Genomic DNA, 55,785 nt, shown 5'->3' on the forward strand with positions numbered 1-55,785 from the left:
CCCTTGGGACCCAGGGTCACCTTGACCGCGTCGGCCAGCTGGTTCATGCCGCGCTCGAGACCGCGCCGGGCGTCCTCGTCAAACGCGATCATCTTCGAAGCCATTCCTGCTCCTGCTCTTGATAGGGGCTGTCCGGGACGGCGCCCGCGACGGACGGCCCGCCGGCAGCGGACCTCGCCGTCCCGGCGCACCCGGCCGGTTGGCACTCTCCAGGGGTGAGTGCCAGGCGTCCCGTCGCACTCTACCCACAACTTGCGCGCCACGCACCTAGTGCGTGGCGCGCATCGTCAGATAGGGTCACTTCCATGAACGACGACGCCCCCGACCTCCGGGCGCGCAACAAGCAGGCCACCCGAGAGGCGATCAGCCATGCCGCGCTGCGCCTGGCCATCGAGCAGGGCCCCCACGGGCTGGCCTTGGTGCGCGTCCATGACATCGCCACGGCCGCGGGAGTCTCATCCCGTACCTACAACAACTATTTCTCCAGCAGGGCGGAGGCGATCTGCGCCTTCCAGGCCGACCAGGCCGGCCGCGTGGGGCAGGCGCTACGCGCCCGGCCCGCCGACGAGCCGCTCGACCAGGCAGTCATCGCGGCCGTGGTCGAGCTCTACACCGACCCAGAACCCGACAAGGCCGGGCTGCGCATGATCATGTCGACGCCCGAGCTGGAGGGCGAGGCGTTGAGGGCGTTCACCATGGCGGAGGGCCCGCTCGCCGAGGCGATCGCGGCCCGCACCGGCACCGACCCAGAACGCGACCTGTTCCCCGCCGTCACGGCCGCCGCGGTCGCCGCTGCCATCCGGGTGGCGGGGCGACGATGGCTCGAGCCCGGCAACCCCGAATCCTTCGCCGCCATCCTGCGCGGCGCCCTGTCCTGCGTCGTTCCCGCCGCGCCGCCTGAAGGGGGTCGGCCCTCATAAGCCCACAGGGCCGGTAGGGGATTCCCGCAGAGGCGGTCGAGAATGTGGCCAAGCACGTCAAGGTGGCCGCCCCCCGAAGCCGTGCGACAGCGACCCGCTCGATAACGAGGTGCGGCGAACCCACGGTTCGGGTGAAGATGTCCGCGCCTGGCTGTAGGAGCCGGTCCCCCCTGGACGAGGAGCGTGCCATGAGCGCCATCGGATCCGCGGACCCGGAGGTCCGGGTGAGCACGGGACGGCTGCGCGGGCGGATGGAGGACGGCGTGGCCGTCTTCCGCGGTGTGCCGTTCGCGCGCCCGCCGGTGGGCGCGCTACGGCTGGCCGCGCCGGCCCCGGCCGAGGCGTGGGAGGGGGTGCGCGAGGCCGGGACGTTCGGTCCGCGGCCACCGCAGTCCAGGTTGCTGGGCTCGTCCGGCGCGGACGGCGCGGACGGCGACTGGTTGACCGTCAATGTCTGGTCCCCCGACCTGGGCGCCGCCCGCCTGCCGGTGATGGTGTGGATTCATGGCGGGGGCTACATGTACGGGTGGTCCGGCGACCCCCTCTTCGACGGCCGCGTGCTCGCCCGGGACGGCGTCGTCGTGGTCACCTTCAACTACCGGGTCTCCGCCGAGGGCTTCGGACATTTCCCGGGGTCACCGGCCAACCGCGGGTTCCTGGACCAGGTGGCCGCCCTGCGCTGGGTGCGGGACAACATCGCGTCCTTCGGCGGCGATCCGGACCGGGTCACCGCCTTCGGAGAGTCCGCCGGAGCCGGGAGCATCGCGGCGCTGATGACGATGCCCAGCGCCGCCGGCCTGTTCCGCCGGGCGATCGCGCAGAGCGTGCCGGGCCTGTTCTTCTCCACCGAACTGGCCACCGACATCGCCGCCGCGGTAGCCGGTGAGCTGGGCCGGCCCCCGCTCGCGGACGAACTCGCCCGCCTGTCGCCGGAGCGGCTGATCGAGGCCGGGGACGCGGTGGCGGAGAAGATGGGCGGCTATCCGCGGTGGGGCCACGCCGCGCACGTCCGGACGCCGTTCGCGCCGGTCGTGGACGGCGAGGTGCTGCCCGCGGTGCCGTGGCGGTCACTGGCGGACGGGGCCGCGCGCGAGGTGGAGCTGATCGTGGGTCACAACCGCGACGAGTATCGGCTGTTCATGGCCATCAGCGGCGACACCGGCCAGATCACCGCCGAGCGGGCGGACGCCGCGCTGCGGGTGCTCGCCCCGGACCCGGAGGCCTACCGGGCCGCCTACCTGGGGGCTGACGAAGAGCTGTTATACGAGCTGGTGCACTCCGACTGGTTGTTCAGGATGCCTTCCGTCCGGCTGGCCGAAGCCCACCAGAGGCACGGTCGCGCCCACCTGTACGAGCTGACCTGGCCGGCCCCCGGCATGGGCGGAGACCTCCTCGGCGCCTGTCACGGGCTCGGCCTACCGCTGACGTTCGGCAACCTGAGCGCCGGCGCGGCAGGACTCCTGATCGGCCAGGAGCCGCCTCCAGCCGCGGCCGAGCTGTCGGCCCGGGTCAGAGCGGCATGGATCGCCTTCGCCGCGACCGGAGACCCGGGCTGGCCGACGTACGAGCCGCAGAACAGGCACACCTGGATCATCGACACCGAGCCGGACATCGCGGCGTATCCGGAGGAGACCTCCCGTGAGCTGTGGGCCGGACACGCCTTCGACCCCCTTGCGTTGCGGGCGCGGCCATAGCCGTTCCAACCCGAGACCCCGGCACCGTGGCCGACGGCATCACGTACCGCGAACACCCTCGCGGCGGGCGCGGCGACAGTCAGGGTGGCGCTCACGTTCTCCTGGTCCACGGCGTGCACGGCTCCTCGTCATTTCGTCTCGGGCCTCCCGCGGGCGCGTCTGCCGCGTCCACGGGAAGGCGCGACCGGCCGTCGCCGGTCTCCCACCTTGGCCACGAACGGGCTCGACGCTATTCGACACCACCACCGAAAAAGTCAGCAGACGCCTGGACCGGCCCAGACGTGGTCGTCAGATGTAGCGTTTTGACACCTCCCATGGATAACCGCTATCTATTGGCTAACCGTTAGGGGGGTGGAGTGCAGGACGCAGTGCTGGCGATGCTCGCCAAGGAGCCATCACACGGGTACCACTTGCACGCTCGGCTGCAGCGGACTCTTGGCCCGCTGGGCGAGTCGATGAACCGCGGCCAGATCTATGTGACGTTGGCCCGGCTGGAAAAAGCGGGGCTCGTCGTCTGTGAGCGGACGGATGGCCTGCCCGAGCGGCCCGAGCGCAAGGTCTATGAGCTGACGCCGGCCGGGCAGCAGCGGGTGGCCGCCTGGCTGGCCGAGGTGGGCTGGCCGAAACCGGATCTGGCGGAGTTCCATCTCAAGCTCGCCGCGGCCGCCGCGGCCCGGCTCGCCGACCCGGTCGAGCTGGTGGCGGCACAGCGCCGTGAGTTGCTGCGCCGCTTGCGTGAAGTACAGCAGGCGGCGCTGGCCGAGCCGCCGAGATCGGGCGCCGGTTTGCTGCTGGAAGGGGTCGTCCTGCGGTTGCAGGCGGACCTGCGCTGGCTGGATGCCTGTGAGCGGGCCTGGTCCAGGGTCGATGACGAAGCCGAGGGTGAATGAAGGTGTCAAGTGCCGTGGTCCGGGCCTGCGGCCTGGTGAAGACGCATGGTCAGGGGCAGAGCCGGGTCCGCGCGGTGGACGAGGTCGACCTGGAGGTGCCGCAGGGGCAGACGCTGGCGGTGATGGGGCCCAGCGGCTGCGGGAAATCCACGCTGCTGCACCTGCTGGGTGGTCTGGAGCGGCCTGCCGATGGAGAGGTGTGGGTGGCCGGGCGGCGCATCGACACGTTGAGCGAACGAGCTCTGGCGCGCATGCGGCGCCGGTCGGTGGGGTTCATCTTTCAGGCCTTCCATCTGGTGGAGGAGCTGTCTGCGGCCGAGAACGTGGAGCTGCCTGCGCTGCTGGCCGGACGCTCGCGCCGCCAGGCCAGGCGGCGCGCGAGCCTGCTGCTGGAACGGGTCGGGCTCGCCGACCGTGCCCGGCATCTGCCGTCACAACTGTCGGGCGGACAGCGTCAGCGGGTCGCCGTCGCTCGCGCGCTGGTCAACGAACCGCTGGTCGTCCTGGCCGACGAGCCGACCGGCAACCTCGACACCGCGGCGACCCTCGATGTGCTGAGGATCTTCGAGGAGCTGCGTTCCACGGGGCAGACGTTCGTGATCGTCACGCATGACGAGCGGGTGGCGGCCACGGCGGATCGGCTGGTCTCGATGCGCGACGGGATGTTCGTCGACGACACCTGGCTGGCCGGCTCCCACAAGCGCGGGCTCGGCGGGCTGATCGGGCTGGAGGGCTGAACGTCATGGGCTCCATCGTGCTCGTCGTCCGCCTGGTGCTGGCCGACATCCGCCGGCACCAGGTCCAGGCCGTGATGCTCCTGCTCGCGGTGGCGGTGGCCACCGCCACGATGGCGCTGGGCCTGTCCCTGGGCGGCGTGAGCGACGCGCTGTACGAGCAGACCCGCGCGGCCACCGCCGGGCCGGACGTGGTGGCACTCTCCGGCGACCCGGGCCTCGCCGAGACCTCGGCTCTGGCCTCGCTGGCGGACGCTCCCGAAGTAGTCGCTCACCATGGCCCCTATCGCATCGTCTACGCCAACCTCACCACCCGCGACTCCACGACGTCCCCAGTGGTGGTGCACGGCTTCGCCGAGACGCCCGGCACGGTCGACCGGCCGCTGGTGACCTCGGGTCATTGGGTCCGCTCCAGCGGCACGGTCCTCGAACGCGGCTTCGCCACCGCGCTGGGCGTCGGCCTCGGCGACCGCGTCACCATCGCCGGCCGGTCGTACCCCGTCGTCGGGATCGCCGTCACCGCCGCCACCTCCATCTATCCCTGGGCGGCGCAGATCGGCCCTGGCGGCGGCCCCAGCGACGCCGGCGGCCTGGCCTGGATGACCCGATCAGATGCCCGAGCCCTGGCTTCGTCCCAAGATCTCCCGGTGACCATGGCTGTGGACCTCAAGCTGCGCGACCCCGCCGCGACCGAGGCCTTCCTCGACGACCACAGCGACACCACCGCCAGGATCAACTTCCACACCTGGCAGTTCAAAGCCGCACAGGACCAGGTCATCCTCAGAAACAGCCAGCCGATCCTGATCGTCGGCAGCTGGCTGCTCAGCTTCCTGGCCATCACCGGAGTGGCGGCGCTGGCCGCGGGACGCGCCGTCGAGCAGACACGCCGGGCCGGGCTGCTCAAGGCCGTCGGCGCCACCCCGGGTCTGATCGCCACCGTCCTGCTCACCGAGTACCTGGCGCTGGCACTCGTCGGCGACGCGCTGGGGCTGGTGATCGCCCGCCTGACCACGCCCGCCATCGCCAGCCCCACCGCCAGCCGGATCGGAGACGCGGGCGGACCCGGCGGCGCCACCATTGCCACGGCGACCGTCCTCGCCGTGGCGGTGGCGGTGCTGTCCACGCTGCGTCCCACGCTGCGGGCCATGCGTACGGCGACCGTCACGGCGCTGTCCGCCGGCGCGCATCAGCCCCGTCACCGGCCCTGGCTCACCGCGCTGTCCGCGCTGCTGCCCACACCGCTGCTGCTCGGGCTGCGGCTGACCGCCCGCCGGCCGGGCCGCGCCGTGCTACAGGCGTGCTCCACCGCCACCACGGTGATCGCGATCGTCGCCCTGCTGACCATCTACGCCCAGCCGGAGAGGGGCTACGGCCTGGACGGCTCCTCCGTCCTGCCCAACCTGCGGGGCGAGCACGACCGCCGGCTGATGCTCGCCGTCACCATCCTGCTGGTCACACTCGCCGTGGTGAACACCCTCACATTCACCTGGACCACGGCCATAGAGGCTCGGGCGAACATGGCCATCGCACGTACGCTCGGCGCCACCCCCGGACAGATCACCGCGGGACTGTCCACCGCCCAGCTCCTGCCCAGCCTGCCCGGCGCCATCATCGGCATCCCTCTGGGCATCGGCCTGCTCTCGCTCTTCGCCGCCAGAAATGCGGCGGACCCCCCTTCCTCCTGGCTGCTCGGCGCCGGGCTCGCGACTCTCCTGGTGACGGCGGCACTCACGGCCCTGCCCGCGCGCCTGGCGGCCCGCCGGCCCGTGGCGCAGGCCCTCAGCGCCGAAACAGCCTGATGACTCGATTTGATCGACGGAAAGGAAGCACGAAGTGACATCTGGCGCCGCCGGCATCCGGCGATTAGTGGTGGGCACGGGGGAGCCCCGCGGATGGGTGTCCCCTAGAACAGACCTGGTGACGGCGCTGCTCGGCATCTGGTTCGGCGTCGGACTGATGATCGACGCCTGGGCGCACGGCAACCTGGCGGAGCTGGAGACGTTCTTCACTCCATGGCACGCGGTGTTCTATTCCGGCTTCGCCGTGGTCTCCGGCTGGATCATCTGGCAGGTGTGGCGCAACGTGCGCGCCGGACGGCAGGGGCCGGCGGCCGTCCCCACCGGATATCTCGCCGGGCTGGTGGCGATTCCCGCGTTCGCCGTCTTCGGATTGGCCGACATGATGTGGCACACCATCCTCGGCATCGAGACGACCATCAACATCCTTTTCAGCCCGTCCCACCTCGGCCTCGTCGTGACGATGATGCTCATCATCACGACCCCGCTGCGCTCGGCGTGGAACGCCCCCGACGTCGGCGCCCGGCCCTCGCTCGGCCGGCTGCTGCCCGCGCTGATCGGGCTCGCGTTCGCCACCACGCTGGTGTCGTTGTTCCTGTCGTACGGCGACGCCCTGCGGTACCGCCCCGAGGGCATCGTCCGGGCGTTGTCCATGCTGCGGGACGCGGGCGGCGGCCCGCGGGGCGCCGGACCCGTGGCGGTGGGCCCGGGCGCCGAGCAGGTGGCCGTCGCGATGGTCGTCACCAACGTCGTCATGCTCGGCCCGGTGCTGTTCGTGGTGCGGCGCTGGCTGTTGCCGTTCGGCTCGGTGAGCGTCATGTACGCGGTCATGGCGCTCATGCCGGGTGCCCAGACGGGGTTCCGCAACGTGCCGATCCTGTTGTCGTTCGTGGCCGCCGGGGTCGTGAGCGATCTGCTGATCCGCCGGCTGCGGCCGTCGGGTGAGCGGCGCGCCGCCTACTGGGCTTTCGCCGGGCTGTCGGCCTTCGCCACCTGGTCGCTGTACATCGGGGTCGCCTCGGCCGCCGGGGGCGGCCTGCCCACCGTACCCGAGCTGTGGACCGGAGCCCCGGTCGTGGCCGGGCTGATCGGACTGGCACTCGGGGCGCTGCTCCTGCCCAACGCGGTCACTGCCGGTTCGCCGATCACCAGAGATCATCGGATCTAGCCGTGATGTAGTCCTGGGGAAAGTTCCAACGGATCTGCCTGACCTGCGCCGGGGATGACGCCACTGAGGCTCCCGATGCGACGCGAGCGTCACGATAGCACTAGGTAATCATGGCGCTACGGACAGTCATCAGTCGGGTATGGGTCTCGTGGATCACGCACTCTCCCCGAAGGCCTTTCATATGACTGTCACCAAGCTCAACGCCGCCGCACATCGCCGCTGGCTGGGCAAGACCATGGCGCTGAGCTGCGGCCTGTGGGAAGGGACGAACGACCTCGACACCGCCCAGCTCGCGAAATACCGGCTGCTGAGTGACTGGGCGGAGGTGACCGCCCAGTCACGCGTCCTCGACGTGGGATCGGGCAACGGCGGCCTCCTGAGCTATCTGAGCCGAGAACGCGGTGTGGCAGCCGCGTTCGCGACATGGGCCGCCCAGCTGCGCGGGTGCTGCGATCGGCTGGGGAGCGTCGAGCGTGATGGGACGACACTCGCCGACTGGCTGGAGTTCACCACGACGGGCACGGCGCTGTTCCAGCAGGGCGCCCTCTCGGTCGCGCACCTCGGACTACGCCGAATAGACAACCACAGCGCCCGCCGACCGCACCGGTCCCTGCCCGGCTTCACCGTCGCCTGCGTCTACCGCGACGAACACCCCGGCAATGCGCCGGTCGTCGCGGGCCTGGGCAGCGACCAGCGCCTGGGCCACGCGATGTACAAGGCCCTCCTCGAAGCCGTCGCGGTGTTCCGCTACGCCAACTGGATGGCCGCCAAGGCTGCCATCGAGGACTGTGACGTCACCGACAAGGACCGCTTCTTCGATCTCGACGACAACGTCGCCTACTACACGGAGCCGGCCAACGCCGCGCTCATCGACAAGCGCTTCGCCGTCCATGTGGAGGTCTCGGCGCGTGACCTGCCCCCCGACGCGGCCCCAGACCTCCGCACCCGCGTGAAAGCGCTGGTGGCAGCCTTCGCCAGGACCGGAAAACAGCTCGGCTACCTCGACATCACCACCCCGGACATCCGCCACCTAGGGCTCACGGTCTGCCGCGTCTGGTCCCCGGACACCCTCAGCCTGTGCCCGCCCAGCGCGCCGCCCCTGCTGCACAAGCGATTCGCCGACTACGGCGGCGCGACCAACCCCGAGCCCCATCCCTACCCTTGATCGACCAGCGCTGCGGATGTGCCGGGTCACCATCGACGGCACGCCCGCGCTGTCAGAGCTTGCCGAGGCCCTGGGCCAGGATGGTGGCGGTCTTCGCGATGGTCTCGTTGTCGGTGGGCAGGCCCGGGGTGCGGTTGGTGTAGATCGCCATCACGATGGGAGCGGCGCCCTGCTCGGAGCGGATGACGGCGATGTCGTTCCCGCCGCCGAATCCGTCGGAGTTGGTGCCGGTCTTGTCGGCGATCGTCCAGGTCTTGGGCAGGCCGGCCCGGATGCGCTCGGCGCCGGTCTTGTTGGCGAGCAGCCAGGCGTTGAACTGCTCCCGGTCCTTGGCATGCAGCGCGTCGCCGATCGCGAGCACGCGGAGATCGCGCGCGATGGCCACGGGCGTGGTGGTGTCGCGCTTCTCCTTGGGCGTCCAGTCGTTGAGCTCGGGGTGCCAGCGGTCCATACGGGAGGTCGGGTCCTTCAGCGTACGGAAGTACTTCGTCAGCCCGGCGGGCCCGCCGATCAGCTTGAGCAGCAGGTTGGCCGCGGTGCCGTCGCTCTTGGTGATGGCCGCCTCGCACAGCTGGGCGACCGTCAGACCGTCCTGGACGTGCTTCTCGGTGACCGGCGAATTGGGCGTCATGTCGGCGGCCGTCCACTTGATGAGCTTGTTCATCAGGCCGGGCTCGGAGGTCCGCGCCTTGTTCAGCACGGCCGCGCAGAGCGGCGCCTTGAAGGTGGACAGAAAGGGAAAGCGCTCTGCCGCCCGGTACGTCACCGTCTTGCCCGTGGCGGTGTCGATGGCGTACGCGCCGATGCGGCCCTTGAAGGACACCTCCAGCGCCCGCAGCTCCTTCTTGACCTGAGCCTCACCCGAAACGGCCGGGGACGCCGCGACGGTCGCGGCCGCGGCCGGGCCCGCGCCGAGGGCGCCACCGGACAGGAGGGAGAGCGCCAACGAGGTCGCGGGGAGCGCCGCGGTGACGCGGCGGACGCGGAGGTGTCGCATGCCGAAATCCTTGCTTCTCGTCTGTCAGAAGCTTGGAGCAAAGCAGATATGATCATCCGCTGTCTAATAGCGATATCGGGGACCTAGCGATATCGAACCCTATATCGCTGCAGGTCAGGACCATGGTGCTAAGCCCAGTTCCCGCACGACGAACGCCAGCCAGAAGCTCCGCTGCTGAACGATCGTGCTCCAGCCCTGATCACCACGGGCGAAGGCCGACACGAGATCGACTTCACTTCCCACCCCTGCCGGCCTGGCACCCTGCTGTGGGTACGGCCGGGACAGGCCCACCGCTTCCACCACCCCGGCAGCCTCGACGGCAAGGTGGTGCTGTTCACCGCCGACTTCCCACCCGATCTCCTGCTGGCCGTCCTGCTCCTGCGGATCGATCGGCTGCCAATCGAGGACGACCGCCGCGTCGACTCCGCCACCGCCGAACTCTTCGGTCGGTTCCAGGCCGAGCTCGAACGCTCCTACGCCATCACCCGCTCCGCCGAGCACTACGCCGCCCGCCTGGGCTACACCGTCAAACACCTCACGCGCGCGTGCGTCGCCGCCGCCGCCGGCCACCCTGCCAAACACCTCATCGACGCCCGCGTCGTCCTAGAGGCCAAACGCCTGCTCGCCTTTCGGCCAGCGGCAGCACACCGTCACGAGCCAGCATCGTCACCGCTGACCCCAGGGCGGCGAAGGCGGTGACCATCTCCGACGCCACCACGCCACCACGCCACCACGCCACCACGCCACCACAGATGACCGCGAACCGGCCGGGGACCACGCTCGCGGCGGCCGCCTCCCGGCTGGTCCACGGCGCGGCCTCGCGCAAAGCGGGAAGGTCCGGCAGCAGCGCGCCGCTTCCGGTCGCGATGCGGCGCTCAGCCCACCCTGCACCGCCCGGTCGGCGACGTTCTCCCCGACCGACCCCGCCCCGATGACGACGACGTCGTAGGTGTTGCCGTCCATGTCAGTTGTCCTTCGCGGCGCGGCCGAGACGGAAGGCCGAGATGAGGAAGAAGATGCCGCCGGGGATGGCGTAGCCGGCCGCGTTGATCAGTGTCGGGTTGGCGGCGGAGGCGCCGACGATGAACGACGCACCGGCGAGTACGGAGACGCCGCCGCTGATGATCATCGGCCACTGGCCGCCCATCTTGCGTCGGGTGACACCCACGATCAACTGGACCAGCCCGGCAACGACCGCCCAAGCGCCCCACACGCGCAGCACCGCCGGGATACCGGACGCGCAGGCGATGGCCACACCGATGGCGGTGATCAGGCTGACCGCGATGTTCACGTACAGCAGGGCAGGTGATCCGGTGGCGCGCGAGGCGCGGGCGTCGATGACGGCGGCGGCCACGTCGAACAGCGGGTAGAGCACGAGCAGAGTGACCGCGACCGGACCCAGGGTCGAGGCGGTCGTGAACATCGCGAGGGCCCAGACGATCGCGAACGAGAACCGGACGAAATACAGCCGCCGCAGCGCGGACGCGATCCCGGACATACCGGGCGACGCAGCGATAGTGCTCATGATGATCCTTTCGGTGGATGAGTGACGGGGGAGAGCGCTTCAGCCTCGTCGTTCCGGGAAGGCACCACCTCCCCCTAGACCGAACGTTCTGTCTCAGCAGAGCATGGCGCTCTGCGACTCAGGCTGTCAAGACCGAACGTTCTATCCGCTAGGCTGGTGGCATGCCCACCCCATCCGAGGGCCGGCCCTCCGAAGCGCGGGCCCGGCTGCTCAACACCGCCACCCGGCTCTTCTACGCGCAGGGCATCCACGCCGTCGGCATCGATCGCATCGTCGCGGAAGCGCAGGTGACGCGGGCCACCCTCTACCGGCACTTCCCCGGCAAGGAAGACCTTGTCCTCGCCTACCTGAACGAGGCCGACCGGGCCATGCGAGGCCAGGCGGACGAGGCCGTCACCGCCGGACTACCGGCCGCCGGCACCATCCGGGCCCTCAGTGAGTCCATCGCCCACAGCATCCAGTCCCCCGGATTCCGGGGATGCGCCTTCCTCAACGCCGCCGCCGAGTATCCCGACCCGGAGTCCCCGGTGCACAAGGCCGTGCTCACCCACCGCCAATGGTTCCTGGAAACCGTCACCGAACTGCTGGCCAAGATCCAGGAGACCGGCGCCGAACCCGCCGCCCGCCACTTCGTGATGATGCGCGACGGCGCCATGGCCGCCGGCTGCCTGTTCGACCCGGCGCTGATCTGCGAGACGTTCCTGCGCGGAGTCGAGAGACTCCTGAAGGTCTATGCCGCCACCGACTACAGCGAACCGGCGGAATCCATCGCCGAGACCGGCGGGCGAGTGGCCGACGTAGCGGACCTTTCCGGCGCGGACGAGGTCGGTGAGGGCGCCGAGCGTCCTTGAACCGCCGAGATGGCTCAGGCCAGGGTCGCGATGTCGATCACGAACCGGTACCGCACGTCGGACGCCAGGACGCGCTCGTACGACTCGTTGATCTTGTCGGCCGGGATGACCTCGATCTCGGCCCCGAGGTGGTGCTGGGCGCAGAAGTCGAGCATTTCCTGGGTTTCGCGGATGCCGCCGATCGCCGAACCGGCGAACGACCGGCGGCTCATGATGAGGGGGAACACGTTGAGCGCCAGCGGTTCGGCCGGAGCGCCGACGTTGACCATGGTGGCGTCCACGGCCAGCAGCGACAGGTAGGCGTCGAGGTCGATCTTCGCGCTGATGGTGTTCACGATGAGGTCGAAGGAGCCGGCGAGCTGCTCGAACGTCTGCGGGTCGCTCGTGGCGTAATAGTGGTCCGCGCCCAGGCGCAGGCCGTCGTCCTGCTTCTTCAGCGACTGCGACAGGACGGTCACCTCGGCGCCCAGCGCGTGCGCGAGCTTGACGGCCATGTGGCCGAGCCCGCCGAGCCCGACGACCGCCACCTTCTTGCCGGGGCCCGCGCCCCAGCGGCGCAGCGGGGAGTACGTCGTGATGCCGGCGCACAGCAGCGGCGCGGCGGAGTCGAGCTCGATACCTTCGGGGATCCTCACGACGAAGTCCTCGGTCACCACGATGTGGGTGGAGTAGCCGCCCTGGGTGATCCGTCCATCCTTGTCGGTGGAACCGTAGGTGAGCGTGTTGCCCTTGAGGCAGTACTGCTCCTCGCCCTTGCGGCAGCTGGAGCACTCGCGGCAGGAGTCGACCATGCAGCCGACGCCGACCCGGTCTCCGACGGCGTACCGGGTGACCTCCGGGCCGACCGCGGCGACGATTCCGGCGATCTCGTGGCCGGGGGCGACGGGATAGGGGGCGGTGCCCCATTCGCCGCGTACGAAGTGGATGTCGGAGTGGCAGATGCCGCAGTACTTGATCTCGATGAGGACGTCGCGCGGGCCGACGTCGCGACGGTCGATCCTCGCCGGGGCGAGCGGCTCGGTCGCGGACGTGGCGGAGTAGGAGTTGACGGTGAGCATGTTCTTCTCCGTGCTGAAGCTTCTATGACTGACCGGCGGCGCGTGGCGACGCCGCCGAAGCGAGCGTGTTATGAGCTGTTCTGAAGCTGCTCTGAAGCTGCTCTGAGCAGGGAAAACGTCTCTTTCCCTTATCCACTGTGCCACTGCCGCATGCCGCGCGGCAGGGCGGGCTGTGCGGGGGAGCGGTGTTCAGGGGTGTGACAGGGCCCCCAAGTGCCGGGTCGGTGGCGCAGGTTTGGGTATCGGTTTTGCGGCAATCGCCGACATGACGAAGGAGAGACGAAGGAGACAAGCCGATGACGACGTGGACGAGCGACGAGCTCAGCAGGATCGAAGCAGCCGACGAGCTGCGGATCGAGCCCCGGCGGGGCGACGGCACGCTGGGCAAGCCGGTGCCGATCTGGGTCGTCCGCCATGACGACCACCTCTATGTCCGCTCCTACAAGGCGGGCGCGGGTGCCTGGTTCCGTACGGTCCAGGAGACCCACGAAGGCCACATCCGGGCCGGTGGCGTCGACAAGGACGTCAGCATCGAGGCGGAAACCGATCCTGACATCGACGACCAGATCGACGCCGCCTACCGCGCCAAGTACGGCCGTTACGGCTCGGCGTACATCGACACCATGGTGGCGCCCGAGGTGCGAGCCACGACCCGCAAGCTCGAGCCCCGCTGAACCCGCTCGCTGAACGCCTTGCATGGCCTTCGCCCGGCATGCCGAGGACAGCGGCTCCGTACCACCATCCGCCTCGCCCGCTCGACCGCGTTCGCCCAGCGCTTCGCGCTCCCCGACGCCAGCGCGTGAGCGGCCGTCCTCTCCGTGCCTCGTCTGAACGGCGGGTGCCCGACCTGGCCTCGGAATTCCCGCTGGACCTCTGATCCCGGCGCCTCGTAACGTCGCCGCATGACGACAGTGCTCTGCGTACCGCATCCGCCGGCTGGGCGCCGCGCTGATGCGCTGACGGTCGAGCAGGCGGTATCTGTCGTGAGGCATACGCGCGGGTCCGTCGAACGGCAGACGCGGCTTGCACCCCGCCATATGGCCTCGATAACCCTCGACATAGGCTTTTTCAGGAAAGACCTGCGCCAACCGCATCAGATGCAGACGGGGGGCGGTTGTCCGATGGCGAAGCTACTTTTCGTGATGACCGGAACGGCGTTCTGGACGCTCAAGGACGGCACCAGGCACGCGACGGGTTACTGGGCCGAGGAGTTCGCGGCCCCGTACAAGGCGCTCACCGAGGCCGGCCACGAGATCGTGGTCGCCACCCCCAACGGGGTGATCCCGACCGTGGACATGATGAGCCTGCGCCCCGAGATGGCGGGCAGCGCGCAGATCGCTCTCGATCTGGAGGCGATCATCCGCTCCGCGGAGGTGATACGGCGGCCGATCCACTTGGCGGACGCCCGCCTGGAGGATTACGACGCCGTCTACTTCCCGGGCGGCCACGGCCCCATGGAAGACCTGTGCGTCGACGCGGATGCCGGCCGGTTGCTGACCACGGCGCTCGCCTCTGGCAAGCCGCTCGCGATCGTCTGCCACGCCCCGGCCGCGATGCTGGCCACCAGGATCCACGGTGTATCGCCCTTCGCGGGCTACCGGATCACCGCGTTCACCAACGAGGAAGAGCACGCGGTCGGGCTCGGCTCGAAGGCCCGCTGGTTGTTGGAGGACGAGCTCATCGACCTGGGGGTCGACTTCACCAAGGGCGAGATGTGGAAGCCCTATACGGTGGTCGACCGCACCCTGTTCACCGGGCAGAACCCCGCGTCGGCAGCCGTCCTGGCCGAACGACTGCTCAAGGTCCTTTAGCAGGCCACCTGCGGAGCGTTGCCGATCATGTCGAGGGACACCTGCCAGAGGCGGGCGGCGGCCTCGGGGTTGACGGCGTACGCCGCGAAGCCGCGCCGGAGTCCGGGTGTGTGCGGGACGGACAGGGAGACGATGCTGGAGGTCCTGCACCTGGTCGACCGGACGTTCCACCGGCTCGGCATTCACCCACCGCTGTGGAACACCGGGACGAGCTATGACATCCCGCTGCAGGGCTCGCTGGATGAGCAACGGCCGTCGCCGCGCCGACGCGTGCCGCGCTGGCCGTCGAGCAGTTGCAGCGCTGGCTCGCCCTCGCCCGGCTCCGCTCCTGCGGGCAAGGGCTGCCCGTGGGGCTACCGTCCAGATCACCGAACGGCCCGTCCTCATCACGTACTGACCTGTGCTCATCACCTACCGGCCGGGGTCGTGGACCGCAGATGAGCCTGACGCCTTCTCAGCCTTGATCGATGATTGCGGTGACCTCGGCTTCAATGAGAATGCCGGGCTCAAAGAGGATCTCGACCCCGATCAGCGCGGCCGGCGGCGTAGCGATATCGAACTCGAGGGCCGCCTGGTCGATTCCCGCTTTGAAGGCGTCGTACATCTCTCTTTTCCAGCCGGCGGCGTACCACGTGAAGCGGACGACGTCGTGGAACGTCGCTCCTGCCGCGTCGAGCGCCTTGGCGATGTTGCGGTAGACCTGGGCAACCTGCCCGGCGAGGTCGCCCGGTGCCACGAGCTCGCCGTTCTCGTCCCAGGCGACTTGCCCCGCGATGTGGACCTGCCTGCTACCCGTCGCCACCGCGACGTGGTGGTAGAGCGGGACTTGGACATGATTATCGGGGTTGATGAGCGAAACAGTCATGATATTTCCTATCGACCTTCTGGGATCCCATGGGTCCGCGCCCGTGGTCTCTTGCAGTTACTCAGAAACCATAGGAGAGTGTGCGCTGACGTGGAAGAACGAACTTTTTAGTGACTGGGGAACCAGATGGTGACCAAGCAGCTCAGAGACTCATCCGATGAAGCGGATCTGCGGCGCGCGGACTCCCTCGCTCGGGAGATCTTCTCGGATGTCGCCAACAAGTGGGCGTTGCTGATCATCGAGGCTCTCGGTGAGCGCACCCTGCGCTTCAGCGAGCTGCGGGACGAGGTGGAGGGCATCAGCCACAAGATGCTCACCCAGAACCTGCGCATGCTGGAGCGCAACGGCCTGGCCGAGCGAAAGGTGCACCCCACCGTGCCGCCACGGGTCGAGTACACCCTCACCGAGCCGGGCCAGGCCTTGCGAGCGACGGTCGACTTGATCTGCGACTGGACCCACCAGCATTTCGGTCACATCGAAGCCGCCCGCCGCGGCTTCGGCACCTGACAGCACACTGCCGTCTCGGATAGGCCCTTCACGATCGACGTGGGCGCCGGCGGCCGAGGACGAGGGGGTGGGCGATCTCATGGCGCCGGGCGAATAATGCCGTGCGCCGCCGACCGCGACTGAAGTAGCGTCGGCGGCCATGACTCCTTCCCGCATCCGCCCTCCCTACGTAGCCGACGAGCGGACCCAGCTCATGGGCTGGTACGAGATGCAGCGCGCGATCGTCCACTACAAGTGCGAAGGTTTGTCCGATGCGGACGCCCACCGATCCGTCCTGCCGGCCTCGCCCCTCATGACCATGGCCGGCGTGGTCTCCCACCTTCGCTGGACGGAGAAGATGTGGTTCGAGGTCATCTTCCTCGGCAGGCCCGCCACGGGGCCTCAGCTCGAGAACGAGCCGGACGACGCCGACATGATGGTCGACGGCATCCCGCTCGCCCAGCTTCTGGAGGAGTACGAGCAGCAGTGCGCGGTGTCGAACGAGATCATCGCGGCCCACTCGCTCGAGGACGTGGGCAAGCATCCGGACTTCCGGGCCGCCGGCGCGAACCTGCGGTGGGTCCTGATCCACATGGTCGAGGAGACCGCCCGGCACGCGGGCCACTTGGACGCCATCAGGGAGCTCCTGGACGGCGAGAAGGGCTACTACTGACACGCCTCCGGGGGCTCGGCCGTTGACGGGAGGGCCGCGGCGATGCAGTCGAGGACGCGTTCCAGCCCGTACCGGAAGTGGTCGTCACGGCTCACGTGCGGTTGCGCGCCTTCATCGCGATCTTGGTGTAGATCGGATACTGGTGTAGATCGGATACTAGGGCCCCGTCCGATGGCCACCCCCACCAACCATCTGATGACCGCTTTCACCCCGACAATGGGCCGCCACCCGCGCTGGACGTTCGCCGACGGGCTGACCCTGGTCGGCCGCGAGCTGGGCCGGCTGCGGCAGGACCCCGAAGAACTCGTCGCCGCGCTGGTCTTCCCTGCCATCATGGTGGTGCTGTTCGGGTACGTCTTCGGCAGCGCGATCCAGGTGCCGGGCGGGCCGAGAATCCGGATCTCTGGGACCATGGGGACAGGACGGTTGAAGATCCGCCACGCGCGGCGCTAGGCTAGGAACCGGCTTCTCACCGTTGGGCTTTCCGCCTCGCCAACCAGCTTCACCCGGGTCCCGATGACGCGGGGAAGGTGGAAGTCGCTCATCACATCCTGGAAAAGGGTGTTCTGTGATGGTGGCGACGCGTGTCGACCCTTCTGGTCTCTTCCGAGCCCTCGGGGATCTACCGGGGACCGTGCTCTGGCGTTAGTGCCGTTCTGGCATCAGTGGCCCGTGTCACCACCCAGCAGACGGTTGCCCTCAGGGAGGTCTCCGGAATGCCGGAAATCAAATCCATCGAACAACCGGTCACGCGGCGTCCGTGGCTGGTTCTCGCGATCATGTGCATCGGCTTCTTCATGTCGTTGCTCGACGGATCCATCGTCAACGTCGCCATCCCCACACTGATCCATGGCCTCACCGCCTCCTACGACCAGGTGCTGTGGGTCATCGACGGTTACCTCCTCGTCTTCTCGGTACTGCTGATCACCACCGGGCGGCTGGGGGACATCTTCGGATACCGCCGGGTGTACGTGATCGGCATCATCACCTTCACCATCGCCTCGGCGCTGTGCGGGCTGGCCGACTCATCGTCCCAGTTGCCGGCCGCCCGGCTGCTGCAGGGACTGGGCGGAGCGCTGCTGTTCCCGCAGGTCATCTCGTCGATCCTGACGATCTTCCCGCCGCACCTGCGCGGCCGCGCGTTCGGCCTGTTCGGGTCGATCGTCGGCTTCGCCCCGATCGTCGGGCCGGTCGTCGGCGGCTTCCTGCTCGCCCACCTCAGCTGGCGCTGGATCTTCTTCATCAACGTCCCGATCGGGATCATCACCGCCGTACTGGCGCTGACCTTCACGCCGCCCATGCGCGCGGGCCGTCGGCACCGGCTCGACCTGGTCGGTGTCGCGCTGGCCACCGCCGGGCTGAGCGGCATCGTGTTCGGCCTGATCGAGGGAGAACGCTACGACTGGGGCACCATCACCGGGCCGATCAGCATCACTTCGGTCATCGTCGCGGGCGTCGCGCTGCTGGTGGTGTTCGTCCTGTGGCAGCACCGGCAACCCGACGAGCCCCTGATGCCGCTGGCCCTGTTCCGCGCGCGCAACTTCGCGGTCGGCAACTGGGTCGGGTTCGTCTTCCAGCTCGGCATGATCGGCATCATGTTCGTACTGGTGCTGTACCTGCAGACGGCGCGCGGGTATTCGGCGCTGGAGACCGGCCTTGTGGTGCTGCCGAGCGCCGTGCTCACCGCGGTCGGCTCGGCGTACGCCGGGCGGCTGTCGGACAGGTTCGGTGGCAAGTACATTCTGACGTCCGGCCTGATGTTGTTGGCCGTCGGCCTGCTGGTGCTGGTCGCCATGGCCGGCCCCACCAGCAGCGCGTGGAGCCTGCTGCCCGGTTTGACCATCATCGGGATCGCCAGCGGCGCCACATTCGTACCACTGCTGCAGGTCACCATGGATGGTGTCGAGCCCCGATTGGCCGGAGCCGCCTCCGGCGTATCGAGCACCATCCGGCAGATCGGTGGCGTCCTCGGCACCGCCGTGCTGGGCGTCCTGCTGTCTGGCCGCCTCTCCTCGGCCCTGCGCAGCGAGGCCGAACAGCGCGCCGGTCAGCTGCCGGAGAGTCTGCGCGCCCGGTTCATCGACGACAGCACCGCCGCCGCGCACAACTACAGTCCGCCCACACCGCCCGGCGGCCTGAGCCCCGCCACGACCAACCTGTACGAACGCGTCACCGCCGACACGTTCGCCACCGGTTTCGTCCACGCCATGCAGACCACCCTCGTGACGTGCGCCGTGGTCCTGGTGGTCGCCGTCCTGTTCTGTTTCCTGTTCAGCCCGCACAAGAAGCCGACGACCGAGCCCGCTCGACAGTTGACCTAGCGCTCGTTCGGGCATATATATCGAGAGGTAAACATATGTAGTGGACCCGATATCAGGCGGGAGCACCCCCAGTGGCGCGTACTCAGGATCAGCGGCGAGCCGAGACCCGGGCCCGGCTGATCGACGCGGCCGCTGACCTGTTCGCCCGCAAGGGGTTCCACGCGGTGTCCGCCGAGGCGGTGGCCGATGCGGCCGATCGCACGACCGGCGCGCTGTACAACCACTTCGGCGGCAAGGAAGGGCTGCTGCTCGCGCTGCTTGAGGTGTGGAAGGACCAGGCCGCGGCCGAGTTGCTCGCCGGGTTCGAGGAGATCACCGAGCTCGACGACCGGCTGGCCGCCCTGTTCGAAGCGCTGACCCGTAAGGACGAGGATCGCGGTGCGTCATGGCTCCTGCTTGAGCTGGAGCTGTGGCTGCACGGCGCGCGCGATCCCGTCATCGCCGAGCCACTGGCCAGGCGTTACGCCGACATCCGTGCCCGGCTCGCCGGCGGGCTGTCCGACTGGGCCGAGACGGCGGGCGTGCCGCTTCGCCGATCGCCGGAGCGGACGGCCACGGCCGTGCTCGGAGTGCTGATCGGCTGCGCGGTCCAGCATCGGCTCGATCCCGCCGCGGTCGAGGAGCGGGCCGTCGTGGAGAGCCTGCGCGACCTGCTCGGACTGCCCGACCCCTGAGTCCTTCGACGTCCCGGGCTCCGGGCCGTCCCGACCGCTCGACCTGCTCGACCTGCTCGACTCCTAGATTCTCGCGCCGAAAGGGAGCCCATGCGGATCAACCTGCTCGAAGAAACGTGGGAACGCGAAGTTCCGCACGACCAGTTCGCCTACCTGCGCCGGAACGCGCCCGTTCACTGGCACGACGTCCCCGACGACACCGGCTTCTGGGCCGTCACGAAATATACGGACATCAAGGCGATCAGCCGGGACGTACAGACCTGGTCGACCGAGATCGGGACCGCGTTCATCCGTACCCAGACGCCGGAGTTCATCGAGATCGCCAGCATGATGCTGCTGAACATGGACCCGCCCAAGCAGACCCGCTATCGCCGGCTGGTGAGCGCGGGCTTCACGCCCAGGACGATCGCCCGGCTCCGGGGCACCATCCAACGGCGCGCCGAGAAGATCGCGGAAGGCGTGCGGGAGCGGGACGGCGAGGTCGAGTTCGTGACCGACGTGGCCGAATACCTGCCGCTGCAGATGATCTGCGACCTCATCGGCGTCCCCGAGGAGGACCACCACCTGATCTTCGAGTGGTCGAACCGCATGGTCGGCTTCCAGGATCCCGACTTCCGCACGACGCCGGAGGACGGCGAGATCGCCGGGGCCGAGATCTTCTCCTACTGCGACGGCCTGGTCGACGACCGCCGCCGCAACCCGCGTGACGACATTCTCACCGCGCTGGTGGAGGGGGAGGTCGACGGCGACAGGCTGACCAGGGAAGAGATCGACTCCTTCTTCGTGATCCTCTGCGTCGCCGGGAACGAGACGACCCGCAACCTCATCGCCCACGCCATGAACGCCCTCATCCAGCACCCGGACAGCTACCGCGACCTGGCGGCCGGCCTCGATGACGAGGGCCTGTGGCGCAGCGCCACCGAGGAGTTCCTGCGCTGGGGTTCCTCGATCCACAACTTCCGGCGCACGGCCACGCGCGACACCGAGCTCCGCGGCCAGAAGATCGCCGAGGGGGAGAAGGTGGTGACGTTCTACATGTCCGGCAACCATGACGAGGACGTCTTCGCCGACCCGTACACCTTCGACATCCGCCGCAGCCCCAACGACCACATGACGTTCGGCGGCGGCGGCCCGCACTTCTGCCTGGGCGCCAACCTGGCCCGGCTACAGATCAACTGCATGATCAGGGAACTGCTGCGCCGCTTCCCCGAGGCGGAGCACGCGGGGCCGGTCAAGCGGATGCGATCCGATTTCATCAACGGCATTAAACGGATGCCGGTGCGCTTCTCCATGTCCGACTGAAAAGGCCCCACTCGGATCCGCGCAATCAGCCGCAAAGTAACGCTGTGTGACTGCTGCTGTCCGATTTGACCATGGACTTCGCCACTAGCTCGCTGCAAAGTTGCATGGAGTGATGCATCGATTCCGTCCATCACAACAACCCCACCCCGAGGTGCGGCTACGACGGGTAGCCCCCGATCATTGACACGACTGGCGGTCGGCATCGAGTGACCTGGCCGCGGACTTCGGGAAGATCACAAAGCGCTTGGAGGTGCAGCGATGGACACGCGCGCGTATTTGAAGGCCGTTGTCGAGCAGACAAGCACGTTCGCCGATTGGGTGGACGGCAGGGATGCGGCGGCCCCGGTGCCGACATGTCCGAAGTGGACGCTGGCCGATCTTGTCGACCATGTCGGCGGGACACAGCGCATGGTGGCCATGCTCGTGGGCGAGCAGATGACCGAGCCGAGCAGGGCGTACGCCGGCTACGTTCCGGGTCCGACCGATTCGGGCCAGTGGCGCGCCTGGCTGAGCGACGGCGCGGCCGAGGCGAGACAGGCGTTCGCATCGGTCGCCGATGACACCCCAGTGTGGGATCCGGCGGGCGGCGCCGCAGGCGTGCCGTTCTGGTCACGTCGGCTGTTCGGCGAGGCTTGCTTGCATCGCGCGGACGCGGCTGCGGCGCTCGGCATGCGGTACGAGTTGGCGCCGGAGCTTGCCGTTGCGGCCCTTGAGGACTGGCTGGACACATTGACTTCCCGCGGCTATTGGGAGAACAAGCCGGGCTTCGCCGATGCGATGCGCGGGGGCGGTCAGACTCTGCATTTCCACGCAACCGACGCGCCTGGGGAGTGGGTGGCACGCCGGGAACCGGACATGGTCGTGCTGGAGCGCACGCACACCAAGGCGGACGTCGTGGTACGCGGCCCAGCCGTCGAGCTCCTGCTCGTGATCAGCAGGCGTCGCCCACTGGATGCGGCTCCGACGCTGGAATTGCAGGGAGATCGGGCGCTGCTCGACCACTGGATCGAACACATGGACTGGGTCACCAACGGCTGACCAAGGGTGCGGAGCCTGTGGTCAGTGGCCGCCGAGGGCGTGCCAGATGAGGGCCGCGGTCCGCTCCGGCCAGTGGGGCGGTGGGGTGGGGTCGGCCAGCGCCCGGCCGTACCAGCTGCCCGTGCACATGGTGACGGCGATCTCCAGGTCGGCATCGGCGTCGATGAGATCGCTCCGCTGTGCCGACTGGAGGATGGCGAGGATGCGGCGGCGCCGCGGCGCGACCACACGGGCGCGGTAATGGGCGAGCACCTCCGGTTCGGTGGTGTCCTGCAGCATGGTGCCGACGAGCGAGAGCCGGCCCGGCCGGGACACGCCGCGCTGGAAGTCGGCCAGCTCGGCGACCAGCGCGGCATAGGGATCCAGCGGCGGGTTCGCCTGCTTCTCTTCGGTCATGCTCGCCACCGCGGCGGCGGCGAGCTCGGCCTTGCCCGGCCATCTGCGATACAGGGCCGGGCGGCTGGTGCCCGCCTCCTGGGCGACGGCGGCCAGCGACATGCGCTCATAGCCGTACACGGCCAGATGGCGCCGGGCGACGGCCAGGATCCGGTCGTCGATGGTGGCGTCCCGCGTTCGCCCGGTCTTTCCCGTCATGATCCCGCCACCTATTCCATTACAATGCTGTAATGTAACGAAAGTATCTCTCGCCTCACTCTATAAAGGGGCCTCCATCGTGGTCATCGAGTACATCCGATATACGGTTCCAGTCGGCCGAGCCGACGAGTTCGAGCAGGCGTACAAGACGGCGTCGAGCGTGCTTGACGCCGACCCGCACTGCCTGGCTTACGAGATCGCCCGAGGCGTCGAGGAGCCCGAGCACTACACGGTGCGGATCCAATGGGACTCCGTCGAAGGACATGAGCAGGGTTTCCGCCGCAGCCCCGGGTTCGGTGAGTTCTTCGCCGCCGTGAAGCCCTTCTTCTCCGACATCGACGAGATGAAGCACTATGACGTCCGCTTCGGGTCGCGATGAACACGGCTGAGTTACTGGCACGGGCCCGCCTGCTCAACCGAGATCTTGCGCCGGGTGAACCGCTGGCCGAAACGGTGATCCGGCCGCTGACCGCTGCGCTCGCCGAAGCCGAAGCCGAAACCGAAACCGAAGCCGAAACCAAAGCCGCAACCGACGCCGGCGCTGGTGCCAACGCCAGTGCCAGTGCCAGTGCCGAACCCGAGGTCACGGAGGACGGCGCCCCTGCGGAGCGCCTGTGGGAGCTGGCCAAAGACGCCACACGGCTGCGTGCCAGGTCTGGCGCGCAGCAAGGCTTGATCGAGGCCACGGCCGCGTTGCAGCACCTGGCCTGCTTGTTCGCCGAGGACACTGCCTCCTTGACCAAGCGGATCGCCGAACTGGCCGACATCCAAGGCGACCTGGAATCACGCGTCGACGTCGCGGACGACGGCCCCTATCTGGCCACCAACGTCTCGAGGGTCACGAACTGGCTGGGCGAGCCCATCCAGACGTTCCCGCAGATGGCGCTGTGCCGATGCGGCCGGTCCGCCACCAAACCGCTGTGCGACGGCAGCCACGCCCGCATCGGGTTCAGCGGCGCCAAGGACCCGGCCAGGGTGCCCGACCAGCTCGACACCTACGAAGGCGTGCAGGTCGCCGTCCAGGACAACCGCGGTGTATGCGCCCACTCCGGACTGTGCACCGATCGACTGCCCACGGTGTTCCGGGTGGGCGAGGAACCGTTCGTGGCACCCAGCGGCGGCCGGGCCGACGAGATCGTCCGGGCCGTACGCGCCTGCCCATCCGGTGCGCTCCGCGCCACGATCGACGGTCACCAGGTTCCTGGCCCGCGGCGCGAACCCGCTATCGAGGTGTCCAAGGACGGCCCCTACCGAATCACCGGCGGCATCCCGCTCGGCGGCGACGCCTCCCGGGAGCACTACAGCCTGTGCCGATGCGGCCACTCACGGAACAAGCCGCTCTGCAGTGGCACGCACTACTACGTCGGCTTCGCCGATCCGCCGCTGTCGGAGGACCCCACGCTCTTCGAGTGGGCCGGCGGCCTGCCCGTGTTGAAGCGGATGACGCACATCTTCAACGAGAAGTACGTCCCGCAGGACGACCTCCTCGGCCCGTTGTTCGCCCGGATGTCGCCGGACCATCCGGAACGCGTCGCCGCGTGGCTCGCCGAGACGTTCGGCGGCCCCAAGCTCTACACCGAGCAGTACGGCGGCTACGACCACATGGTCGCCGAGCACGCCGGCAAGGCGCTGACCGAACAATGGCGAGCCCGATGGGCGCAGCTCATCAGCCAGGCCGCCGACGACGCCGGGCTGCCCACCGACCCGGAGTTCCGGGCGGCGTTCGCCGGCTACATCGAATGGGGCTCCAGGATCGCGCTGGAGAACTCTCAGCCCGGCGCGACACCACCACCGCACATGCCGGTGCCCCAATGGTGGTGGGTGTGCGAGGCCAAGCCCGGCTCCCGCGTCTCCGCCCTGGCACCACCCGCGCGACGAGCGCAGGTGCGGCTTCCGGCGGCTGGTGAGCCGGTCGGTTTCGCCGACCACATCAAGCCGCTGTTCCGGGAAGTGGACCGCAAATCGATGAGCTTCGCCTTCGACCTGTGGTCGCAGGAGGACGTCGCCCAGCACGCCGACGCGATCCTGCACCGGCTCCGCCAGGGCACCATGCCGTGCGATGGCGCCTGGTCCGCCGAGCAGCTCGACCTCTTCGCCCGATGGATCACCGAAGGAACCGCACCGTAAGCCACAAGCCGTACAGCGAACCCGGCCTGATCGACCGGATCCTCCTCGACGGAACGGAGCAATCCCGCCATGATCGTCATCACCGGGGCCACGGGCACCGTCGGCACACCGCTGGTGCGGGGCCTGCTGGAACGGGGCGTGCCCACGCGTGCCATATCGCGCACCACGGCGCGTCCACCGGCCTCCCCTGAACCGGGCATCCAGTGGGTCACCGCCGACCTGGACGACATCTCGACGCTGGTCGCCGCGTACGCGGACGCCGACGTGGTGTTCCTGGTCACGCCGGTGCATCCGCGGATGGCGCGGTTCGCCCGCAATGTGATCGAGGCCGTGCTCAGAGGCGGGAACCGAACGCGGATCGTGCTCCTGGTCGCGGCCGGGCTCGACCAGAACGTGCAAGGGGTCCGCTTCCTGAACGCGCACGCCGAAGGGCTGGCCGCGCTGAAAGCCAGCGAACTGCCCTATACGGTGCTGGCACCCAACGGCTTCTTCCAGAACCTGCTCACCATGGCGGGCGCGATCCGCGCCGGGACACTCGCGGCTCCCGTCGGCGAGGCCGCGATCTCGTTCGTGGACGCCCGTGACGTCGCCGACGTGGCCACGCACGTACTGACCACCGACGGGCACGACCACGCGACCTACACGCTCACCGGGCCACGATCTCTCACGCACGCCGAGATCGCCGAGCAGCTCGGCGCGGTGGTGGGCTCGGACGTCCGCTACTCGGCGCTGTCACCGGAACAGGCCCGCGACCAGCTGACCGCCGCCGGACTGGATCCCTGGCGGGTGGACGGCCTGATCGAGCTCTACGGCTTCTACGCGACCGGTCACGCCGCCGCCGTCAGCGACGACATCGAGCGTCTCCTCGGCCGCGCGCCGCGCTCACTCGCCGAGTTCGCCAGCGACCACCGCCAGGCGTTCTCGGCAAGCACACACTCCGGGTGAAAGAAATCGGCCCGTCGTCAAGGAGGCTGTCTCCACGTACACGCGAGCGTGTTGAGCCTGGTCAGTGAGATCTTCGTCGGCTGCCGGACCTTTTGCGGAATCGGAGACGTGCCCGGTTGTGATCCGGTTCGCGCGGCGACCCCGGCGGCCGCCCCAAGGCGATCGACCAGGACATGGTGCCCTTCGCCCCGGCGGTCGCCTCGCTGTATCGCGCCGACGCCGACGCACCTGCCGATCAATAGCCCCCTAAGGGCGTGAACCGTGCCAGGAGCTCCACAACGCCTCATAGACCCCACTGGCCGCAACCAGCTCATCATGCGCGCCTACCTCCACCACGCGCCCGCCCTCCATCACCACCACCCGATCCGCATCCCGCGCCGTATGCAGCCGATGCGCGATCGCGATCACCGTACGTCCATCCAGCGCCGCCGCCAGCGACCGTTCGGCGCGCCGGGCCGTACGCGGATCGAGCATGGCGGTGGCCTCGTCGAGGATGACCGTGTGCGGGTCGGCCAGGATGACCCGGGCCAGGGCGAGCTGCTGCATACGGTCGGGGCCGAGTTCGGTCCCGGCCGAGTGCGAACCGAGCTCGTCGTCCAGCGAGGCGACCCAGTCGGCGCCGACCGCCACCAGGGCCTTCTCCAAGTGGTTGTCGTCGGCCGTGGGGTCGGCCAGGCGGAGGTTGTCGCGGACGGTGCCGAGGAACAGATGCTGCTCCTGGGTGACCAGCACGACGTGCTCGCGGAGCTGGGCGGGGGGCAGGTCGGCGACGGGGACCGAGCCGACGGTGACCATGCCGAGGCGAGGGCGGTCGATGCCGGCCAGCAGCTTGCCAAGCGTGGACTTGCCGGCTCCCGAAGGGCCGACGATGGCCAGGCGCTCGCCGGGCCGTACGGTCAGGTCCACTTCGGTGACGACGTCGTCGGTGGATTCGTAGGCGAAGTGCACGCCGGTTGCCACGATGTGGTCGTCCCGGGGTTGCGGGGCGGCCACAGCGGTCTGCGTCGCCGGGGTCTGGAGGCCTTCGATCCGGGCGAAGGAGGCGCCGCTGCTTTGCAGCTGTTCCATCCAGATGAGAATGGTTTCGATGGGCTGCTGAAGCTGGCGAAGGTAGAGCACGCACGAGACCACGGCGCCGAGGGTGACCTGGCCGCTGTCCAGCAGTACTCCGCCCAGCAGCAGGACCAGGACCGGAGGAAGGAGTGCGGAGACTTCGACCGACGGCCAGAGGACACCGCGCAGGAAGAGGGTTCTGAGCTGGGCGACCCGGCTGCGCTCGATCACCCGCTCGGCGGCGCGGGTACGCCGGTCCTGGAGGCCGAGGGCTTCGATGGCGCGGGCGCCGGCGGCGTTGGCGGCCAGGTGTTCGGCCAGTTCTGAGCGGGCGGCGCCCTCCTCCAGGTAGGCGGCGCGGGCGCGGCGCAGGTACCAGTGGGAGGCGGCGGCGATGCCGGCGAGCGCGAGCAGGCCGCAGGCTCCCAGCAGCGGGTCGACCAGGAAGACGGCCGCGACGAGGAAGAACGCCTGCAGGGTGGAGATCAGTACGGCGGGGGCGGCGTCGCGCAGGGTGCGCCCGACCTCGCCAACGTCTGTGGTGCCGCGGGCGGTCAGGTCTCCGGTGCGGATGTGCTCGACCGTGGCGGCGGGCAGGGCGAGCAAGCGGTCGAGGAGCTCCTGGCGGATGTGTTCCTGGGTGCGCTCGCTGAAGCGGGTGCCGATCTTCTCGGCGTATCGGGACAGGATGAGCTGCAGCAGCGCCCCGCCCACGGCGATCGCGGCAAGGAGGTCGATCGTGCCGCCGGCGGAGATGGTGTCGATGATGCGGCCCAGCAGCCACGGGCTGACCAGGGCCGCGGCCGCCGCCAGGCCGTTGAGGAGGAGGGTGGCGGTGAAACCGGGGACGTCGCGGCGGATCAGGCGCAGGGCCGCCTGCCGTACGTGCTTGCGGTCGGCGACGGGGAGGTCGCGGATCATGAGACCACCGTCCGGTACGCGTCGCTGGATTCCAGCAGATCGCGGTGGGTGCCCGTCGCGGCCACCTGGCCGTCCTCGATCAGGACGACCTGGTCCGCCTGGGCGAGCAGCAGCGGCGACGTGGTGACGACGACCGTCGTACGGCCGGCGCGCGCCGTACGAAGACGCTGCGCGAGCAGGGATTCGGTGTGCGCGTCCAGCGCCGACGTGGGCTCCACCGCCAGCAGCACCTCGGGATCGGCCACCAGCGCCCTGGCCAGGCGTACCCGCTGGCGCTGGCCGCCCGACAGGTTGCGGCCACCGGGCTCGATCATGGAGTCCAGCCCGTGGCGCAGCCCGGCGACCACGTCCTGGGCGGCGGCGACGGTGATGGCGCGACGGATGGTCTCGTCGTCGGCCGCGCCGCGGCCTTGCAGGACCTCGCGCAGCGTGCCGGCGAACAGCGCGGCGTCGTGGTCGGCGATCAACGAGGTGCCGTCGAACCCACCGAGGCTCTCCAGCAGCGCCACGCTCTCCTCGGGGCGGGCGCTGACCAGCCCCACAAGGCTTCCCGGCGTGACCTCCAGCCCGGGGGAGCGGGGCCGGTCGCCGGGCCGCAGCGCGAGGAAGCGGGTGACCTGCCGGGCGGAGACCAGGCCGTGGCTGATCTGGAAGCTGCCCTCGATGAAGAAGGACACCGGAACCACTAGCATGGCGATATAGCCGTAGACGCCGACCAGCTCGCCCATCGTGATCGTGCCTGCTGCGGCCAGCCTGGCACCCAGCCAGGTCACTGCGGCCAGGAACAGCGCGGGCAGCCCGGTGCCCAGCGCGCCGATCCAGCTCGTAAGCGACGCCACCCGGTAACCCTGCTCGCGCAGGTGCGCCGAGTCGGCGAGGTAACGCTCGGCGTAGGCGTCCTTGCCGCCGAACGCGTTGAGCACCCGCAGCCCCTCGATCAGGTCCACCAGCCGGGTGGTCAGCCTGCCTTGGCTCTCGCGGTAGCCGTTCTGCACCTTCATCAGCCGCCCGAGCAGCGGCCCGAGCACGATCGCCAGCACCGGCACGCCGAGCAGCACCATCACGGCCAGCACCACGGAGACCTGCAGCAGCAGTGCCGCCACCACCCCGTAGCTGATCACCGCGCCCACCCCGGGACCTGTCACCGTCAGCGACGCGGCGATCGTGATGACGTCGCCGATGCCGATCGTCACGACCTCACCCGCCGAGGTGCGCTTGTTCAGGTCCGCGCCGAGAGTGTTGATCTGCTCCACCAGGGCGCGCACCGTACGTACATTGGCGTCCATCCGGATCTTGGTCATCGTGCGGTGCCGCATCATCCCCAGCCAGGCGTTGGCGAGGCCGGCGCCGAGCAGCGCCAGCACCCAGCCGGGCGCCAGGTTGTCGTCGATCGCCCTGGACAGCAGGTACGGCGGGAGCGTGAGGCCCACCATCCACAGGGTGCCCAGCGTCGCGCCCAGCGTGACCCGACCCTTCTGCGCCCAGGCCAGCCAGCACAGATACCGGGCCGCCGCTTTCATGGCGATCACGCTAGACCATGGCTTTACCTTCCCTGCCGAAGGGGCTACTCGTAGCGGCCGACCCAGGTGACCGGCCCCGACTCTTTAGGCCGGATCCAGGCGGGACCGGGAAGTATCGGACAACAAGGCCGATTCGGCGAGTCGGCCCAGCAGTTCACGGAGGAGTGCGTACTCTCCGGCCGTCAGCTCTGTGGAGTCCTGGTCCACCAGCGCGCGCAGCGTCAGTGCCGCACCGGCCCGCGTCACCGCATCATCTGGTCGGACCGCGCCCGGGTGGAGGACTGCGGCTAATGCCGCTTCGCGGACACGGTCGGACAGTCCCATGTCGCGGTCGTCGTCGGGTCGAGTGATCAGGCTCAGGGTGATCCCGATGTTCGCGGCCAGGATCTGGTCGGCTGCGTCGTCGGCCGGGACTCTCAGCAGTCCCCGGCGGGCGGCCACGGTCAGCAGGTCGCGCAGCATGGCGTGTGCGGGGGCCGTGATGGCGCAGGGCTTGCCGGGCTGGATCTGGCCGTACAGCAGCGCGTAGAAGGTGGGGTGGTCCAGCCCGAACTGTACGTGTCGGTCCCAGCCCTGACGAATGTCGTCCACCGGATCGCTGGAAGCCTGCGGCGGCTGGACGTATTGGGTGAACCCGTGGTCGAGCACGGCGTCGATCAAGCCCTGCTTGCTCCCGAAGTGATGGTAGAGCGTGGGCGCCTGAACCCCCGCGCGCTCGCAGACGGCACGGGTGGACAGCGTGCGATCGCCGGAGCTGTCCAGCAGTTCGGCGGCGGCCAGCAGGAGTCGATCGCGAGCGCTGCCACCCTGTCCCCACTTACTCATGCCGCTATAGTACCTTATGTAGCGCTATATAGATTGCTGTAGCGAATGTAGCGCTGATGTCACCTCAAGGAGAGCTCATGAACCTCGCCGTTCCCGGCGTTGTCGCCCGATACTTCGAGGCCGATCGCCGCCGCGACCCGGACGCCGTCATCGCCCTTTTCACCGATGACGCCGTGGTCACCGACGAAGGCCGGACCCGGCGCGGGGCCGCGGAGATCCGGTCCTGGCTTCGAGGCCCCGCCTCGCAGTATCAGTACACGACCGAGGTGCTCGGCGCCGAGGCCATCGGCGCGGACACCGTGCTGGTCACCGGCCGCCTGGAGGGCAACTTCCCGGGCGGTACCGCGGACCTGAAGTGGCGCTTCACCCTCGCCGACGACCGGATCCGCCAGCTGGAGATCGCGCCATGAGAGGAAATCCGATGAAGACCTGGTACATCACTGGCGGCACCCCTGGTGGTTTCGGCATGGCGTACGCGAACGCCGCGCTGGAGAGTGGCGACCGCGTCGTGCTGACCACGCGCCGGCCGGCGGAACTGCGCGACTGGGCCGCCTGCCATCCGGAACGGGCGCTCGTTCTGCCGGTCGACGTCACCGACACCCGGCAGGTCCGGCAGAGCGTGGCCGAGGCCGAGAGCCGCTTCGGCGGCATCGACGTCCTGGTCAACAACGCTGGCCGCGGATGGTACGGCTCGGTCGCCGGCCTGGTCGGAGTGCCCGGCTCGGCTTCTATGCCGCCGCCAAGTTCGCGATCGAGGGGCTGACGGAGGTCCTGCGTCAGGAGGTAGCACCGTTCGGGATCAAGGTACTGGCGGTGGAGCCCGGCGCATTCCGTACCCGGGCCTACGGCGGGTTCGCCGACGAGCTGGTCGACGAGCCCATCACGGACTACCAGCCGATGCTCGCGGCGGTGCGCGCCGCCATGATCGCCGAACTTCGTGGCCAGCAGGCCGTCGCACGCGGCGCGGACTCCCCCCGGAGCACCGAAGCGGACCGCGTCCCGCTGGTCGGCGGATCCCGCACAAGCCATGTTTCATCCGCAATTCATCGGAATCAGTGGAGAGGCGTCGATTGCTAAGTGGGGAGTTCCCCATTTAGTCTGGCCGGCATGACACTGAACGCCGACGATCGCGCGGCCATCACAGAGTTGATCTCCCTGCACGGGCACCTGTTCGACGACGGCGAGCTCGATCGGCTGGACGAGCTGTTCACCCCCGACGTCGTCTACGACGCCACCGACTACGGCGGCGGATCGCTGGAGGGAGTGGCGGCGATCCGGGACGCCGCGCTCACCCTGGGCGCGCGAAACCCCGTGGGCCATCACGTGACCAACGTCGTGCTCACCGAACTCGCCGACGGCAGGGTCCGCGCCCGGTCCAAGGGGATCGCCATCATGGCGGGCGGCACCTGCGGAAGCGCGACCTACGACGACGTCATCTCGTACGGCGATCGGGGCTGGCGGATCAGCCACCGCAAGATCATCGCGCGGCGAGCGCCCCTCGGGGGTCTCGGTAGCAGTGACGGCCCACGTGAAGCTTGTCCGGGCTGACCGCCTCGGCCGCCGTACTGTGACAAGGTGACCGTGCCTGCCGATCAGATCTCCACCGCTCTGGCGCCGTTCGTGGCGACCCTGGCTACGTACGATCTTGGGCCTGGCTCGGGCGGCGTTCATCGCGGGCTTCCCTCATCCACGGTGTCGATCACGATCCCCGAGGAGAACCCGCTGGAGATCGCCTGGATCGGGCGGCCCGGCTCGCGCAGACGGCTCCGGGCCGTGGTGGCCGGGCTCCATCTGAGCGCGGCCGAGCTGCGGCAAGAGGGGTGCACGCGCGGTGTGTGGTTGACGCTCAGCCCACTGGGTGCCCGCGCGCTGCTGGGGCTTCCCTCGTCGGCACTGGCTGGGGACATCGCTGATCTCGCTGACGTCGTCCCGGCGATGGCGGACCTGCCAGAGCGCTTGGCGGCCTGCCGGTCCTGGCCGCAACGCCGCGCCCTCGTCGAACGCTCGCTGCTCACCGGCCTGGCCCGGCACGGCGAACACGCCAACAGCCGCGAGTTGCGGGCCACGCTCGCGGTGCTGTCCGGAACCACCCGGGTGCAGGAGGCCGCCCAGCTGCTCGGGCGCTCCCGGCGGCACCTGAGCAGTACGATGCGCGCCGAGTTCGGGGTGACGCCGAAGGAGTACCAACGGCTCGTCCGCTTCGAGGCCGCCCGTGGCCGGCTCGTGGCCGCCGCCCGTGGGGGAGGGGCCGCTCTGGCGGCGGTGGCCGCCGCGTCGGGATTCGCCGATCAGGCGCACCTCACCCGGGAGTGGCGGGCCATGGCCGGATGTACGCCCACCGAGTGGCTACGCGCCGAAGGCCTGGCCGTACGGGGTTCGCCGGCCCGCGACCGGCCATCGGGCGAGGAGCGTGCGTTCAGGTGACGACCCATTTCGTGCCCATATCTTCAAGACCCCCACCACCGCCCGACCTCACCATGGGTAAATGACGCCAGATATCCGCATTTCCCCTCGCCTCATCGTGCCCGACCCGGACCGTGCGTCGGCGTTCTACCAGGACGCCCTCGGCGCCGAGCAAGTGTTCCGCGCTCCACTGAGCGACGATGGACGACCCGCCGTCGTCGACCACCGCATCGGTGATTCGTCCTTCCGAGTCTCGCCGGCCGTCTCATCATGGGGCTGGCACTCACCACGTGATCTCGGCGGCTCCGCGGTACTCCTCGAGATCGAGGTCGGCGACCCGGACGCGGTCGGCGAACGCATGATCGCCCACGGCGCCGAGGTGATCGTGCCGATCGAGAACCGACCCTATGGCAAGCGCTCGGGCCGCATCCGTGACCCATTCGGCCACCTGTGGATCATCACCGGCGAGCTTCGCTGAGCCGACCGGGGATCGGTGGGCGCCGGAGGTCAGGGCATTCGTGCCCAGAAGTAACCTGAAAACCGCTCTCAAGGCCCGCGACCGCATCGCGATCACCGCGCTCCGCTCCGCCCTGGCGGCGATCGAGAACGCCGAAGCCGTCCCAGTCGACCCCCCGTCGCCCGGCGCCCCGAAGCACGAAGTCACCCAGAACGAACACTTCGCCGGATCGGCCGCCGGCCTGGGCGCCGCCGACGTGGAACGTCGCCTCCTCACCGAGGCCGATCTGCTGTCGATCGTCGAGAAGGAAGTACGGGAGCGCTCGGACGCCGCGCGGGAGTACGAGCGGCTGGGCCGCGACGACCTCGCCGAGCGGCTCCGCGCGGAGGCCGAGGTACTGAGCCGGCACCTGAAGCCATGACACCTACGCATTCCTCGGCCATGATGGCCACCAGCACTGCCTGATATACGAAGAGTCCCTCTCTCATCACGTTGGGTGACGGTAGATTTCCCGTGTGGCGAACGCAGCGGATTCTCGTGAGGCCGAGTTCGGAGCCGAGCCGCGGCGGCGGGTCGAGACGGGCCGTTCGCGGTCCCGGCCCGCGGCCGGCTGCCCCTATCCGGGGCTGACGTCCTTCCGCACCGGGGACGCGCGCTTGTTCTTCGGCCGCGAGCGGGCCGTGGCCGATCTGGTGGCCCTGCTCGCCGACCCCGACACGGCAGGCCATCCGGCGATCGTGATCGGCCCGTCGGGAGTGGGCAAGTCCTCGCTGCTGCGCGCCGGTCTGGCCCCGGCCGTGCTGCGGGGCGCGCTCCCCGGCCGCCGGCCCGGCCGGCCGAGCGTGGCCTACCTGACGCCGACCGCCCAGCCGATGCGCGAGCTGGGCGGCGTCGACTCGCGCACGCTGGTGATCGTCGACCAGTTCGAGGAGCTGTTCACGCTCTGCGGGGACGAGGCCGCCCGGCAGGCGTTCATCGCCGAGCTGTGCCATCGGGCGGCGGCCGGCCTCGCGGTGGTCCTGGGCGTACGCGCCGATTTCTACGGCCAGTGCGTGGCCCACCCGCCGCTGCTGGCGGCGCTGCGGGCGCGTTGCCTGCCGCTCGGGCCGATGGCGGCCGGGCAGTTGCGGCAGGCGATCAGCGAGCCGGCCGCCGTGGCGCAGCTGGACATCGAAGCCGGCCTGGTCGAGCTGCTGCTGCGCGACGTGGGCGCCCGGACCAGCGGCGCCTGCGACGCCGGGGCGCTGCCCCTGCTGTCCCATGCCCTGCGGGCGACCTGGCAGAAGCGGACCGGCAGCCTGCTCACCGTCGCGGGATACGAGCGTACCGGCGGCATCCGGGGGGCGATCGAGGTCACGGCGGAGCAGGCGTACGCGGAGCTCGACCCGGCGCAGCAGCAGGTGGCCCGGCACATGCTGCTGCGCCTGATCCAGGTCGGCGACGGGACGGCCGACACCCGCCGCCGGATCGCCCGCCAGGCACTGACCGACGACGGGGACGAGACCGTCCTGGAGGCGTTCATCCGGGCCCGGTTGCTGACGGCCAACACCGCATGGGTGGAGATCAGCCACGAGGTCCTGTTCGATGCCTGGCCCCGGCTGAAAGGCTGGATCGACGCCGACCGGGCGGGGCTGCGGATCAGGCGGCAGCTCGCCGACGCCGCCGAGGCGTGGGAACGTGCGGGCCGCGACGACGGCCTGCTGATGCGCGGTCCCCAGCTGACCATGCTGCGCGAATGGGCCGACGCGGCACTCGCCGTCGCCCTCACCCCCGCCGAGTGCGACTTCCTGGCCGCCAGCCGGCAATGCCGCGAGGCCGAGCAGGTGGAGACGCTGAGGCGTAACCGCCGGCTACGTCGCCTGGTCCGCTGCCTCGGCATCACGCTGGCGCTGACCGCGGTCGGCACGGTGGTGGCGGTCAGGCAGGCGGCGGAGGCGCACCGGCAGGAACGCAGCTCCCTGGCCGGGCGGCTGTCCGTCGAGGCGGCCCGGCTGGCCGGCCACCGGCCGGAGGTGTCGGCGCTGCTCGCCGCGGCGGCCGTCGAACAGGACCGTACTCCGCAGTCGCTCGGCGCGCTGATGAGCACGCAGGCAGAAGGGTTCGCCGGCCGCCTGGCCGGGCACGGGGCGGCGCTGTGGGGAGCGTCCTTCAGCGCCGACGGCTCGACGCTCGCCACCGTCGACCATGGTGGCCGCGCCCTGCTGTGGGACGCCCGCCGCCGGACCGTGACCCATACGCTGGAAGACCTCTCCGCCCGCCTCACCGCCATCGCCGTCAGCCCGGACGGGCGCCTGGTCGCCGGGGCGGGAGACGACAAGCGGCTGCGGATGTGGGACGCCGGGACCGGCAAGAGGCTGGCGACGCGCGAGCTGCCGGGCGGCACGGCGATGGGCGGCCTCTCCTTCGATCAGAAGGGCTCGATCCTGGCCGTGGCCGGGACCGGTGTCGTGCTGTGGCGGGCGAGCGACCTGCGGGCGCTGCCGGCTCCACCGTGGGGGTCCGATGCGATCGAAGGTGCCGCGTTCAGCCCCGATGGCACGCTGCTGGCCGCCGCCGGCCACGACGGGAAGCTGCGGCTCTGGCGCACCGACGGCGGGAGCGGGCCGCCTGCCCTCCAAACGGGCGCGCACGCGTTGCACGACGTCGCCTTCAGCCCGGACGGCACGCGGCTGGCCGCCGCCGGTGACGACGGTTCCGTACGACTCTGGCGTACCTCCGACTGGCACCCGTCGGGCGTGCTCACCGGGCATCGCGGCGCTGTGTGGGATCTCGACTTCCGCGGCGACGGCCAGCTGCTCGCCACGGCGGGTGAGGACCAGCGGATCCTGCTGTGGGACGTGGCGGCCGGCCGCCGGCTGGCCGAGCTGAGCGGCCACAGCGGCGCCGTGCACGCGGTCGCCTTCCCCCGCAGCGGAACGCTGCTGGTCAGCGCCGCCGCCGACACGACCGGGGCCATCTGGGACACCGCGGGCTGGGAGATCCGCGGCTGTCCCGAGCCGGAGACGGTCGCGGCGGCATGGGGACCCTGGGGGCTGGTGACGGGTGGCGTCGACGGCGTCGTACGCTCCGGCGGACCCGCCGCCGCGACCGGGCAGTGCGAGCAGCTGTCCCTGCCGTACTCACGCGTCCGCGCTCTGGCCAGGGGCGGGAAGGACGGAGACCTGCTGGTGGCCGGCGGTGACAGGGGACGGATTAGGGTCTGGAGTCTCCGGCGCCGTACCGAGCTCTACCGGCTCGACTCCGGAGCCGGAGACCAGCACGGTGTCGCCGTCGACCCCGAAGGCGACCTCGTGGCCGGCGGCTATGGCAACGAGATCCTGGTGTGGCACATCACCGCGGGTCAAGCCAGCAGAGTGGACAAGTGGACGGCGAGCGGGACGGTGGGCACACTCGCGTTCGACCCGGGCGTGGAGACGCTGACGACCGGCGAGGACCGGGCCGTCTATGTGCGGCGGCTCGGCGATCCCGCCTCGCGGCGGCTCCTCATGGTCGCCACCGCGCCGATCACGGCGCTCGCCTACAGCGCGGACGGCACCATGCTGGCGATCGGCTCCGAGGACGGCACGGTGCGGCTCTGGCAGGTCCAGGGGCATCGCGAGCTGTTCGCCCTGTCCACCCGCCAGGGCTCCATCCGGGCGCTGGGCTTCGCCGCCGGCCATGGCCGCCTGGCCGTCACCGGAGCGCTCGGCACGGTGCGCTGGTGGGATCTGGACGAAGGGGCGTCGCTGCGTCATGCCTGCGACATCGCCTCCGTGCCCCAGCCGCAGGAGTGGGCGCGGCTCGTACCGAACATGAACCCCCTGCCGCCCTGCGCCTTCAGCTCCTCACGTGCTCCGGTATCAGCGCCACGCGCGTCGCCAGGGCGCCTCATCGGCGCGGCCGGGCACCCCGTCGTGGCCGGTCCGGGGCCGACCAGTGGGCCGGGCGCGTGAGTGCGGACGGCAGCGTGGTGGCGCTGTCGCCTCTGGCCGCGTTGAGCTGCGGCTGGGTGAGGAAGATGCTGCCCGTGAGGTCGGCCCCGGCGAGCTCGGCGCCTCGGAGGTCGGCGCCGATCAGGTCGGCCAGCCGCAGGTCGGCGCCTCGGAGGTCGGCGCCGATGAGGTAGGCCCCGCGCAGGTCGGCGCCTCGGAGGTCGGCGCCCTTGAGCTTGGCGCCGATGAGGTCGGCGCCCCTGCGGTTCTTCCGGCGCGGGGTCTCGCCCCGGACCAGCTCGCTCGTACGCAGCAGCAGGGTGTTGACGCTCTGCCGGTGCGCGGGCACGTCAACGAGCAGGAGGGCGTCGGCGTCGGCACGGCTGAGCCGCCCGGTCTCGTCGAGCGCGGCGCGGAGATCGTCGTGGAGCTCGCGGGCCGGGTCGAAGGTCAGCGCCTCGGTGAGGTACCACAGCAACTCGTGGAGCTGGCGCACCACCGGGAACACCGCGAACATCCGCGTCGCCGTCTCCGGAGCCCGCCGCCAGTCCTGCCCGGCGAAGGTGACCTGGGAGACCTTCTGCCCCGCGCCGAAGCAGTCATAGACCGTGCAGCCCGGAAAGCCGCGCTCCCTGAGGTCGCGGTGGATGCCGCAGCGGAAGTCCGCCTCCAGATTGGGGCACGGCCGTCCGGCGTCCTTGTCGATCGCGAAGTCGGCCGAGGCGGCGAAGGGCAGCGCCACGCAGCACAGCCCGAAGCAGCTCTCGCAGTCGGCCTTCAGGGATTCGGACAAGAGCAGAGGTCTCCTTCTGGGGCACCGAGTCTCCGAACATTACCCCAGCTCCGCAGCCGAGAATCCGGGAGCGCGTCACACTCCGGGGCCCGGCACCGCTCTTAGCTCGGAAACCGCTCGACATCGATGGGACATCTCATGATCTTAGTAACCGGAGCCACCGGCCTCGTCGCACGCCCTCTGATCGAGCTGCTCGTCGCGGAGGGCGCCAGGGTCCGCGCCGTCAGCCGTTCGCCGCAGACCGCCGGGTTGCCCGACGGGGTGGAGGCCGTGGCGCGACCGGGCGTCTTCGACGGTGTCAGCGCGCTGTTCCTCCACCCGCGCGCCGTGGCCCGCGGCGCCGTCGAACTGCTGGATCTGGCCCGGCGGCACGGGGTGCGGCGGGTGGTCGCGCTGTCGGCGAGCAACGTCGACGACGACCTGGCGGAGCAGCCGTCCCACTCCAGAGGCGACAGGAACAAGGAGGCCGAGCAGGCCTCCGTCGACAGCGGTCTGGAGTGGGTGAGCGTCTTCGGTTCTCTGTGTTTACCTAAGTAAAACGGACATCGGCGTAGCCTCGTCGCATGCCGCCCGAGGCCGGGAAGCGATCCGGTGGAAGCCGAAGCCGCGTCCGCCCGGGAGCCGGGTGGACCGTGACTGAGAACCGCGTTGTCAGGGCCTGACTCCGCACTCCTGGAGGAAGTGCGCCTCTTGGGCCACCGCCCCGCCGGACACTGTCCCGTTGATGCGGACACCAACGAGGGCGGGGACCGAGCGCCAGTCAGGCACCCGGCCGTGACAGAAAATTACCTCACGATTACCATCCGTCGCAACTTCCCGCAGGCGTTCGTCGAGACGCTGATGGCCATGTACGCCAGGGGAGTCAGGCAGCCCGCACGGGTCACTGGGGAGGTGGAGCGCGTGCTCGGCCGTCCGGCGCGGACCTTCGCCGAGTGGGTTGCCGATCATGCCGCCGAGTTCGGGGGGTGAGCGCTCCTTAGGGCTGGCGAGTTCACGACAAGTCGGGATCTGGCCACACCTTTCGCATGGACAACGCCAGATCATGACCACTAGGAATTCGGTAGCTTCACTTACCGATTCGCTGGAGGTCGTCAATGCTGCGTGGGCTGCGTGGGCGAAGGGCGGTGGCCACCGTCGCGGCGGTGCTGGCCGTCTCCGCGCTGTCGGTGCCCGGTTCCCGGGCCGGCGCCGAGGTGGCGGACTCCGGGCTCGCGCTGGGTAGGGCCGGCGGGCTCGCGGTGGGTACGGCCGGCGGGGAGATCACGCTCATCACCGGCGACCAGGTGCACCTACGCGCCGTCGACGGCGGGCACCAGGCGGTGACCATCACCCCGGCCCCGCGCGCGGACGGCTCCGTACCGAACTTCCAGGTGCTGGAGGCGGACGGACAGCTGAGCGTCATCCCCGACGACGTCGCCGCCCTGGTCCCGCAGCGTCTCGACGCGGCGCTGTTCGACGTCTCGGAGCTGGCCGAGGACGGGTACGACGCCGCGATCCCGCTCATCCTCACCTATGACGGCAACACCACCAAGTCCGCCATCCCGGCCGTCAAGCAGCTCCGCACGCTGGAGAGCATCGGCGGCGCCGGGGTGTCGATCGCCACCCACGACGCGGCCCGTTTCGGCGCCGCGCTGGCCGGGCTCGCCGCCGGAACCGCAGCCCGCGCGGCGAGCCCCTTGGCCGGGGTGTCGAAGATCTGGCTCGACCGCAAGGTGGAGCCGGTGCTGGAGAACAGCGTGCCCCAGATCGGCGCGCCCGAGGCGTGGGCGGCCGGCTTCGACGGCACGGGCACGACCGTGGCCGTGCTCGACACCGGCATCGACGCCACCCATGCCGACCTGGCCGGGAAGGTGACCGACCAGCGCGACTTCACCGGCGAGAGCGTGACCGGCGACCCCAACGGCCACGGCACCCACGTGGCGAGCACCATCGCGGGCTCCGGCGCCGCCTCGGACGGCCGCCGCAAGGGCGTGGCGCCCGGGGTCGGGCTGCTGAACGGCCGGGTTCTGGGCGGCGACGGCAAGGGCCAGCTCTCCTGGATCATCGACGGCATGGAGTGGGCGGCGGGGGAGAAGCACGCACAGGTCGTCAACATGAGCCTGGGCAGCCGCGTCGCGGGCGGGCCGCTCTCCTCGGCCGTGTCGCGGCTGTCCCAGCAGTACGGCACGTTGTTCGTGGTGGCGGCGGGCAACGACGGCTGCGACGGCTGCGTCGGAGCCCCCGGCGACTCCGCCGACGCGCTGACCGTCGGCGCGGTCGACCGCGCCGACCAACTGGCCGCCTTCTCCAGCCGGGGCCCGATCGCCGTGGACGGCTCGGTCAAGCCCGACGTCACCGCGCCGGGCGTGGAGATCACCGCCGCCAAGGCGGGCGGCGGCTACGTCACGATGTCGGGCACCTCGATGGCCAGCCCGCACGTCGCGGGCGCCGCGGCGCTGCTACGGCAGGCCCGGCCCGGCATCACCGGGCCCGAGCTGAAGTCCTTGCTGATGGAGAGCGCCAAACCCATGCCGGGCACACCCGCCGACACGCGTGGCACCGGCCGGATCGACGTCGGCGCGGCGCTGAAGGGCGCCGTCGTCGCCTCGGCTGGTTCGGTGAACTTCGGCGGCCTCGTGGAAGGCGCCGACAAGAGCGTCACGATGACGTACCGCAACCTCGGCAAGGAGCCCGTCGAGCTGGAGCTGAAGGCCGGCGGCCCGTTCACCGCCGAACCCGGCGAGGTGACCGTGCCCGCCGCCGGGCAGGCCCAGGTGAAGGTGACCCTCAAGGGCGCGCCGTCCGGCCGGCTGCGGGAGGAGCTGTCGGCGAGCGTTCCCGGCGGCGCCACCGTACGGACCCTGCTGACCGCGAGCGTCGAGCAGCGGCGCGTCGAGCTGCGGGTGCGCGGGGTGGCCAGGGACGGCCGCAACGCGCGCGGCGGGTTCACGGTGCTGAACCTGGACGAGGGCACGCTGGTCGGGCGCGTCCTGCCCGGCGACCCGGCCCAGCCGTGCACCGAGCAGAAGTCCGGCACCGGCACCTGCCTGCTGGTCAAGCCCGGCACCTACTCCGTGCTCGGCCACATCTTCACCATGCCCGCCACCCAGGACAGCACGGCGACGGGCAAGCCGCTGAACGAGAGCCTCGTCGGCGACCCCGAGATGAAGATCACCGGGGACACCGAGGTCGTGCTCGACGCCCGCAAGGCCGTCGAGGTCGAGATCCGCACCCCCGACCACAAGACCAAGCGGAACATGGGCGCCGCGGCGCAGCTCGCCTGGTACCGCGCCGGCGAGAAGGGGACGGCGCTGCGCGGCGGCACCAACATCTCGCCCGGCGGGCAGGTCGAGGAACGGCTGTTCATCCAGCCGACCAGGAAGGTCACCAAGGGCACCTTCACCGTCGCCACCCGCTGGCGGCTGGAGGCACCTGCAATCACCCTGACGAGTCCGGGCCTCGACCTGAACCCCCAGTACTACGACCCGGTCTCCTTCAGCGACTACGCCACCGAATACCCGAAACTGGATGGCACCGCGCTGCTCCCGGCGGTCGACGCCGGACGTGGCACCGCCGAGGAGATCAAGGCCCGCGACCTGCGCGGCAAGCTGGCGGTCATCCGCCGTACCGACGGCGTGCCCGTCGCGGCCCAGTCCAACGCGGCCGCGGCCGCGGGAGCCAGAATGGTGGCGATCTACAGCGACCACCCGGGGGCCGACATCACCTCGGGCGGCACCGGCGTCAAGCTCACGGTCCCGACCGTCCGGCTGACGCGGGAGGAGGGCCTGAGGCTGGTCGAGCGGCTGCGGCGGCTGCCCGTGCCCGTCCTGGCCAAGGGGATCGTGGCCAGCCCTTATGCGTACGACCTGTACCTGCGCGAGAAGGGCCGGGTGCCGGACTCGCTGCGGTACGTGGTGCGCGACCGGTCGCTGGCCAGGATCGAGTCGGGCTATCACAGTCAGCTCGCGGACGACGTGACGGTGAACGAGGCACGGTTCGTGTTCGAGCCGTGGGACACCTCGTCGATCTCCACGAACCGGCCGCTGGCCAAGACGCCGCGTACCCAGGTCCAGTACTTCACTCCCGACCCCGACCTGCGCTGGAGCGCCTCGGCGGGCAGTCCCGAGCGGCACTACAACACGATGTGGCCGCACGTGGACACTCCGCGCGTCGCTCTGTCGTCGCCGGAGTTCCGCAGCTACGAGGCGGGGGAGCGGGTGGAGCACACCTGGTTCAAGCAGCCGCTGCTGCCGGGCGTCAACCCGCGCAACCCGCTGCGCAGGGAGGGCGACAAGCTGCGCATCTCCATGCAGGGCTTCGTCGACGCGAGCGGCAACTACGGCGACACCTACACCAGCACGTTCGAGCACGGCATGAAAACCGATTTCCGCCTCTACCAGGGCGACTCACTGCTCCAGCAGACCAACTACCTGCCTTCGGGCAGCGTGCTCCTGCCGGTGGAGAAGTCCACATATCGGATCGAGTACGACGTGCGCAACGAAGCCACCTGGGCGAAGCTGTCGACGCGGTCCCGGTCGGTGTGGACGTTCAGTTCGGAGCATGTGGACGCGGGGGTCGCCACAGTGATCCCGCTGATCCTGGCCGGGATCGACGCGCCCGTCGACCTGAAGAACCAGGCCCGTTCGGCCAAGCTCGGCGTGTCCCTCCATCGTCAGGAGGGGGCGGCGCGGAGCGCGCTGAAGGAGGTGTCCCTGGAGGTGTCCCTGGAGGTGTCCTACGACGACGGCGTCACGTGGCGGCCGACCCGCCTGCGCGCGAAGGGCGGCACGGACTCCTACGAGGCCACGCTGGACCGGCGCCCCGGGGGCTTCGTCTCGCTGCGGCTCAAGGCCGCCGACGTCGAAGGCAACACCTTCTCCCAGGAGGTCATCCGCGCTTACGCGGCACGGTGACACACTGACCCGCCGGGTGGATGGGCCATCCCCCTCCGGTCCCATCCGCCCGGCGACAACTTGACTGCCAGGTCCACGAGCAGCGCCCGCATAACGGCGCTCGAATCCCAGGTTTGACTTATATAAGTCCTGCTTGAAATAATCCGTCATGTGCATGCATTCGACGTCCTCGGAGACCCGGTCCGGCGCCGGATCCTGGAGCTGCTGGCCGACGGCGAGCTGAGCTCCGGTGAGGTCACCGCGGTCATCCAGAACGAGCACGGCATCTCCCAACCGGCCGTCTCGCAGCATCTGCGGGTGCTGCGGGACAACGGGTTCGCCAGCGTGCGAGCCGAGGGCACCCGGCGGCTCTACGCCGTCGAGCCCGGGCCGCTGCGGGAGGTCGACGTCTGGCTGGAACGCTTTCGCGGGTTCTGGGAGCAGCGGCTGGACGCGCTGGCCACCGAGCTGGCGCGGGGCAAGCGGGAACGCCGCGCTCCCGGCCCATCATCGAGAAACGAGCACACATGATCGACATCATCAAGCAGATCGAATACGTCCACCGGCAGCTGGAAGACGGCGACGAGCTCAAGACCGTCGTGCTGCGCCGCCACTACGACGCCGACATCGAGGACCTGTGGGATGCCTGCACGTCCGCGGAGCGCATCAGCCGCTGGTTCCTGCCCGTCAAGGGGGACCTTCAGCTCGGCGGCCACTATCAGCTCGAAGGCAACGCCGGTGGAGAGGTGCTCGAGTGCGAGCCGCCGCACCGCTTCAAGGTCTCCTGGATCTTCGGCGACGCCCCCGGGCTCTCCGAGGTCGAGGTACGGCTGTCCGCCGACGGCGCCGAGCGCACGCTGTTCGAGCTCCGGCACACCGCCGCCATGCCGCCCGAGATGTGGGACCGGTTCGGACCGGGCGCCGTGGGCGTCGGCTGGGACCAGGGGCTGCTCGGCTTGGCCCTCCACCTGACGGGCGAATCCATCGGCGATCCGATCGCCTGGCAGGGAAGCGAGGAGGGCCGTACCTACAGCACGACGTGCAGCCGGTTGTGGGGGGAAGCCCATGAGGCGGCGGGCACGCCCGCCGATCAGGCGAAGGCCGCCGCCGACAACACCAGCGCCTTCTACGCCCCGCCGGCCTGAACAGGCGCCGTTCGATCCTGCCTGAGTATCCGTTCCCGCGCGGTGGCCGTCATCGGACAAACGTGGCGGCGACCGCGACCTCCCGGTCACCGAACCCCTGTGGGGCAATCCCTTCACGGTGGCGGAAGCGCTCGCGGACGGCATCGCCGACGACGAGCATGCCGCCCACGAGCTGTGCGCCCAGCGGTTTCGGTCGTGGATCCTCGGCTCGATTCAGGGGGATCCGGACGTGCTCCAGATGGGAAACCGTCGGCGGTGACGTCCACGCGGACCGTGTGGTCGGCCAGCAGTCGCAGCGCCCTGCTGGCGCTGTCGGCCAAGCGTTGCGGGTGGGTCTGGCTGAGCAGGTTGCTGTTGTAGCCGACGCCCAACGCCGAGTCCCGGGCCCCGGCCGCCTCGTCCGGATGAGCTGCGTCGCTCCGAGGCGGTCCGGCCCCCTGCCGATGGTCTGCGGCAACCCCCGTTAGCTCACCAGCGCCGACGGGTCGCGTTCCGGCGGCCCGGCGGGCCACCATTGGCCGTCGCGGTCGGCGAAGGGGTACCAGCGGCCGTCACGGCCGTAACGCAGTTGCCGGGCGCCGATGGTCCAGCGGTTGCGCCATGCCTCGACCTCCGGCGGGCGCTCGCCCTCCCAGCCGGCCCGCAGGAGCGCCCCGGCTCTGGCCAGGTCCTTCTTGGGCGGGGTCCAGGCCGTTTCGAGCGCCTCCAACCCGTCGGCGCCGCCGTACCGCCAGGCCTGTACGGCCGCCTCCAGGCCGAGGTCGAGGTCGTGGGCGGCGGCCAGGCGTACCCGGTCCTGATATTCGCTCAGTACGGCCAGCCGCCCGGTGAGCAGCAGCTCGCGGGCCCGGTCGGCGGCTGAGGCGGCGAGCACCTCCAGCGCGGCCACGTCGACCCCGGGCGCGGGCTCCAGCCCGAGCGGCGCGTACGCGACGTCGAGCGGCGGCGGACCCGGCAACGGCGGCACGCCCAGGCTGAACGCCGCCGCGGCGGGCGTACCGGTCTCGGCCGGCGCGGGGACGTCGCGACCCTGGAGCGCCTCGATCAGCTCCTGCTCGCCCCGGCCGCGCATGAGCAGCAGGACGAACGGATCGGCGTCGAGCAGCCACGACGCCTGGTAACACAGGGCGGCCGCGTGCTTGCACGGGTGTCCCCAGTCGGGGCAGGAGCACTCCGGTTCGAGGTCGCCTACCGTCGGCAGCAGCGGGACTCCGGCGTCCTCGGCGGCCTCGACCAGGTCGTGCGGCATGTCGCGGTCGAGCAGCGCCGCGATGTGCCCCGCCTTGGCGGCCACCTGGTCGAGGAAGCGCTCCCAGTCGGGGGTGGTGAGCTGCTCGACGTGGACGACGGTGTCGTACTCGCTCTCGGTGACGGCGGCGATGCGACCCGGACTGACCGTGATGGGGCCGACCTGGCCGGTCTTGGCGTAGGTGCGGCCCTTGCGCAGGAGGTTGTGGTCAAGGGAGGTGTCCTCCATGGCCTGGATCCAGGCCCGGCCCCACCAGGAGGTGGCGAAGCGGGCACCGGCCCGTTGCGAGGGGAACGCGGGAAATCCTCGGACGGCGTTCATCTCAGCTCCACGAGTGCGGCGAGTTCCGCGTCGGTCAGTTCGGTGAAGGCGGCCTCGCCCCCGGCCAGTACGGCGTCGGCCAGCGAGCGCTTGGCCGCCAGCATCTCGGCGATGCGGTCCTCGATCGTGCCCTCCGCGATCAGCCGGTGCACCTGGACGGGTTTGTCCTGGCCGATGCGGTAGGCGCGGTCGGTGGCCTGGTCCTCGACGGCCGGGTTCCACCAGCGGTCGTAGTGGATGACGTGGTCGGCGCGGGTGAGGTTCAGGCCGGTGCCGGCCGCCTTGAGCGACAGCAGGAACACCGGAGCCGCCCCCTCCTGGAAGCGCTGTACCATCTCCTCCCGTTTCGGCACCGAGGTGCCGCCGTGCAGGAACTGGGTGGCGACGCCTCGGTCCGTGAGGTGCCGGTCGAGCAGCCGCGCCATGGCCACGTACTGGGTGAAGACCAGCACCGCCCCGTCCTCGGCGACGATGGTGTCGACGAGCTCGTCGAGCAGTTCGAGCTTGCCGGAACGGCCGGTCAGTCTGGGCGCGGCCTCGTGCAGGTAATGGGCGGGGTGGTTGCAGATCTGCTTGAGCCCGGTCAGCAGCTTGACGATCAGGCCGCGCCTGGCCATGCCCTGGGCGCTCTCGATCTGCTGCATGATCTCCCGGACCACCGCCTCGTACAGCCCGGCCTGCTCAGTGGTCAGCGCCACCGGGCGGTCGGTCTCGGTCTTGGGCGGCAGCTCGGGCGCGATGCCAGGATCGGACTTGCGGCGCCGCAGCAGGAACGGCCCCACCAGCCTGGCCAGCCGCTCGGCCGCCACGGCGTCGCCGGACTCGACCGGTTTGGCCCAGCGCGAGCGGAACCTGCCCAGCGAGCCGAGCAGCCCCGGCGTCGTCCAGTCGAGGATGGCCCACAGCTCCGCGAGATTGTTCTCGACCGGGGTGCCGGTCAGCGCGACGCGGGCGGCCGCCGGGATCTCGCGCAGCGCCTTGGCCGTACCGGAGGAGGGGTTCTTGACGTGCTGTGCCTCGTCGGCCACCAGCAGCCCCCACGGGTGCTCGGCGAGCCGCGCCGCATCCATCCGCATGGTGCCATATGTCGTCAGTACGAAGCCCTCATCAGCCAAGGTCCGGCTATTTCCGTGAAATCGGCGGACAGGGACGCCCGGTGCGAACCTGGAGATCTCCCGCTCCCAGTTCCCCAGCAGCGAGGCGGGGCAGACGACCAGCGTGGGACCGCCGCCCCGGTGCAGGTGCAGGGCGATCAGCGTGATCGTCTTGCCCAGGCCCATGTCGTCGGCCAGGCAGGCGCCGAGCCCGAGCGACGTCATCCTGGCCAGCCAGCGCAGGCCCTGCAGCTGGTAGTCGCGCAGCCGCGCGTCCAGACCGGCGGGCACGACGATCTCCTCGGGCTCCGACAGCCGGTCGCGCAGTTCCCGCAGCCAGGCGCTCGGCTCGATCGGCACCTGCTCGCCGTCGACCTCCACGGTGCCGGTCAGCGCGGCGCCTAGAGCGTCGAGGCCGGTCAGCGGCTTGAGATCGCGCTGGCGGGCCTTGCGGGCCAGGTCCGGATCGATGAGCACCCACTGGTCACGCAGCCGTACGACGGGCCGGTGCGCCTCGGCGAGCCGGTCCATCTCGGCCGCGGTCAACTGCTCGCCGCCCAGGGCGAGCTGCCAGTCGAAGCTGGTCAGGTGATGGCCGCCGAGGAAGGACGGCATATCGGACGGGGCACTGTCGCGCTCGCCGACGACGGCGCGGGCGCTCAGGCCGCGTACCAGCTCCCTTGGCCAGTGGACCTCGACACCGGCCGCGCCCAGGCGTTCCGCGGCCCCGGCCAGCAGATCCTCCACGTCCTCGCCGGACAGGGCCAGCTCGTCGGGGACGGCGCTGTCGAGCAGGCGTTCCAGCCCGACCCAGGCGCGGGCGGCCCGCCTGATGGCCAGCGTGGCGTCGATCCTGGCCCGGGGGCCGAACCCCGGGTCCGTGCCCGCCCACAGGTCGGCGGCGTCCACCACCAGGGATGGATCGGCCAGGCTGTGCAGCTGGACCACCGCCCGGAACTCCGCCTGCTCCAGACTGTCGGCCTCCAGACGCAGCGACAGGCGTACGCCGGAGTCCAGCCCCGCCGACACCTCGTCGGCCCAGGCGCGCAGCCGGGGCACTTTGACCGGTTTGACGGCCGCGAATGCCGAGGTGCCGGTGGCACGGACGGCGCCGGGGGAGCGCGGCATCGCATCGGCCACCGCGTCCAGGAACGCCCGCACCAGCGACTCCGCGTCCCTCAACCGCACCTCTCCGCTGTGGGCGGCCCGATCTTCGAAAGGTACGGACCGTGCGGCGGCGGGCATGGCGTCGGCCAGCTCCCGGATCCGCTGCACATCGGCCGCGTCGAACGGCCCCGCCCGCCACGAGTCGAAGTCGCCCGCCGAGACCCCCGGCAGGATCCGTCCCCTGGCGACCAGTTGCAGCGCGACCAGCGCCACAGCGCCCCAGAACCGCGCCGCCGGATGGGCGCCCGCGTCACTCCTGGCCCTGGCCAGTCCGGCCACGGCGTCGGCGACCGGGACGTGGGTGGCCCGGGCCGCAAGAACCCGCAGCTCACCGCCGTGCTCCTCGACCACGGGCACCGTGGCGTCCCCGTCCGGGTCGAGGAAGGCCATCCGCCCCTCTCTGGGCGGGTCGCCGGGCTCGAAGACGACCGCCTGCCGTACCAGATCCGTCATTGGGCTCACGGCCGTACAGTGTACGGTACGAATCACCTGTGGTTTACCACAGCACAGATCTGCCGCCCACCTCATTACCGCCATATTGGATCTTGATTAGCCTCTACAACATGACTGAATGGCTCATCATGCTGATGGAGACTCTGGGCGCCCCTGGGGCGGGCCTGGCGATCGCGCTGGAAAACCTGTTCCCGCCCCTGCCCAGCGAGGTGATCCTGCCACTGGCGGGCTTCACCGCCAGCAGGGGCGAGATGGACCTGCTCGAGGTGCTGGTGTGGACCACGGCGGGGTCGGTGTTCGGCGCGCTGGCGCTCTATTGGGTGGGCGCGCTGCTCGGCCGCCGCCGTACGCTGGCCATCGCCGCCAAGCTGCCACTGGTGAAGGTGTCCGACATCGAGAAGACCGAGGCGTGGTTCCTCAAGCACGGCAAGAAGACGGTGTTCTTCGGGCGGATGATTCCGATCTTCCGCAGCCTGATCTCCATCCCGGCGGGGGTGGAGCGGATGCCGCTGCTCACGTTCACCCTGCTGACGACCGTCGGCAGCCTCATCTGGAACACCGTGTTCGTGCTCGCCGGCTACTACCTGGGCGAAAACTGGTCGCTGGTGGAGGCATACGTGGGAGTCGGCACCAACGTCGTGATCGGCATCGTCGTGCTGGCGGTGCTCGTGTTCATCGGCGTACGAGTGGCGGAACGGCGCAAGGGGCGACATGCGCCCCGTCGCTGAGGGCCTGCGGCTGCTGGCGGCGGTGTCGCTGGGCGCCGCCACCGCCCTGGGCGACGTGCTGTTCCTGGTTGTGGCGTTGCCTTTCCTGGGCACTCCCAACACGCGGGCGGCGGCCAGGCGGCTGGTCCTGCTGGAGACCCGGCGCCTGCGCCTGGACCCGGCGGAGTTCGACGTGAGCGGGCAAGCCACGCGCTATCTGGCGCTCCGCGTTCCGGCGGGCTTGCTGGGCGGGCTGGTCGTGGGGCTGCTCCTGATCGGGGTGGTGACGGTCGGCCGGCTCGCCTGGGCCTGGGCGAGCGGCGACACCTTCGACGGCATCGCCCCCACCTGGTCGATCCTGCTCTATTTCACCCTGGCCGGGATCCTGCTGCTCTTCCTGAACCTGTCGGGTTTGGTGGGCGTCTACTCGCTCGAACGCCGGCTGGCCCAGCGCGTGCTCGGGCCCAACCCGACCGAGAGGCTCGAGCGCAGGATCGTCGAGCTGGCCGAGAGCCGGGCCGGGATCGTGGCGGCGGTCGACTCCGAGCGCCGCCGGATCGAACGCGACCTGCACGACGGCCTCCAGCAGCGCCTGGTCGCCCTGTCGATGCTGATCGGCCGATCCCGGCGCGGCCGCCCCGAGCTGCTGGACCAGGCTCACGAGGAAGCGCAGCAGGCGCTGGCCGAGCTGCGTGAGGTGGCCTGGCGGGTCTACCCGAGCGGCCTCGACTCCCTCGGCCTCGGCGAGGCGCTGGCGGGGGTGGCCGAGCGATCGAGCGTACCGGTCAAGGTGTCCTGTGAGCTGGCCGCGCGCCCGCCGATGGGGGTGGAGACGGCCGCCTACTTCGTCGTCTGCGAGGCGGTGACCAACGCCGCCAAGCACGCGGGAGCCACGCTCATCACCGTTGACGTGCACCGGGAGGGCACAATGATCGTCGTGCGGGTCGAAGATGACGGCCGGGGCGGCGCGACCGCCTCGGGAAGCGGGCTGTCGGGGCTGGCGCGCCGGGTGGCGGCGCTCGACGGCAGGTTCCAGCTGGTCAGCCCGGCGGGCGGCCCGACGACGATCGTGGCGGAGCTGCCGTGCGGGTGATCTTGGCCGAGGACTCGACGCTGCTGCGCGAGGGCCTGCTGCGGCTGCTCGTGGAGGAGGGCCATGAGGTGCCCGCCGCCGTGGGCGACGGTCCCGCCCTGGTCGAGGCGGTGGCCGCGCACGAGCCCGACATCGTGGTGGTCGACGTACGGATGCCGCCGACCCACACCGACGAGGGCCTGCGCGCCGCACTGGAGATCAGGCGCCGCTGGCCCAGCGTCAAGGTCCTGGTCCTTTCGCAATACGTGGAGAAGAAGTACGCCACGGAGCTGATGAGCGGTGACGTGGAAGGCGTCGGCTACCTGCTCAAAGACCGGGTGGCGCAGTTGACCGACTTCCTCGACGCGCTCGAGCGGGTGGGCGCCGGAGGAGCGGCCTTCGATCCCGAGGTCGTACGCCAACTGCTGGCCCGCACCACCCAGCTCGATCCGCTGGCCCGGCTCACCCCTCGGGAACGCGACGTCCTCGAGCGCATGGCCCAGGGCCTGACGAACGCCTCGATCGCCCAGGCCATGCACGTGTCACAGAGCGCCGTGGAGAAGCACGTCAACTCGCTGTTCGACAAGCTCGGCCTGTCACACCACACCGGATACAGCCGCCGCATGCTGGCCGTGCTGCGTTTCCTGGAGTCGTGACAGCGGTCATTGACATCGTGCCGGCAGTGGCCGAAGCCGGACGGTCCCGACGCGGAGCAGGTCGGTCGAGACCCTCCAGAGGCGCTTGGCGGCGGTGGGATCGAGCGCCCATTCCTTGACACCGTGCGGGTGCTGCGCGAGGTCGGCGTCGTCCGGCACGGTGTAAGCCTCTTGTGAATCGTCGAGGTAGTGGCCTCCGGAGTGAGCGAACTCCGGGGCGACGGCCGCGACGATGCTGGTGGCGGCTCCCTGCTCGACCGTTTTGTAGGTGAAGACTCCGGCGGCCTCGGCCGCATCGAGTGACGCCTTCTGCTGCGCGGTGAAGTTCCGCTGCAGCCCCGTCGCGACACCGCCGGGGTTCACCGTATTGGCAACGATGCCGTCGGAGGCCCAAAGGCGGGTCGCCTCAACGGCGAATAGAGAGTTCGCCGTCTTCGATTGGGCGTAGGCGATCTGCGGGTCGTAGCTGCGACGTTCGAAGTGGAGGTCGCCGAAGTCGATGCAGGAACGCATGTGCGCTGTCGAACTGACCGAGACGATCCGTGCTCCGTCGCGGTCGATCGCGCCCAGGGCCAGGGCGTCGTGAAGGCCGATGGCCAGGGCGAAGTGGCCGAGATGGTTGGTCGCGAATTGCAGTTCCCAGCCCTCACACGTCCGTTCGAGGCCACCGGTGACCACGCCCGCGTTGTTGATCAGCAGGTGTAGCGGACCGTTCCACGCGTCGACGAATCGCGCGACGGTGGTCATATCGGCGAGGTCGAGCCGGACGACTCGGGGCCGGATACCTCCGGTCGACTTCGCGATCGTCTCGGCGACGGCATCACCCGCGGTCGTGTTCCGGACAGCGAGCGTCACTTCCGCTCCGGCAGAGGTCAACACACGAGCCGTCTCGGTCCCGATTCCGGAGGAGCCTCCGGTCACGATCGCGCGGACGCCGGTGAGGTCGACGCCCCGCAGCACCTCGGCCGCGGTGCTGGAGGAGGTGAAGGGCGTGGAGATGAGCTTGCGAGTGGTCACGGCTGCGACTATACATACTAGACATAATTTGTATAGTGCGCCTGTCGCTCGTATGCTCGTTTCATGAGCAGTCCCGAGGTTGGTCACCCGCCGTCGACACTCGCCGACACCGACCGTCGGACCATGGTTCTGGACTCCGCCATGGTCACGTTCGCGCGATTCGGTTACAGGAAGACCTCGATGGAGGAGGTGGCGCGGGCGGCGCGCATCTCCCGGCCCGGGCTCTATTTCCTCTTCTCCTCGAAGGAGACCCTGTTCCGTGCCGCGGTCACCCAGGCCTTGGATCGCGACATCACAGCGGCCGAACACGTCCTGGCCAACACCGGCCGCCCCCTTCTGGAGCGTCTCGTCGAAGCGTTCGATCAGTGGGCGGGCCGCTACATCGGCCCGCTGACGAGCGATGTAGCGGTGGTCATCGAGGACAATCCCGACCTCCTCGGAAAGATCATCGAGACCCCGCGGCAACGTTTCGAGGAACTGATCACAGACGCGATCGCCATCAAGTCGGGACGAGAGGCGGCTCCCCCTGTCGCACAGACGATGATCAGCGCATCGATCGGCCTCAAGCATCAGGTCGCATCACGGCAGGTCTACCTCGAACGACTGGAGGTAGCCATCGATCTCCTGCTGCGCTGAAGACGCTTGCCCAAGCTGCGCGCGTACGGGGTGTGCGCCAAGACCACCATCATCGAGCGGGAGTCGACCACTCCCCAGCAGCAGACCATCGGCATTGTCGGCGGTGGCGACGGCATCGGCGCCGTTCGGCGGCTGGCCACCAAGGGCGAGAAGGCCGTCCTGATCGGCACATCACCGGCCAAGGCCGCAGCTGTCGCGAAGGAGGTGGGCGCTCCGTGTCACGTGGCCGACTTCGCCGATCTGGCGCAGGTACGCGACTCTCCGGCGAGTTGGCCGGCGGTTACCCGCGCATCGACGTGCTCACCGACAACGTCGGCGGGATCATGGGGGCCGCGCGCCAACCATGCGTTTGCCGGTCTGCCGCGACATTGATCGTTGCCGTTCCAGGTTCTCACAAAGCGAAGAGACCAGCGGCGTCGTGATCGCCTCAAATGAGTCGCTTTCGAAAGCGCACATGTTCGCGCGAACGGTGTGTCAGGTGACCCCGAAACCGCACGGATTCAGTCTTCTTCCGAGACGTCAGGAATCTGTTTCGTGGTGACTGGCGCGCAGCTGGATTGCATCTGGGACGGTCACGACGAAGTGCGCCTTCCAGCAGTCCGACTCTTGAGTGCCGATCTCGACCTTGCAGCCCGAGCAGATGAGGTTGGGGCCGTCCAATCCCGAAGGGCCGCAACATCCGCTCCACCCGGTGGACGATGACTGTGGCGATGACCATGACGCTCAGGCTCAGGGGGTAGCCGAGCAGCCAGTGCAGCTCGGGTACGTAGTCGAAGTTCATGCCGTAGATCCCGGCGATCATCGTGGGGACGGCGATGAGGGCCGCCCACGAGGAGATCTTGCGCATGTCGACGTTCTGCTGGATGGCCGCCGCGCTCTGCTCACGGCTCACCAGGGCCAGGTGGGCGCTCAGGGCGCTGGTGAGCAGTTCGTTGTGCTCGTCGACCTGGGCGTCCACACGTAGCAGGTGGTCCAGGACGTCACGGAACTGGTCACGGGCGACGGTGCACAACTCCACCCGGCCTTTGACGATCTCCTCCAGGACCGGCACCAGAGGATCCTGAGCCGCGCGGAACTCCAGCACTTCGCGCTTGAGGGAGTAGATGTCTTCGGTGACATCGGCCTGCTCGCCGCTGAAGACACGTCGCTCCAGGACGATGAGGTCGTGTTCGACCTCGTGGGAGATCTGGGAGTACGTGTCGACGACCTGATCGCAGATCGCGTAGAGCACCCCGGAAGGTCCGGCGGCCAGCAGGTCGGGGTCGGATTCGATGCGCCGACGCACCCCGGTCAGAGGATTGGCCTGGCCATGGCGAGCTGATGTCTCGCCTCGGCCCCGGGGAACCGGCCGGGAGCAGAGCAGGGTGGCGGATTGTGCCGCGAGCTACGCGCCTGGTGCGGTGTCCACCAACGCGGTGACGGCAAAGCCGACTATCTGGTCGTCTACGACGGCGGCGCGGCCTCCGGCCACGTGCGCGAAGGACAATGCCCGCAACACCTCTTCGCTCCTGCACTCGGCCCGTGGAACTGCCCGGACCGACCTCAGCTCATGAAGACGACCTGGAAGAGTACGGCGACCGCCGCCCCGGCCCCACGCTTGCGGTTCCGGTTTGCAGCTTCAGCTATTCGGTGTTGCTATGTACCGGTAGTCAGTGTTACTTTATACCAGTAGTCAGCACCACCGAGTAGCTCAAGCGGGGGTGGAGTGTTCCACGGCGTCCGAGAAGGCCGCCGCGCAAGGTGCACTCCCTGAACACGAGCCTTACAAGATCGAACACTGTAGATAAGGAGCTTCATGATGGGAATTGGCAACAGTGGCTTCTCCGCGGCAGGGCTGCGAAGACTGCGCGAGGTGCTGGGGCGGTATGTCGAGTCCGGGAAGATTCCCGGGCTGGTCGCTCTGGTCGGCCGGGGGGAGGAGACGCATGTCGAGGTGATCGGGACGATGCGCCATGACGGTGGCGCGCCGATGCGCCGGGACACCATCTTCCGGATGGCCTCGACGTCCAAGCCGGTCGCGGTGGCGGCGGCGATGGTCCTGCTGGATGAGTGCCGGGTGCGGCTGGATGACCCGGTGGATCGGTGGCTGCCCGAGCTCGCCGACCGGCAGGTGCTGAAGCGGGCCGATGGCCCGCTGGACGACATCGTGCCGGCGCGGCGGCCGATCACCGTGCGGGACCTGCTGACCTCCACGTGCGGGCTCGGGCTGGATATGACGGCGCGGACCGCTCCGATGATGAGCGCGTTCTTCGAGCGGGGGGTCTACGGCCAGGAGGACGGATGGATGTTGCCGGCGCCGGGGCCGGATGAGTGGATGCGCCGCCTGGGCACGCTGCCGCTGATGTACCAGCCCGGCGAGCGGTGGCTGTACAACGTCAGCGACGATCTGCTCGGCGTGCTGGTGGCCAGGGTCACCGGCCAGTCGTTCGAGGAGTTCCTGCGCGAACGCATCTTCGATCCGCTGGGCATGAAGGACACCGGTTTCCACGTGCCCGCCGACAAGATCGACCGGCTGCCGCCCCTGTACGCCCCCGATTGGCAGACCGGCGAGTTCCACGTGGAGGACGAGGCCGAAGGGGGACACCACAGCAAGCCTCCGGCATTCCAGTCAGGCGGCGGCGGACTGGACTCCACCGTCGACGACTATCACGCCTACTTCCGGATGCTGCTGAATCACGGGATGCACGGGAACCAGCGGATCCTGTCCCGGCCCGCCGTCGAACTGATGACCACCAACCGCCTCACCCCCGAGCAGACAACTGCCCGAGAAGCCTGGGCCCGCAGGGTCGTCCATTTGTCGCACGGCCAGGGGCAGCACGGCGGCTGGGGCTTCGGGATGGCGGTGCGTACCTACCGCGGCGACTACGCGCCCATCGGCCAGTTCGGCTGGGACGGCGGAGCCGGCACCACGACCTATGCCGACCCAGACAACCAGCTCGTCGGCCTCCTGCTCACCCAGACCGGGATGTCCACCCCGGATTCGGCGCGGGCCATCCACGACTTCTGGACCACCCTCTACCAGGCCATCGACGCCTGACCCCGAGCGCGAGCCCGGTAGGCCCACTCTGGTAGCTGATGCGGCCTGGCCGAGGAGCGGTGTCACCGCACCCCGCCAGGTCGCCGTCGCGGTGGGTCAGGCGCCGTGGTAGCCAGAGCACTTCCGAGCTGCCCGCGCGGCACGCACCCGCGCGGGCGATGGCGCTAGCGGCCGGTGGACGGGAGTACGGCCATGAGCGCAGCGGCAGCCGCCGTGACCGCGGTCACCGCCAGGAAGCCCAGCGCGCCCGTGGCAAGCACGACCGCCTCCAAGCCGGTCAGGCCGGATCGGCTGGGCAGAACTCCGACTGAAGCACGTCCGTGAGCGTGCCGACCGGGTTGTTCCAGTCGCCGTTGACGTTGCTCACCACCATGCGCTTGCCGTCGCGGCTGCCCATCGCGTACGAATACGAGCCGCTGATGGCGCCCGCGACACCCCAGACCGTCGCGCCGCACGACAGCTTCTGCGAGAAGACGCCGAGCCCGTAAGTGGTGTTGGGAATCCATCTGCCCCCTGTCGAGATCGTGGTGAACATCTCGCGCTGCTCGGCGGGCGCGAGAAGCCGGCCGCTCAGCAGCGCGCTGACGAACCGGTCGAGATCCCTGGCCGTCGACACCATGCCGCCGGCCGCCCAGCCTGTGGACACGTTCATCTCGGTCACGTCGTAGACCTTGGCGTCGGGGCCGGTCACGAACAGCGTCGAGTAGTGCCGCGCGTGTGGCCCGCGGATCACCGTGTCGTCGCCCGGCAAGTACGTCCCGGTCAGAGCCAGCGGGCGGACGATCCGCCGCGAGATCTCGTCGGCGAGCGTCCGGCCAGCCACCCGTTCAATGATCATCCCGG

General features: G+C 69.8%; 57 protein-coding genes (1 of these 57 only partly in view). 41 read left to right on the forward strand and 16 right to left on the reverse strand.

The features are described from left to right. The first annotated feature begins 305 nt into the window (after window positions 1-305). The 7 genes from AB0H88_RS15665 (at window position 306) to AB0H88_RS15695 (ending at window position 8,367) form a co-directional block, all read left to right on the forward strand. The gene (locus AB0H88_RS15665; protein ID WP_357644807.1) at window positions 306-920 is read left to right on the forward strand and encodes a TetR/AcrR family transcriptional regulator; all 615 of its coding nucleotides are present in this window, start codon (window positions 306-308) and stop codon (window positions 918-920) included. 188 nt (window positions 921-1,108) lie between these two features. Continuing rightward, on the forward strand, window positions 1,109-2,614 hold the full coding sequence (locus tag AB0H88_RS15670; protein WP_357644809.1) for a carboxylesterase family protein: 1,506 nt from the start codon (window positions 1,109-1,111) through the stop codon (window positions 2,612-2,614). A gap of 377 nt (window positions 2,615-2,991) precedes the next feature. After that, on the forward strand, window positions 2,992-3,504 hold the full coding sequence (locus AB0H88_RS15675) for a PadR family transcriptional regulator (protein ID WP_357646376.1): 513 nt from the start codon (window positions 2,992-2,994) through the stop codon (window positions 3,502-3,504). Then, window positions 3,501-4,241 (forward strand): ABC transporter ATP-binding protein, encoded by a 741-nt coding sequence (locus AB0H88_RS15680; RefSeq protein ID WP_357644811.1) that lies wholly within the window; start codon window positions 3,501-3,503, stop codon window positions 4,239-4,241. The genes AB0H88_RS15675 and AB0H88_RS15680 overlap by 4 nt, the downstream gene beginning before the upstream one ends. A gap of 5 nt (window positions 4,242-4,246) precedes the next feature. After that, a complete protein-coding gene (locus AB0H88_RS15685) occupies window positions 4,247-6,037 on the forward strand; it encodes an FtsX-like permease family protein (RefSeq protein ID WP_357644813.1) in 1,791 nt (596 codons plus the stop codon). A 97-nt stretch (window positions 6,038-6,134) separates the two neighbouring features. Beyond that, window positions 6,135-7,202 (forward strand): hypothetical protein, encoded by a 1,068-nt coding sequence (locus tag AB0H88_RS15690; protein WP_357644815.1) that lies wholly within the window; start codon window positions 6,135-6,137, stop codon window positions 7,200-7,202. A 181-nt stretch (window positions 7,203-7,383) separates the two neighbouring features. After that, entirely contained in the window at window positions 7,384-8,367 is a 984-nt protein-coding gene (locus tag AB0H88_RS15695) for a YcaO-like family protein (protein WP_357644817.1), read from the forward strand. Window positions 8,368-8,419: 52 nt separating this feature from the next. Here AB0H88_RS15695 and bla read toward each other — a convergent pair whose 3' ends face one another. Next, window positions 8,420-9,364: a class A beta-lactamase gene (gene bla / locus AB0H88_RS15700; RefSeq protein ID WP_357644819.1), complete on the reverse strand. Its 945-nt coding sequence runs from the start codon at window positions 9,362-9,364 to the stop codon at window positions 8,420-8,422. A 225-nt stretch (window positions 9,365-9,589) separates the two neighbouring features. Here bla and AB0H88_RS15705 point away from each other — a divergent pair, with 225 nt between their 5' ends. After that, window positions 9,590-10,063, forward strand: coding sequence for an AraC family ligand binding domain-containing protein (locus AB0H88_RS15705; protein WP_357646378.1), 474 nt, complete (start codon window positions 9,590-9,592; stop codon window positions 10,061-10,063). Here the strand turns inward: AB0H88_RS15705 and AB0H88_RS15710 are convergent. Together AB0H88_RS15710 and AB0H88_RS15715 are read right to left on the reverse strand one after the other, a co-directional pair. Continuing rightward, complete coding sequence (locus AB0H88_RS15710) at window positions 9,948-10,190, reverse strand: hypothetical protein (RefSeq protein ID WP_357644821.1); 243 nt, start codon at window positions 10,188-10,190, stop codon at window positions 9,948-9,950. The two genes, AB0H88_RS15705 and AB0H88_RS15710, sit on opposite strands and share 116 nt — an antisense overlap. 138 nt (window positions 10,191-10,328) lie before the next feature. Beyond that, window positions 10,329-10,889, reverse strand: coding sequence for a hypothetical protein (locus AB0H88_RS15715; RefSeq protein WP_357644823.1), 561 nt, complete (start codon window positions 10,887-10,889; stop codon window positions 10,329-10,331). Window positions 10,890-11,050: 161 nt separating this feature from the next. Between AB0H88_RS15715 and AB0H88_RS15720 the strand changes: the two genes are divergently transcribed. Next, the gene (locus AB0H88_RS15720) at window positions 11,051-11,740 is read left to right on the forward strand and encodes a TetR/AcrR family transcriptional regulator (protein ID WP_357644825.1); all 690 of its coding nucleotides are present in this window, start codon (window positions 11,051-11,053) and stop codon (window positions 11,738-11,740) included. Between the two features lie 14 nt (window positions 11,741-11,754). Here AB0H88_RS15720 and AB0H88_RS15725 read toward each other — a convergent pair whose 3' ends face one another. Then, complete coding sequence (locus AB0H88_RS15725; RefSeq protein WP_357644827.1) at window positions 11,755-12,798, reverse strand: NAD(P)-dependent alcohol dehydrogenase; 1,044 nt, start codon at window positions 12,796-12,798, stop codon at window positions 11,755-11,757. A gap of 296 nt (window positions 12,799-13,094) precedes the next feature. On the opposite strand from AB0H88_RS15725, the gene AB0H88_RS15730 reads away from it, so the two are divergent. Beyond that, window positions 13,095-13,472 (forward strand): DUF2255 family protein, encoded by a 378-nt coding sequence (locus AB0H88_RS15730; RefSeq protein ID WP_357644829.1) that lies wholly within the window; start codon window positions 13,095-13,097, stop codon window positions 13,470-13,472. A 447-nt stretch (window positions 13,473-13,919) separates the two neighbouring features. Beyond that, window positions 13,920-14,609, forward strand: coding sequence for a type 1 glutamine amidotransferase domain-containing protein (locus AB0H88_RS15735; protein WP_357644830.1), 690 nt, complete (start codon window positions 13,920-13,922; stop codon window positions 14,607-14,609). Here the strand turns inward: AB0H88_RS15735 and AB0H88_RS15740 are convergent. Further along, entirely contained in the window at window positions 14,606-14,791 is a 186-nt protein-coding gene (locus AB0H88_RS15740; protein ID WP_357644832.1) for a hypothetical protein, read from the reverse strand. The two genes, AB0H88_RS15735 and AB0H88_RS15740, sit on opposite strands and share 4 nt — an antisense overlap. Window positions 14,792-15,063: 272 nt before the next feature. Next, complete coding sequence (locus tag AB0H88_RS15745; RefSeq protein ID WP_357644834.1) at window positions 15,064-15,474, reverse strand: RidA family protein; 411 nt, start codon at window positions 15,472-15,474, stop codon at window positions 15,064-15,066. A gap of 126 nt (window positions 15,475-15,600) precedes the next feature. Between AB0H88_RS15745 and AB0H88_RS15750 the strand changes: the two genes are divergently transcribed. The 7 genes from AB0H88_RS15750 to AB0H88_RS15780 all read left to right on the forward strand — a co-directional run bounded on the left by AB0H88_RS15750 (window position 15,601) and on the right by AB0H88_RS15780 (window position 21,968). Then, the gene (locus tag AB0H88_RS15750) at window positions 15,601-15,981 is read left to right on the forward strand and encodes a helix-turn-helix domain-containing protein (protein WP_357644836.1); all 381 of its coding nucleotides are present in this window, start codon (window positions 15,601-15,603) and stop codon (window positions 15,979-15,981) included. A gap of 139 nt (window positions 15,982-16,120) precedes the next feature. Further along, window positions 16,121-16,633: a DinB family protein gene (locus tag AB0H88_RS15755; protein WP_357644838.1), complete on the forward strand. Its 513-nt coding sequence runs from the start codon at window positions 16,121-16,123 to the stop codon at window positions 16,631-16,633. A 195-nt stretch (window positions 16,634-16,828) separates the two neighbouring features. Beyond that, a complete protein-coding gene (locus AB0H88_RS15760; RefSeq protein ID WP_357644840.1) occupies window positions 16,829-17,086 on the forward strand; it encodes a hypothetical protein in 258 nt (85 codons plus the stop codon). Between the two features lie 263 nt (window positions 17,087-17,349). Next, window positions 17,350-18,954, forward strand: a complete 1,605-nt coding sequence (locus tag AB0H88_RS15765; protein WP_357644842.1) for a DHA2 family efflux MFS transporter permease subunit — start codon at window positions 17,350-17,352, stop codon at window positions 18,952-18,954. 71 nt (window positions 18,955-19,025) lie between these two features. Beyond that, window positions 19,026-19,628 (forward strand): helix-turn-helix domain-containing protein, encoded by a 603-nt coding sequence (locus tag AB0H88_RS15770; RefSeq protein WP_357644844.1) that lies wholly within the window; start codon window positions 19,026-19,028, stop codon window positions 19,626-19,628. A 90-nt stretch (window positions 19,629-19,718) separates the two neighbouring features. Continuing rightward, window positions 19,719-20,930 carry a cytochrome P450 gene (locus AB0H88_RS15775; RefSeq protein ID WP_357644846.1) on the forward strand — a complete coding sequence of 404 codons (1,212 nt, stop codon included), beginning with the start codon at window positions 19,719-19,721 and terminating at the stop codon, window positions 20,928-20,930. A gap of 258 nt (window positions 20,931-21,188) precedes the next feature. Beyond that, window positions 21,189-21,968 carry a maleylpyruvate isomerase family mycothiol-dependent enzyme gene (locus AB0H88_RS15780; protein ID WP_357644848.1) on the forward strand — a complete coding sequence of 260 codons (780 nt, stop codon included), beginning with the start codon at window positions 21,189-21,191 and terminating at the stop codon, window positions 21,966-21,968. Between the two features lie 21 nt (window positions 21,969-21,989). Here the strand turns inward: AB0H88_RS15780 and AB0H88_RS15785 are convergent, their stop codons facing one another. After that, window positions 21,990-22,562, reverse strand: coding sequence for a TetR/AcrR family transcriptional regulator (locus tag AB0H88_RS15785; RefSeq protein ID WP_357644850.1), 573 nt, complete (start codon window positions 22,560-22,562; stop codon window positions 21,990-21,992). A 79-nt stretch (window positions 22,563-22,641) separates the two neighbouring features. Between AB0H88_RS15785 and AB0H88_RS15790 the strand changes: the two genes are divergently transcribed. From AB0H88_RS15790 to AB0H88_RS15800, 3 genes are all read left to right on the forward strand, one after another. After that, window positions 22,642-22,941: an antibiotic biosynthesis monooxygenase family protein gene (locus AB0H88_RS15790; RefSeq protein WP_357644852.1), complete on the forward strand. Its 300-nt coding sequence runs from the start codon at window positions 22,642-22,644 to the stop codon at window positions 22,939-22,941. Further along, entirely contained in the window at window positions 22,938-24,689 is a 1,752-nt protein-coding gene (locus AB0H88_RS15795) for a CDGSH iron-sulfur domain-containing protein (RefSeq protein WP_357644854.1), read from the forward strand. The genes AB0H88_RS15790 and AB0H88_RS15795 overlap by 4 nt, the downstream gene beginning before the upstream one ends. Before the next feature lie 69 nt (window positions 24,690-24,758). Next, window positions 24,759-25,634: an SDR family oxidoreductase gene (locus AB0H88_RS15800; protein ID WP_357644856.1), complete on the forward strand. Its 876-nt coding sequence runs from the start codon at window positions 24,759-24,761 to the stop codon at window positions 25,632-25,634. Between the two features lie 246 nt (window positions 25,635-25,880). Here the strand turns inward: AB0H88_RS15800 and AB0H88_RS15805 are convergent, their stop codons facing one another. The 3 genes from AB0H88_RS15805 to AB0H88_RS15815 form a co-directional block, all read right to left on the reverse strand. Then, window positions 25,881-27,608 (reverse strand): ABC transporter ATP-binding protein, encoded by a 1,728-nt coding sequence (locus AB0H88_RS15805; RefSeq protein WP_357644858.1) that lies wholly within the window; start codon window positions 27,606-27,608, stop codon window positions 25,881-25,883. After that, a complete protein-coding gene (locus AB0H88_RS15810) occupies window positions 27,605-29,128 on the reverse strand; it encodes an ABC transporter ATP-binding protein (RefSeq protein WP_357644860.1) in 1,524 nt (507 codons plus the stop codon). Before AB0H88_RS15810 ends, AB0H88_RS15805 begins: the two co-directional genes overlap by 4 nt. 84 nt (window positions 29,129-29,212) lie before the next feature. Then, entirely contained in the window at window positions 29,213-29,953 is a 741-nt protein-coding gene (locus tag AB0H88_RS15815) for a TetR/AcrR family transcriptional regulator (RefSeq protein ID WP_357644862.1), read from the reverse strand. A gap of 77 nt (window positions 29,954-30,030) precedes the next feature. On the opposite strand from AB0H88_RS15815, the gene AB0H88_RS15820 reads away from it, so the two are divergent. The 8 genes from AB0H88_RS15820 to AB0H88_RS15855 all read left to right on the forward strand — a co-directional run bounded on the left by AB0H88_RS15820 (window position 30,031) and on the right by AB0H88_RS15855 (window position 36,745). Continuing rightward, window positions 30,031-30,363 carry a nuclear transport factor 2 family protein gene (locus AB0H88_RS15820; protein WP_357644864.1) on the forward strand — a complete coding sequence of 111 codons (333 nt, stop codon included), beginning with the start codon at window positions 30,031-30,033 and terminating at the stop codon, window positions 30,361-30,363. A gap of 11 nt (window positions 30,364-30,374) precedes the next feature. After that, window positions 30,375-30,716: an SDR family NAD(P)-dependent oxidoreductase gene (locus AB0H88_RS15825; protein WP_357644866.1), complete on the forward strand. Its 342-nt coding sequence runs from the start codon at window positions 30,375-30,377 to the stop codon at window positions 30,714-30,716. Then, a complete protein-coding gene (locus AB0H88_RS15830; RefSeq protein WP_357644868.1) occupies window positions 30,635-31,030 on the forward strand; it encodes an SDR family NAD(P)-dependent oxidoreductase in 396 nt (131 codons plus the stop codon). Before AB0H88_RS15825 ends, AB0H88_RS15830 begins: the two co-directional genes overlap by 82 nt. A 30-nt stretch (window positions 31,031-31,060) precedes the next feature. Continuing rightward, a complete protein-coding gene (locus tag AB0H88_RS15835) occupies window positions 31,061-31,501 on the forward strand; it encodes a nuclear transport factor 2 family protein (RefSeq protein ID WP_357644870.1) in 441 nt (146 codons plus the stop codon). A 27-nt stretch (window positions 31,502-31,528) separates the two neighbouring features. Beyond that, entirely contained in the window at window positions 31,529-32,377 is an 849-nt protein-coding gene (locus AB0H88_RS15840; protein WP_357644872.1) for a helix-turn-helix domain-containing protein, read from the forward strand. Between the two features lie 97 nt (window positions 32,378-32,474). Then, the gene (locus AB0H88_RS15845; RefSeq protein ID WP_357644874.1) at window positions 32,475-32,834 is read left to right on the forward strand and encodes a VOC family protein; all 360 of its coding nucleotides are present in this window, start codon (window positions 32,475-32,477) and stop codon (window positions 32,832-32,834) included. A 40-nt stretch (window positions 32,835-32,874) separates the two neighbouring features. Next, on the forward strand, window positions 32,875-33,234 hold the full coding sequence (locus AB0H88_RS15850; RefSeq protein WP_357644876.1) for a GatB/YqeY domain-containing protein: 360 nt from the start codon (window positions 32,875-32,877) through the stop codon (window positions 33,232-33,234). Between the two features lie 94 nt (window positions 33,235-33,328). After that, the gene (locus AB0H88_RS15855; RefSeq protein ID WP_357644878.1) at window positions 33,329-36,745 is read left to right on the forward strand and encodes a hypothetical protein; all 3,417 of its coding nucleotides are present in this window, start codon (window positions 33,329-33,331) and stop codon (window positions 36,743-36,745) included. Here the strand turns inward: AB0H88_RS15855 and AB0H88_RS15860 are convergent. Beyond that, complete coding sequence (locus AB0H88_RS15860; protein ID WP_357644880.1) at window positions 36,681-37,517, reverse strand: pentapeptide repeat-containing protein; 837 nt, start codon at window positions 37,515-37,517, stop codon at window positions 36,681-36,683. The genes AB0H88_RS15855 and AB0H88_RS15860 overlap by 65 nt on opposite strands. 138 nt (window positions 37,518-37,655) lie before the next feature. Here AB0H88_RS15860 and AB0H88_RS15865 point away from each other — a divergent pair, with 138 nt between their 5' ends. The 6 genes from AB0H88_RS15865 (at window position 37,656) to AB0H88_RS15890 (ending at window position 43,792) form a co-directional block, all read left to right on the forward strand. Continuing rightward, window positions 37,656-38,054: an NAD(P)H-binding protein gene (locus AB0H88_RS15865; RefSeq protein WP_357644881.1), complete on the forward strand. Its 399-nt coding sequence runs from the start codon at window positions 37,656-37,658 to the stop codon at window positions 38,052-38,054. Between the two features lie 237 nt (window positions 38,055-38,291). Next, the gene (locus tag AB0H88_RS15870) at window positions 38,292-38,486 is read left to right on the forward strand and encodes a hypothetical protein (protein ID WP_357644883.1); all 195 of its coding nucleotides are present in this window, start codon (window positions 38,292-38,294) and stop codon (window positions 38,484-38,486) included. A 125-nt stretch (window positions 38,487-38,611) separates the two neighbouring features. After that, entirely contained in the window at window positions 38,612-42,409 is a 3,798-nt protein-coding gene (locus AB0H88_RS15875; protein ID WP_357644885.1) for a S8 family serine peptidase, read from the forward strand. A 150-nt stretch (window positions 42,410-42,559) separates the two neighbouring features. Next, window positions 42,560-42,919 (forward strand): metalloregulator ArsR/SmtB family transcription factor, encoded by a 360-nt coding sequence (locus AB0H88_RS15880; RefSeq protein ID WP_357644887.1) that lies wholly within the window; start codon window positions 42,560-42,562, stop codon window positions 42,917-42,919. Continuing rightward, entirely contained in the window at window positions 42,916-43,533 is a 618-nt protein-coding gene (locus AB0H88_RS15885; RefSeq protein ID WP_357644889.1) for an SRPBCC family protein, read from the forward strand. Before AB0H88_RS15880 ends, AB0H88_RS15885 begins: the two co-directional genes overlap by 4 nt. 118 nt (window positions 43,534-43,651) lie before the next feature. Continuing rightward, on the forward strand, window positions 43,652-43,792 hold the full coding sequence (locus AB0H88_RS15890) for a hypothetical protein (RefSeq protein ID WP_357644890.1): 141 nt from the start codon (window positions 43,652-43,654) through the stop codon (window positions 43,790-43,792). Window positions 43,793-43,996: 204 nt separating this feature from the next. Here AB0H88_RS15890 and AB0H88_RS15895 read toward each other — a convergent pair whose 3' ends face one another. Next, window positions 43,997-45,103: an SWIM zinc finger family protein gene (locus AB0H88_RS15895; RefSeq protein ID WP_357644892.1), complete on the reverse strand. Its 1,107-nt coding sequence runs from the start codon at window positions 45,101-45,103 to the stop codon at window positions 43,997-43,999. Further along, entirely contained in the window at window positions 45,100-47,817 is a 2,718-nt protein-coding gene (locus tag AB0H88_RS15900) for a DEAD/DEAH box helicase (protein WP_357646379.1), read from the reverse strand. The genes AB0H88_RS15895 and AB0H88_RS15900 overlap by 4 nt, the downstream gene beginning before the upstream one ends. Before the next feature lie 110 nt (window positions 47,818-47,927). On the opposite strand from AB0H88_RS15900, the gene AB0H88_RS15905 reads away from it, so the two are divergent. Genes AB0H88_RS15905 through AB0H88_RS15915 form a run of 3 tightly spaced genes read left to right on the forward strand, consistent with a single transcriptional unit; the run spans window position 47,928 to window position 50,252 of the window. After that, on the forward strand, window positions 47,928-48,545 hold the full coding sequence (locus tag AB0H88_RS15905) for a DedA family protein (protein WP_357644894.1): 618 nt from the start codon (window positions 47,928-47,930) through the stop codon (window positions 48,543-48,545). Next, the gene (locus AB0H88_RS15910) at window positions 48,529-49,617 is read left to right on the forward strand and encodes a histidine kinase (protein WP_357644896.1); all 1,089 of its coding nucleotides are present in this window, start codon (window positions 48,529-48,531) and stop codon (window positions 49,615-49,617) included. The genes AB0H88_RS15905 and AB0H88_RS15910 overlap by 17 nt, the downstream gene beginning before the upstream one ends. Continuing rightward, window positions 49,608-50,252, forward strand: coding sequence for a response regulator transcription factor (locus tag AB0H88_RS15915; RefSeq protein WP_357644898.1), 645 nt, complete (start codon window positions 49,608-49,610; stop codon window positions 50,250-50,252). The genes AB0H88_RS15910 and AB0H88_RS15915 overlap by 10 nt, the downstream gene beginning before the upstream one ends. Window positions 50,253-50,258: 6 nt before the next feature. Here AB0H88_RS15915 and AB0H88_RS15920 read toward each other — a convergent pair whose 3' ends face one another. After that, complete coding sequence (locus AB0H88_RS15920) at window positions 50,259-51,269, reverse strand: SDR family NAD(P)-dependent oxidoreductase (RefSeq protein ID WP_357644900.1); 1,011 nt, start codon at window positions 51,267-51,269, stop codon at window positions 50,259-50,261. A 141-nt stretch (window positions 51,270-51,410) separates the two neighbouring features. On the opposite strand from AB0H88_RS15920, the gene AB0H88_RS15925 reads away from it, so the two are divergent. Both AB0H88_RS15925 and AB0H88_RS15930 read left to right on the forward strand, forming a co-directional pair. Then, window positions 51,411-51,905 carry a TetR/AcrR family transcriptional regulator gene (locus AB0H88_RS15925; protein ID WP_357644901.1) on the forward strand — a complete coding sequence of 165 codons (495 nt, stop codon included), beginning with the start codon at window positions 51,411-51,413 and terminating at the stop codon, window positions 51,903-51,905. Window positions 51,906-51,911: 6 nt separating this feature from the next. Then, on the forward strand, window positions 51,912-52,277 hold the full coding sequence (locus AB0H88_RS15930) for a hypothetical protein (protein ID WP_357644903.1): 366 nt from the start codon (window positions 51,912-51,914) through the stop codon (window positions 52,275-52,277). Between the two features lie 55 nt (window positions 52,278-52,332). Here AB0H88_RS15930 and AB0H88_RS15935 read toward each other — a convergent pair whose 3' ends face one another. Beyond that, window positions 52,333-53,268 carry a magnesium and cobalt transport protein CorA gene (locus AB0H88_RS15935; RefSeq protein ID WP_357646381.1) on the reverse strand — a complete coding sequence of 312 codons (936 nt, stop codon included), beginning with the start codon at window positions 53,266-53,268 and terminating at the stop codon, window positions 52,333-52,335. Between the two features lie 432 nt (window positions 53,269-53,700). On the opposite strand from AB0H88_RS15935, the gene AB0H88_RS15940 reads away from it, so the two are divergent. Beyond that, entirely contained in the window at window positions 53,701-54,942 is a 1,242-nt protein-coding gene (locus AB0H88_RS15940; protein ID WP_357644905.1) for a serine hydrolase domain-containing protein, read from the forward strand. 277 nt (window positions 54,943-55,219) lie between these two features. On the opposite strand, the gene AB0H88_RS15945 is transcribed toward AB0H88_RS15940, so the two are convergent. Further along, on the reverse strand, window positions 55,220-55,785 hold the 3' portion of the coding sequence (locus tag AB0H88_RS15945; RefSeq protein ID WP_357644907.1) for a serine hydrolase domain-containing protein. Its footprint extends 619 nt past the window's final position; only the last 566 of its 1,185 coding nucleotides appear in the window; the start codon falls outside the window, past its right edge; its stop codon occupies window positions 55,220-55,222.

This window comes from Nonomuraea sp. NPDC050680, assembly GCF_040654555.1.
Classification (GTDB): Bacteria; Actinomycetota; Actinomycetes; order Streptosporangiales; family Streptosporangiaceae; genus Nonomuraea.

Bases quoted from the DNA above. Each gene is read 5' to 3' on its own strand.
- AB0H88_RS15925 (WP_357644901.1), top strand. From the start codon at position 51,411: ATGGTCACGTTCGCGCGATTCGGTTACAGGAAGACCTCGATGGAGGAG.
- AB0H88_RS15820 (WP_357644864.1), top strand. From the start codon at position 30,031: ATGAACCTCGCCGTTCCCGGCGTTGTCGCCCGATACTTCGAGGCCGAT.
- AB0H88_RS15885 (WP_357644889.1), top strand. From the start codon at position 42,916: ATGATCGACATCATCAAGCAGATCGAATACGTCCACCGGCAGCTGGAA.
- AB0H88_RS15750 (WP_357644836.1), top strand. From the start codon at position 15,601: ATGGTGACCAAGCAGCTCAGAGACTCATCCGATGAAGCGGATCTGCGG.
- AB0H88_RS15900 (WP_357646379.1), bottom strand. From the start codon at position 47,817: ATGACGGATCTGGTACGGCAGGCGGTCGTCTTCGAGCCCGGCGACCCG.
- AB0H88_RS15800 (WP_357644856.1), top strand. From the start codon at position 24,759: ATGATCGTCATCACCGGGGCCACGGGCACCGTCGGCACACCGCTGGTG.
- bla (WP_357644819.1), bottom strand. From the start codon at position 9,364: ATGCGACACCTCCGCGTCCGCCGCGTCACCGCGGCGCTCCCCGCGACC.
- AB0H88_RS15785 (WP_357644850.1), bottom strand. From the start codon at position 22,562: ATGACGGGAAAGACCGGGCGAACGCGGGACGCCACCATCGACGACCGG.
- AB0H88_RS15825 (WP_357644866.1), top strand. From the start codon at position 30,375: ATGAAGACCTGGTACATCACTGGCGGCACCCCTGGTGGTTTCGGCATG.
- AB0H88_RS15905 (WP_357644894.1), top strand. From the start codon at position 47,928: ATGACTGAATGGCTCATCATGCTGATGGAGACTCTGGGCGCCCCTGGG.
- AB0H88_RS15670 (WP_357644809.1), top strand. From the start codon at position 1,109: ATGAGCGCCATCGGATCCGCGGACCCGGAGGTCCGGGTGAGCACGGGA.
- AB0H88_RS15805 (WP_357644858.1), bottom strand. From the start codon at position 27,608: ATGATCCGCGACCTCCCCGTCGCCGACCGCAAGCACGTACGGCAGGCG.
- AB0H88_RS15810 (WP_357644860.1), bottom strand. From the start codon at position 29,128: ATGAAAGCGGCGGCCCGGTATCTGTGCTGGCTGGCCTGGGCGCAGAAG.
- AB0H88_RS15695 (WP_357644817.1), top strand. From the start codon at position 7,384: ATGACTGTCACCAAGCTCAACGCCGCCGCACATCGCCGCTGGCTGGGC.
- AB0H88_RS15720 (WP_357644825.1), top strand. From the start codon at position 11,051: ATGCCCACCCCATCCGAGGGCCGGCCCTCCGAAGCGCGGGCCCGGCTG.
- AB0H88_RS15675 (WP_357646376.1), top strand. From the start codon at position 2,992: ATGCTCGCCAAGGAGCCATCACACGGGTACCACTTGCACGCTCGGCTG.
- AB0H88_RS15735 (WP_357644830.1), top strand. From the start codon at position 13,920: ATGGCGAAGCTACTTTTCGTGATGACCGGAACGGCGTTCTGGACGCTC.
- AB0H88_RS15685 (WP_357644813.1), top strand. From the start codon at position 4,247: ATGGGCTCCATCGTGCTCGTCGTCCGCCTGGTGCTGGCCGACATCCGC.
- AB0H88_RS15730 (WP_357644829.1), top strand. From the start codon at position 13,095: ATGACGACGTGGACGAGCGACGAGCTCAGCAGGATCGAAGCAGCCGAC.
- AB0H88_RS15875 (WP_357644885.1), top strand. From the start codon at position 38,612: ATGCTGCGTGGGCTGCGTGGGCGAAGGGCGGTGGCCACCGTCGCGGCG.
- AB0H88_RS15895 (WP_357644892.1), bottom strand. From the start codon at position 45,103: ATGAACGCCGTCCGAGGATTTCCCGCGTTCCCCTCGCAACGGGCCGGT.
- AB0H88_RS15760 (WP_357644840.1), top strand. From the start codon at position 16,829: ATGACCGCTTTCACCCCGACAATGGGCCGCCACCCGCGCTGGACGTTC.
- AB0H88_RS15715 (WP_357644823.1), bottom strand. From the start codon at position 10,889: ATGAGCACTATCGCTGCGTCGCCCGGTATGTCCGGGATCGCGTCCGCG.
- AB0H88_RS15795 (WP_357644854.1), top strand. From the start codon at position 22,938: ATGAACACGGCTGAGTTACTGGCACGGGCCCGCCTGCTCAACCGAGAT.
- AB0H88_RS15680 (WP_357644811.1), top strand. From the start codon at position 3,501: ATGAAGGTGTCAAGTGCCGTGGTCCGGGCCTGCGGCCTGGTGAAGACG.
- AB0H88_RS15830 (WP_357644868.1), top strand. From the start codon at position 30,635: ATGGTACGGCTCGGTCGCCGGCCTGGTCGGAGTGCCCGGCTCGGCTTC.
- AB0H88_RS15725 (WP_357644827.1), bottom strand. From the start codon at position 12,798: ATGCTCACCGTCAACTCCTACTCCGCCACGTCCGCGACCGAGCCGCTC.
- AB0H88_RS15745 (WP_357644834.1), bottom strand. From the start codon at position 15,474: ATGACTGTTTCGCTCATCAACCCCGATAATCATGTCCAAGTCCCGCTC.
- AB0H88_RS15835 (WP_357644870.1), top strand. From the start codon at position 31,061: ATGACACTGAACGCCGACGATCGCGCGGCCATCACAGAGTTGATCTCC.
- AB0H88_RS15765 (WP_357644842.1), top strand. From the start codon at position 17,350: ATGCCGGAAATCAAATCCATCGAACAACCGGTCACGCGGCGTCCGTGG.
- AB0H88_RS15775 (WP_357644846.1), top strand. From the start codon at position 19,719: ATGCGGATCAACCTGCTCGAAGAAACGTGGGAACGCGAAGTTCCGCAC.
- AB0H88_RS15780 (WP_357644848.1), top strand. From the start codon at position 21,189: ATGGACACGCGCGCGTATTTGAAGGCCGTTGTCGAGCAGACAAGCACG.
- AB0H88_RS15940 (WP_357644905.1), top strand. From the start codon at position 53,701: ATGATGGGAATTGGCAACAGTGGCTTCTCCGCGGCAGGGCTGCGAAGA.
- AB0H88_RS15755 (WP_357644838.1), top strand. From the start codon at position 16,121: ATGACTCCTTCCCGCATCCGCCCTCCCTACGTAGCCGACGAGCGGACC.
- AB0H88_RS15865 (WP_357644881.1), top strand. From the start codon at position 37,656: ATGATCTTAGTAACCGGAGCCACCGGCCTCGTCGCACGCCCTCTGATC.
- AB0H88_RS15665 (WP_357644807.1), top strand. From the start codon at position 306: ATGAACGACGACGCCCCCGACCTCCGGGCGCGCAACAAGCAGGCCACC.
- AB0H88_RS15815 (WP_357644862.1), bottom strand. From the start codon at position 29,953: ATGAGTAAGTGGGGACAGGGTGGCAGCGCTCGCGATCGACTCCTGCTG.
- AB0H88_RS15740 (WP_357644832.1), bottom strand. From the start codon at position 14,791: ATGCCGAGCCGGTGGAACGTCCGGTCGACCAGGTGCAGGACCTCCAGC.
- AB0H88_RS15910 (WP_357644896.1), top strand. From the start codon at position 48,529: ATGCGCCCCGTCGCTGAGGGCCTGCGGCTGCTGGCGGCGGTGTCGCTG.